Raw genomic sequence first — 57,671 nt, forward strand, 5'->3', positions numbered from 1 at the left:
TCCGAGTTTTATCTCCTAAAATACTGCCCCCGCTTATCATCGAACTCGGATCAATGGCTAATACAGCAAGGTTCAGACCCAATTTGTCACATAAATAAGTTCCAAATGTCTCAATAAACGTACTCTTTCCTGCTCCTGGAACACCAGTAATTCCGATCCGTAGTGATTTTCCAATATTGGGAAGCAGCTGCTGCAGTAGGGATTGGGCCTGATGAAAATGATGCTCGGAGTTGCTTTCAATAAGAGTAATTGCTCGGGATAAAATACTCCGATTTCCTTTTACTATTCCTTGTAATAAAATTTCATTTGTTATTCCTGATTGAGGATTCTTTTTTTGAAACGTTCGATAAGGAAAGTGGTGAGCTCTATTATTTAGTGGATCTACTTTAGAGTGACTCGAATCGTTCTTTTCTCCCATTCATTCCACTTCCTCATAGCCAAGTTTATCATAAATCGTGTGGATAACCTTTTTAGCTGCCTCTGGAATTACTGTTCCCGGCCCAAAGATAGCAGCAACACCCTTTTGATAGAGGATTTGATAGTCCTGTTGAGGGATAACGCCTCCTATAACGATAATAATATCCTCTCTGTCTAATTTCTTTAATTCCCCTACTAACTGTGGCAACAAGGTATTATGTCCTCCAGCAAGTGAACTCATTCCGATGACATGTACATCATTTTCTACCGCCTGCTTAGCGGTTTCTTCTGCCGTTTGAAAAAGTGGACCAATATCGACATCAAACCCTAAATCAGCAAATGCTGTGGCAACGACCTTTGCCCCGCGATCATGTCCATCCTGACCAATTTTTGCCATTAATATGCGAGGACGCCTTCCCTCGTTCTCGAGAAACTCCTCTGTCAGTTCCCTTACCTCCTCTATTAATTTTTCATCAGCAAATGCAGACCGATAAACTCCGCTAATTGATTGTACAACTGCCCGATGTCGTCCTGTTACTTTTTCAATCGCCATGGAAATCTCACCAAGAGTCGCTCGTACCCTTGCTGCTTTTACGGCTAGTTCTAATAAATTACCATTGTTAGCTTCGCATGCTTTCGTAATTGCTGAAAGAGCGGATTGTACATCTTCGTCATTCCTAAGTGACTTTAGCTGTCCTAACCTCTCGATTTGCTTCATACGAACAGCATGGTTATCAATGGTTAATATGTCGATCGGGTCTTTAGTTTCGCAAACATGGTAATTCACACCGATGATTTTCTCTTGACCCGAATCGATAAGTGCCTGTCTTTTCGCCGCCGCCTCTTCAATTCTCATTTTCGGAATCCCTGTTTCAATCGCCTTTGCCATTCCTCCTAAGTTTTCGATTTCATCTAAATGCTGGGATGCCCTTTTAATTAACTGATCGGTTAAATATTCTATATAATAAGAACCACCCCATGGGTCAATGACCGTTGTTATTCCTGTTTCTTCTTGGAGGTACAGTTGTGTGTTGCGTGCTATACGAGCTGAGAATTCTGTTGGCAATGCAATTGCTTCATCTAAAGCATTTGTATGAAGGGACTGGGTATGACCCATAACTGCTGCTTGGGCTTCAAGTAAAGTTCTCATGACATTATTAAATGGATCTGCCTCCGTTAAACTCCACCCAGATGTTTGACTGTGAGCTCTAAGGGCAAGTGATTTAGGATTTTTTGGATTAAACGTTTTCATCATATTGGCCCACATATACCTAGCTCCACGTAGTTTTGCTACTTCCATAAAGTAGTTCATGCCAATCCCCCAGAAAAAAGACAGCCTTGGGGCAAAGGCATCAATATCGATTTTTGCTTCTAATCCGGTTCGTACATATTGAATTCCATTTGCTAATGTATAGGCGAGTTCAAGGTCTGCAGATGCACCTGCTTCTTGTAGATGGTACCCTGAAATACTGATGCTATTAAACTTTGGCATATGCTTTGAAGTAAATTTAAAAATATCAGCAATAATTTTCATCGACATTTTCGGTGGATAAATATATGTGTTCCGAACCATATATTCTTTTAAAATATCATTTTGTATAGTGCCAGCTAGTTTTTCTTGTGAAACCCCTTGTTCTTCTGCGGTCACAATATAAAAGGCCAAGATTGGCAAAACCGCTCCATTCATGGTCATCGAGACCGACATTTTGTCTAAAGGGATTCCATCAAAAAGAATTTTCATATCGAGAATGGAGTCAATCGCTACTCCTGCTTTTCCCACATCTCCAATTACACGGGCGTGGTCTGAGTCATAGCCGCGATGGGTAGGAAGATCAAAAGCAACCGATAAACCCTTTTGTCCCATCGCTAAATTACGCCGATAGAATGCATTACTTTCCTCTGCTGTTGAAAAACCAGCATATTGGCGGATTGTCCATGGCTTGTTGTTATACATGGTAGGATATGGACCCCGAGTGTATGGAGGGAGCCCTGGAAATTGACCAAGATGTTGGATTTGTTTGATGTCCTCTTCGGTATATAAAGGCTTAGTGTAAATTCCCTCATTTGTCATGAAAAATAATGTGTCAATCCTTTGCGAGATTTCCGCTTCTGCCTTTTGTTTCCATTGAATCTTTTGAGGCTTTTGAGACTTATGATTGAGCGAAACCTTTCTAAAATCCGGTTTATTTTTCATTCTGTGTCACCCTGATCCGGTAGATTTTCACCTGATTTTTTTTCTGTTTCAAAGCGCTCTGTTAAGCGGCCTTCAACAATCGGGATAATCGTTCGAGTTTGGATTTTGCTAGATGGATCTTTAGTTACGTTAAGTGAAGGCACTTTAGGATCTAGATATTTATTGGTACCAACAATGATTTTTTTTCCATCGATTACATCCTGTTCCTTTTTCAGTCTGACCTCATCGATTAGATTTTGTAACCAATTGCTTTGGATGGTTTTAATTATTCCTCCTTGATCATCTATTTGGAGAAATAATGACCATGATTTATCTATTAGATTATTGGTAATGCTCTCGATATACCACGATCCACCCCCAGGATCGATGATTGAATTTAATCTCACTTCCTCTTTTAGTATATGGTGCATATTGCGGGCAATTCGTGCCGAAAAGTCTGTACCTTCACCTTCAAGCTCGTTATAGGGAGAAATATGCAAATATTGGATCCCACCTAAAACCGCAGCAAACGCCTCGTTTCCGGAACGGATGAGATTGATATATGGATCGTGTACCGTTTTTGTGTAGGAGGATGTTTCGGCAGAAATCGTAATAAAATCCTCATCGGGTTGAATTCCGTATGCAAATAATACTTTTCCCCATAAAACGCGAAAAGCTCTTAACTTTGCAATCTCCATAAAAAATGACTGACCGATTGAAAAGTGAAAAATGATTTTTTGATAATAATCATCAATATGAAATTGATACATTTTCAACTTTTCGATATGCTCAACCCCTGATGCCAATGCAATGGCCAGCTCTTGAACAGCATTTGCCCCTCCATTATGGTAAGGAGTTGTGTTTATTAAAATTGTTTTTAATAGTGGGATTGAAGACATAGTCTTTTCAAGTGTTCTAGATAACCTTTCATAACATTTGTCCAATTTTAGACTAGGATCCTTGATATATAGAGAAATAGGATCCATTCCAATAAAGCCAGTTATTTTATCAGGGTTCTCCATTTTGAGTAAAATTTCAAATAGTTCATATTGATTGATTCCTCCGTTGACGGCAAACGGGTGTTGTTGATAATAATGGACGAGAAGTTGTGGCAGGTCTTTTAATAGTAAAGAAGAAGGTATAAAAGAAATGGCATTTTGCCCGTTTTGAAAGGCGGAGTGAAGTTGAACTTTGAAACGATCAATGTCGTCCGTTCTGATTCTTTGTGCTATTTTCCAAGGTTGACTCCAATAACCTAAGGCATTGACTCCACGACGATAATCATCTGTACCTGGCAAGGATGCAACAGTATGCTTTACGTCTGCTCTTGTATAGAGAGGTTTTAATGGGATGTTTTCATAGGTACTACTCATCAGTGTATTTAATGATTGTTCGGCGTTTTGTACCCATTGAGCCATCGTAGGTTCCGGAAACGGTTCATGATTCTTTTGATTTTGACTCATAATATGCCACCTCTTCTGAAAAGAGTGATTTCTTATCTATATTTACGATGGGAAAAGGGAATATATGAACAAAAAAAGCGCTAGGCACCTTCCAAACGGAAGGCGACCAGACACTTAATAAATGGGCGTATTTTCTTTAGATGTGTTTTCAAGGATTTGTTTGACCTTATGCATAAATTTCCCACAGATAAATCCATCTAGGACGCGATGGTCAAGGGAAAGGCAGAGATTAACCATATCTCTAATTGCGATCATATTATTATTCATAACAACCGGTCGTTTAATAATTGATTCAACTTGTAAGATTGCCGCTTGTGGCTGGTTGATAATACCCATTGATTGGACAGACCCAATCGTACCGGTATTATTCACTGTAAAAGTTCCACCCTTCAAATCATCAACTTTTAATTTTCCAGATCGAACTTTCAGGGCATAATCATTGATTTCACGTGCAATCCCTTTAATGCTTTTTTCATCGGCATTTCTTATGACCGGTGTGAAAAGTTCATTTTCGGTTGAAACAGCAATACTCAAGTTAATATCCTTCTTTTGCACAATTTTATCTTCAGCCCACATGGAATTCATTTCTGGATATTCTTTCAGGCTTTGAGCAACGGCTTTAACAAAGAAGGCAAAGTATGTGATATTAAAGCCTTCTTTTTGCTTGAAGTCTTCCTTTATTTCATTACGATATTGAACAAGATCTGTCACATCTACTTCAACCATCATCCAAGCATGTGGAACTTCATTTTTACTTTTAATCATTTGATTGGCGATGGCCCTGCGAACTCCGCTAACTGGGATTTCTATATCACCTTGATTCGTTGTGATCACATTCTCCGGCTTCATCACTCGTTTTGAAGTGACAGCATCTTGCTTAGTGACAAGTTCTTGCTTAGCGCTAAGGGCTTCAGTGCTAACATTCGTTCTCGGAATTGCTCCAGACTCAATGATTGTTAATACATCTTTTCGCGTAATCCGCCCGCCCAATCCAGTTCCTGATACTTCATTTAAGTCAATTCCATGCTCTTGTGAAAGCTTTAAGACAGCAGGAGAATAGCGCGCCTTCTGAGGCTTTTTATTATGAACGGGTTGTGGTCTGCTGACCTTCTCAGCACTAATCTCTGCAGACTGTGCTTCTTGTTCAAGTTTCGCTTCTGTTTCAATTAAACAAATAACCTCACCAACCTGTAAGGTGTCTCCATTTCCAGCAAGGATTTCCTTTATCACCCCTGTATAAGATGATGGAATTTCTGCGGTTACCTTATCTGTAATGATTTCAGCCAACGGATCATATTTATTGACTTGACTTCCGACTTTCACCAACCATTTTGAAATCGTTCCTTCTGTCACACTTTCGCCTAATTGAGGCATCGTTATCTTTTCAATTGCCATTCGTTTCCCTCCTCTCCCATTAAAATTGGGCTAACTCTCTCATAGCCTTTTCAACTTTTTCTGGATTCAACATAAACTCTTTTTCCAATGTAGGCGCAAACGGCATAGCCGGTACATCTGGTCCTGCCAAACGTTGAATCGGAGCATCTAATTCAAATAAACAGTGTTCCGCAATAATTGCTGATACCTCACTAATGATACTGCCTTCCTTATTATCTTCCGTAATTAATAGAACTTTCCCTGTTTTAGTTGCCGCCTCAATGATGGCCGCTTGATCAAGCGGGTAAACGGTTCGTAAATCGAGAATGTGAGCCGAAATTCCTTCAGTTGCTAATTTTTCAGCTGCTTGGAGGGCATAATGAACACATAAACCGTAAGTGATGACAGTAATATCATCACCTTCTCGCTTCACATCTGCTTTCCCAATTGGCAGAACATAATCATCCTCAGGGACTTCCCCTTTGATTAAACGATAAGCCCGTTTATGTTCGAAAAATAAGACGGGATCATCGTCCCGAATGGCTGCTTTTAGCAATCCCTTAACATCATACGGGGTTGAAGGCATTACGATTTTCAATCCAGGTGTATTAGCAAAAACAGCCTCTACCGATTGAGAATGATATAAAGCGCCGTGTACGCCACCACCATATGGAGCACGAATGACAATCGGACAGCTCCAGTCATTGTTAGAGCGATAGCGAATTTTTGCCGCCTCTGAAATAATTTGATTCACTGCAGGCATAATAAAATCAGCAAATTGCATTTCAGCAATCGGTCTCATCCCGTACATCGCTGCACCAATTCCGACACCAGCGATCGCAGATTCAGCAAGCGGAGTGTCCATAACTCTGTGCTCACCGAATTGTTCATACAACCCGACTGTTGCTTTAAAAACTCCCCCCTTTTTCCCAACATCTTCACCTAACACAAATACTTTATGATCTCTTTCCATTTCCTCCCGTATGGCCATTGTAACAGCTTCTATATAGGATATAATTGCCATTTTGTTTCCCCCTAGTTATCCGCATATACATATTTCATCAAATGATCTGGACTTGGATAAGGCGCCATTTCCGCGTAATCTGTTGCTTTATCCACCAATTTCTTTATACGTTCATTTATTTCTTTTTCCTTTTGGTCGTCTAATATACTTACCTTTTTTAAATAAGTTAAATAGGACATTAATGGATCATTTCCTTTTGCTTCTGTTATTTCTTCTTCTGTTCGATAACTGCGATCATCATCATCAGAAGAATGGGCTGTCATCCTATGGCACATGACCTCAATCAATGTCGGCCCATCACCACGTCTTCCTCGTTCAGCCGCTTCTTTAACCACTTGATAAACAGCTAACGGGTCATTTCCATCAACCGTAACTCCTGGGATTCCATAACCAATTCCGCGGTCTGAAATTTGTTCACAGCCTACTTGTTTACTAATTGGAACAGAAATGGCATATTTGTTATTTTCACACATAAAAATAACTGGTAGCTTATGAACACTCGCAAAGTTAACACCTTCATGGAAATCTCCTTGATTGGATGAGCCTTCACCAAATGTTACTAAGGAAACGATGTTTTCTCCTGCCATTCTCGCAGCGAGTGCAATTCCAACCGCGTGGGGAACTTGAGTTGTGACAGGTGATGAGCCGGTCACAATCCGATTTTTCTTTTGTCCGTAATGTCCAGGCATTTGTCTGCCGCCAGAGTTTGGATCCTCTGCCTTGGCAAAGTTGGAAAGCATAATCTCTTTTGCTGTCATTCCAAATGAAAGCACAACCCCTAAATCCCGATAATAAGGAAGTACATAATCTTCATTACGATTAAGAGCATATGAAGCTCCTACTTGTGCCGCCTCCTGTCCTTGACAAGAGATCACAAAAGGAATTTTTCCAGCTCGGTTTAATAGCCATAATCGTTCATCTATTTTTCTAGCTAAAAGCATTGTTTCATACATTTCTATTACTTGCTCATCACTTAAACCTAATACATGATGACGGTTTTCTACTTTTTCAACCATATGTTTAACCTCCAGAATATTGATATCAAATTCGCCTTGGCAATTTACGTCAAGATTTTATCCAAGGTCGGGTAAACTTCCTTGAAAAACTGTGACACCTACCCGGAGGCTTTTAGCCATGAAGAGCATTTCCATCAACAGCCAACGCTGCTTCTCCAATTGCCTCAGAAAGACTTGGGTGGGGATGAATATTTTGGGAAATTTCCCATGGTGTCGCATCAAGTACACGAGCAAGCCCGGCCTCTGAAATGAGCTCTGTTACATGTGGACCAATCATATGAACACCTAATAAATCATTGGTTTCTGCATCAACCACCATTTTGACAAACCCATCACTTTCGCCAAAGACGAGTGCTTTTCCAATTGAACGAAAAGGAAACTTGCCTGTTTTTACCTTATACCCTTGACTCTTTGCCTCTTCTTCCGTTAATCCAACTTTTGAGGCTTCTGGATTGCTATATATACAAGTAGAAATAAGCGAGTATTGGAGCGGCTGCGGATTATTTCCAGCAATATGTTCAACAGCGAGAATGCCTTCATGTGAAGCTACATGTGCCAACTGCATCCCTCCAATCACATCACCAATTGCATAAATATGGGATTCTTTCGTTTGATAATAGGAATTGGTCTTGATCACACCTCGATCGATTTCAACTGCTGTGTTCGCTAAACCAAAGCCTTCGATATTCGCTTGTCTTCCTACAGTAATAAGAAGTTTTTCACCACTGAATGATTGGATTTCACCATTAATTTCTGCATTAATCGTGACACCTTCGTCTATTTCGATTGAGTCCGGTAAGACCTTAGCTCCGGTATGGATATTAATTCCTTTCTTCTCTAAGAGCTGTCTCATTTCCTTTGATATGTCTGTATCCTCCGTACGAAGAATACGGTCTTCATATTCTAAGATAGTGACCTCAACATCAAAATCAGCCAACATGGAGGCCCATTCCACTCCAATCACACCTCCCCCAACGATAAGAATTGATTTTGGCAATTCTTCCATTGATAAAGCTTCATCGGAGGTGAGAACATATTGACCATCAATTTGGAAATTCAATGTGTTCGGTCTTGAACCTGTTGCTATGATGATGTTTTTCGGAATTAACATTTCATTTTCTGTACCATTCCTCATTTCAACTGAAATGGTACCTGGAAGAGGCGAAAAAATAGAGGGACCTAAAATCCGTCCAATCCCTTCGTAAACATCAATTTTCCCCTTTTTCATTAAAAATTGAACACCTTTATGAAGTTGTTCGACAATTTGTGTTTTTCTTTCCTGTACTCTTGGGAAATTTAATGATAACTGGCTTTTGTCAATTCCAAATTCCTCGCTCCGCTTCATCGTTGCATACACCTCTGCACTTCGAAGCAACGCTTTTGACGGTATACAACCTTTATGAAGACATGTTCCGCCAAGTTTTTCTTTTTCTACTATGGCCGTTTTTAAACCGAGTTGTGCTGCACGGATGGCTGCTACATATCCACCTGTTCCCCCGCCAAGAACCACTAAGTCATATTCTTGCGCCAAAATAATCCCCCCATAAATCGCATTTTGTCCATATCGTTTATTAGGCCTTTATTTTTGTAAAAGACCGTCCATTATTTCTAGAATTAGTAAAAAAGATTCTCGTATTTTGTTGAATTGCACAAGATCGGCTGTTGATTGCACCGGAATCGCGGATAATTGCACCAAAATCATGCTTGATTGCACCGGAATTGCCCTTAATTGCACCAAAATCACGCTTAATTGCACCTATTACCATTTTTTAGGTAAATTCACTCAATTAGATTTCGATTTCATCACTACCTCCGGATATTCCTTCGCAACTTCTTCTCCGGTTAACACTCGTAAAGCTCCTTCAGCCAAGGCCAATAGAACATTTTCACCAGGATGGATATAAACGTCTGCAATCCAATTGACACGATCCATAATTTCCTGGGTTAATCTTTTTCGATATGCAAGATCGCCTGTTAAGATCACCGCGTCGACTTCACCAGCTAAAACGGTACTCACAGCACCAATTTCTTTGGAGATTTGATAAGCCATCGCATTATACACCAATTTGGCTTTTTCATCCCCTTGATCAATCATCCTCTCAATTTCCTCGGGCTGATTTGTTCCTAGATAGCCCATAAAACCACCTGTACCTACGAGCAGTTTCATAATTTCTTCTTTTGAATATTGTTCGGAATAACAAAGATCAATTAGATCTCCTACAGGTACAGATCCTGCACGGTCTGGACAAAACGGACCTTCTCCAACCAAACCATTATTAACGTCGACTACTTTTCCTTTTTGGTGGGCACCGATTGTGATGCCCCAGCCTAAATGGGCTACAACTAAATTCAATTCCTCATAACGCTTTCCAAGCTCTTTTGCAACCCGATGGGCCACTGCTCTTTGATTTAAAGCGTGAAATATACTTTTTCTTTCAATCTTAGGTAATCCTGAAATTCTCGCCACTTCAGAAAGTTCATCTACGACAACAGGGTCAACGATAAAAGCTGGAATGTTGAGACCAGAGGCAATTTCATAAGCCAGGATTCCCCCTAAATTAGAGGCATGCTCCCCCGCATAACCGGCTCGTAAATCAACAAGCATTCCTTCATCTACTACATACGTTCCCCCTTCAATTGGTCTAAGCAATCCCCCTCTTGAGCAAACAGCATGGAATCTAGACAAGTTAATAGCTTCATTATGTAAGGATTGGAGTATCTCCCTTTTTCGAAAATCCAATTGGTCAATAATATGTGTGTAAGATTCCGTAACTTCAATATTATGGACAAGCATCTTTTCCCAAATTGAAATTTCATTCTCAAAGATGGCAATTTTTGTAAAGGTAGAACCAGGATTAATCGTTAAAATACGAAACTTGTTTTGGTGCATGTGGACACCTCCAAAAATGATACTACCGATTTATTTTGTTTTTTCATCTCTGTAATAAGTGGATAGGTGCCTAGGAATGGACGTTAGGCACCTTTTTCATTAGGTTAACGTCTGCTTAAAATATGAAAACCGTTTTGCAGAAATTGATTGCGTGAATTCCTAATTTTTTCAATCCGCTCCTCTGCCATTCTGTCAGCTGCCTCAGATGTTGGGATGTCATCACGTTTTGAGATTTCAAACACTTTTTCGATATTTTGATAAATCGCTTCTACCTTCTTTAACGCCCTCTCTTCATTATATCCGTGTAATTCATCCGCAACATTAATAACACCACCTGCATTAATTACATAGTCTGGTGCATATACAATTCCTAAATCATGAATGATTTGCCCATGTTTAGCTTCTTTTAATTGATTATTCGCCGAACCTGCAATCACCTTTGCTTTTAATAAAGGAATTGTTTGATCATTAATTGTTCCCCCAAGCGCACAAGGAGCATATATATCACACGGAACTGAATAAATATCATCAGGATCAACTGCGGTAGCGTTAAACTCTTGAACCACTTTATCAACCGCATCCTTTCGAATATCAGTAACTATTAGCTTTGCTCCTTCCTTGTGGAGATGTTCGCAAAGCTTATAGGCAACATTTCCAACCCCTTGCACGGCAACGACTTTGCCTTGAAGTGAGTCTGTTCCAAACGCTTCTTTGGCAGCCGCCTTCATCCCACGGTAAACACCAAATGCCGTTACAGGAGAAGGATTGCCTGAAGAACCATACGCTGGTGATATTCCCGTTACATAGTTTGTTTCTTGGTAGATTAAATCCATATCTTCAACCGTTGTACCAACATCCTCTGCAGTGATATACCTGCCATTCAAACTTTGGACATATCGGCCAAAGGCACGAAATAATTCTTCACTTTTATCGCTTCGAGGATCACCGATGATTACGGCTTTTCCTCCACCTAAATTCAAACCCGCTGCAGCATTTTTATAAGTCATTCCCCGAGCAAGCCTAAGTGCATCTTCAACCGCAGCCGCTTCTGTTTCATATGTCCACATCCGCGTCCCGCCTAACGCAGGCCCAAGAGTAGTATCATGTATCGCAATAATGGCTTTCAAACCAGATGATTCATCATGACAAAAAACAAGCTGCTCATAATCGTAATCTGCCATATATTTAAAAATTTCCATCTAAATCCTCCTAGGATGGTAAAATCATGCTGTGCTGAATGTAGTGCTTTTCATCTACACATAAAAATCTATGATTCATCCTTATTAATGCAAGTTCTATGCCAAAAGTATAAATCAATAAACATAAACCTTTTGCACGATCAACCATGAATAGTTTTGCATACACATTGAAATTTATTTCATGCTATTATTTGCATGTTCATATTTCTCTAACTTATAATACAGATTTCTTATTGATAATCCCAGTTCCTTAGCGGTTTTCGTTTTATTTCCTTTATTCTTTTCCAACGTTTTCAGGATGATTGATTTTTCATATTCTTCAAGACGTTGAGATAAAGTTCCTTCTGTTGCCATGTCCAAAGTACTTTCGGTGTCCACAGAGGTTGGTTTACTTAAATTAAAAATGTATTCCAAATCGATATATTTTTCGTTATAATTCATAAAAATGATCGCTCGACGGATCATATTATCTAATTCGCGAATGTTACCAGGCCATTCATACATTAATAAACGAGCTAAGGCACCTTCGGTAACCCCTTCTATGTTTCTTCCATACTCTCCATTGATTCTTTCAATTAAATTACTACAAAGGGATTCAATATCCTCCTTTCTTTTTCTTAACGGCGGAATGAATATCGGCATTTGATTCAGCCGATAATACAGATCTTCACGAAATTCTCCATTAGCCATGGCCTTCTCTAAGTTTACATTGGTTGCGGCAATGACCCGAACATTCAAAGAGATCGCTTCTGTTCCACCTACTCTTGTTATTTCATTTTCCTGGAGAACCCGAAGTAACTTCACTTGTGTATTTAAAGATAACTCACCAATTTCGTCCAAAAAAATACTGCCATTATTGGCCTCTTCAAAAAGACCTTTTTTTCCGCCTCGTTTGGCACCTGTAAAAGCTCCTTCCACATAGCCAAACAATTCACTCTCCAATAAGGATTCACTTAATGATGCACAATTTACACGTATGAACTTATTAAATTTTCGGTCACTTCCATTATGGATGGCATGGGCAAATAACTCTTTTCCCGTACCAGACTCGCCACGTAAAAGGATCGTTGCTGGGGTTTTGGCAGCTAATTTCGCTTGTTCTATCGCTATTTTCATGACTTCAGAGTTACCGATGATATCTTCGAAAGAATACTTTGCTTCAAGTGTCCTAATCATTTGTTTGGCACGGTTTAATTCCCTATTTAAACTTTTCAATTCGGATACGTCACGAATGATCCCGACACTTCCCTTTAATTTCCCGTTGACTATAACAGGAGCACCGTTTACGACAACTTCCCTTTTATTTGGGCCGACAAGCATGGGAACACCTCTTACGGCTCGACGCGTTTTTAATACCTTCATATGAACACTTTCACCAACTACAATGTCTGTTGTAGCAGGTTTTCCAATCACTTGCTCCTCTGTTAAGCCAGTAATCCGTGTATAGGCCGGATTTATCATCATGCCAATTCCATCTTCATCGACAACTGAAATCGCTTCGTCACTAGAATGAAAAATCGCTTGAAGCTTTGTTTGAATTTCTTTTAAGTCAGTAATTTGTTCCGCCATGCTTACAACCTCAGATATATCTTTAAAAATGGAAAAGCCCCCAATTAATAACCCACTTTTATCAATGATCGGGATTCTTGTAGCAATGATTTTTAAGCCGTTTGGCAGTTTTACTTCTCGATTACTTTCAACCATTCTTGTTCTAAGCACCCTCGGCAGTTCACTTGTAGGAACGACCATTGAAATATGTTTTCCAAGAGCCTCATTTCTACTGATGCCTATCAACTTTTCCGCACTATTATTAAGTAAAATAATGTTTTCGTCATTATTTATGACAATCATCCCATTATCAACTGAGTTGAAGATAAGATTATATTTATACGTTTCCTTTTGTATTTTTGAAATCAGCTTTTCCTTATCTTTAAAAAGCTTTATAAGCATGTAAGCGACACTTGCTGGGATTAAAACAGTTTCTCTTGAACAGGCTTGTCTTAATTCTCGGTATACTTCTTGATTGCCGGTAACCTCTATGATCATATCAATTTTTCCCTTTAAAAAAGGTTGCCAATCTGTTGATGTCTGAATTCCCCTTTCCCTCGCCCATAAGATCCCAGGAGCATCATCTTTTATATCAATGACTGCTTGTACATCCAACACAGGTGAATCCTGGATGATTTGTATAATAGCCATACCGCCTTTTCCTGCCCCAACGATCATTACCGTTTGCATAGCACACTTCCTATTCGTGCAATATTTTTCAAATACTATTTGAAAAGAAATTCATTCCTCTATTGTAATATTTATGTTCTTTCTTGACAAATATCTCTAATGATTTATTATTTTATTAACTCGAATATTTTTAATATTGCTTCTTTATAAAAATGAACTGAAGGGAAACTAAAACATGATCCGAATTATTGCACTTCTGATATTAGTCATTCCCGGCGTGATTGCTGCATATGGGGTAAAGTTTATGAGGGACACAGTATTTGGAATCTTACATGCACCGATTGCTTTTCTTTGGTTACAGTTTCTCATTGGTCTTTTGATGGTTGTATTGGGGATCGGATTTATTGGCGGATTTATCCTTCATCGTGATCGAAAAAGAAATAAAGTACAATCAAGATTCCAAAAAACCGAATCTACCAAGAGTGAAGTAAACTAAGCCTAGGACGATTTATTTTCCTAGGCTGGTTTTTTTTTGAACCTTTAGAGCTAGTACTGGATCATCTGTAATAATTGATGAACAATTAATTCTAAAAAACTTTTCCATATCCTTTTCTTTATTAACTGTATAAGGTCTTACTGCGACACCATTTTCTAATAACTTTTGGAGTATCTCTATTGGATAGGCTGTGTATTTTGGATGTATCCCTCTTGCCCGGATTGATTGGGCATATACCCAAGGCATGTAGACAGCATTCCCGAATAATGCCGCAGTCTCAACTTCAGGTGCAATTCGATAGGATTTTACCAAGCTGTAATGATTAAAGGAAGAAATGATCACGCGTTCGGATAAACCATATTCCCAAACTAAGCTAATCACCTTTTCCTCCATCCCCTCATACTGAAGGACATTGTTTTTTAGTTCAATATTACAGAGGACTTCGGTTGTTGTCATCCATTCTAGCACGTCTCTTAATGACGGAATTGGCTGCTTTTTAACGATTGTTTTCATATGGTAACCTGCATCTAGCCTTTGTAACTCCTTTAGCGTTAAACCTTGTACATAGCCTTTCCCATTTGTTGTACGATTTACTTTTTCATCATGAATTACAACAACTTCACCGTCTTTTGATAGCTGAACATCCAGTTCAATTCCATGTGCACCTGCTTTTTCAGCTTCTCGGAAGGCTAGCATTGTATTTTCAGGATATTTTGCGGAGTATCCGCGGTGGGCAAAGATTTGGGTCATTGATGACTACTCACCTCCATTTGTTATTAACCAATTTATCAGGCTTAACGGGCTGTAAGACCCTCACCTCAAAATTTTAAGTAAAATATAAAAATAGGTGGGGGATCAACTGCCCGTAAAGCTCCGATTGGTTCAACTAACCATCAGTGGGGGGATGAAAGAAAACCCCCACTGATGGAAGTGTCACTTTATCTGTTCATTTCTAAATTAGAACACAGATTGTCAATATATATGTGAAAACTTAAAAAAAGCGACCACAAACATGGTCACTTTTTTTCTTTATTTTTTTAAGATGCACGGTGCTCTAAACGTAGTTTATCAGCCACCATCGCAATAAACTCAGAATTTGTTGGTTTGGCTTTTGTCATGGATACAGTATAACCGAATAAGGATGAAATTGATTCAATGTTTCCTCTACTCCAGGCAACTTCGATCGCATGACGGATCGCACGCTCTACTCGACTTGCTGTTGTGTTAAATTTCTTCGCTATATCTGGATATAACACTTTTGTAATTGAACCAAGTAACTCGATGTCGTTATAAACCATGGAGATCGCTTCACGTAAATACATATAACCTTTAATATGCGCGGGAACACCGATTTCATGGATAATGCTAGTGATGCTGGCATCTAAATTTTTAGGTTTTGCCGGTTCTGCTGAAGTTTGAGGACGATAGCTTCCAGATGAAGAGTTCCGAATAATTGGAGCAGAATGACCGCTGACTTGACGAATATTACTTGCTAAATGTTCCATATCAAATGGCTTTAAAATAAAGTAGGATGCGCCTAATTCAACTGCTTTTGTTGTAACATCTTCTTGACCAAACTCTGTTAACATGATTACATTTGGAGTTGGATTTTTTCTCATTTCTCTTATTTTACCAAGAACTGCGAGTCCATCTAAATGCGGCATAATAATATCTAATACTAAAACGTCTGGATTCACAGTTTCAAGCATTGTTAAGCAATCCTGTCCATTGTGGGCAGTTCCGCATACTTCCATATCATCTTGGGAATTAATAAACTCCTCTAATAAGTTCACAAGTTCCCGATTATCATCAACTACACATACCTTTATTTTGTCCACCACTGTTTCCTCCTCGTTCCATGTTTCTCATCTGACGTAAATGCATGTATTTATTCAATGGAACAAAACTGCATTTATTGTAGTTCCCATTTGTTTTTCTTTAATTATCTTTTAAAAGAAATTCGACAATGCCTTCAAAAATCCTTTTCTTTTTTTAATTTTTCTATATAAAACCGGAAAATCTTTCGTTTTCTTATGATTTCTTTGTTTTTCGACACAATCCATTCCGTTGTCGAAAAATCTTTAAAATCATTTAATACTTTAATCATACCATCATTAAGCATTTTAAAAAAGGCAAAAAAGACGGATTTCTCCGTCTTTTTACCTGTTAAGATGCTTGTTCTTGTGGCCTTTCATAGATATCAATGCCAGCCTCATTTAACATCCATTCAATATGAACACCATAACCGCTTGTAGGATCATTGACGAAAACATGGGTAACTGCACCAATTACTTTGCCGTCTTGGATAATTGGACTTCCACTCATTCCTTGAACAATTCCACCGGTTTTCCCAAGAAGCTCAGGATCCGTTATTTTAATGACCATACCTTTTGTGGCTGGGAATTTTTGGGGAATGGTACTGACAATTTCAATATCAAATAATTTGACCTCATCATTTTCAACTACGGTTAAGATTTGTGCGGGTCCCTCTTTTACTTGATGAGACAGAGCGATTGGCAAGGGCTCGTCCATAATCCCATTTTGAATATCGCGATTGAGTTCTCCAAAAATTCCATAAGGGCTATTTCGTTTAATATTGCCAATAACCTCTTTATCTGAGGAGAATCGAGCTAACTTTTCACCCGGATTTCCATTACTGCCTTTCTCAATTGATGTAACCGTAGACTTAACTATTTGACCATCATCAACAACAATCGGTTTCTTTGTATCCATATCTGAAATTACATGTCCTAAAGCACCATACTTCTTCGATTCTGGATGGTAAAAAGTCATCGTACCGATCCCAGCCGCTGAGTCTCGGATATATAAACCCAGTTTAAAGTTCTCATCGCCTTTTTCTTTTTGCGGCATAAGTTCTGTTTCAATCTTTCCATTTTCTCTAGAAACCGTTAACTTTAACGGTTTATTTGTTTGGCCTGCTTCCTGGACAAAAGGAGCAACATCTTGCATTTTTTCAATCTTTTTCCCATTAATCTCTGTAATGATATCGCCCACTTGAATACCAGCTAGCTCTCCTGGGGATACTTTCCCTTCTTCAGTTGTTACTAGGTGATGTCCAACGACTAAAACGCCTAAAGTATTTAGTTTCACACCAATTGACTGACCGCCAGGAATAACCTTAAAATCCTTTAAAACATTTACATCCACTTTTTTAACGGGCAATCCAGCTAACTCTAAAAACATTTCATTCTTGCCTTGTTTTTTTGCAGATAGTGACACAAACTGTTCATCTTGACTAAGGGCAACAATGAATGGTTCGTTTATTGATGCTGAAACAGGAACAGCTTTATCTATATTTACTTGCTGTCCTTCAAATAATGTAATATGGGTAGGAATATTTATATACTCCTGTACAGGTTTAATAAAACATATAGCAATTAATGAAACAAGGAGAATTCCACCAATTATTTTTCTAAAGAAGTCTTTATTCAAAAACATTCACTCTCCTCGCTTCTAGTCCAAACCGTCTTAATGGCTACATCTTTAATTTTGCCTGCAAGGAGAACATTTATAACCCAACCTTTTATAAAAATACTGTACACATAGGAATATCACGTAAAAACCGAAAGTTATTTCCAAGTAAAAAGAAGTCGTATTCTTTTTGGTTTCATAACTTAACCTTAAATTTCAAAAAAATCTCTGAACCAATCGGCATGGCTACAGAGATTCGTGTACTTTCATTTCTTGAGCGGTTACTAACAATTCTTTTGCATGTTCTTTTGTAATATCGGTTATCTCTACACCTGAGATCATACGGCCGATTTCCTTTATTTTTCCGTCATCGTTTAGTTTTTTCACCCTTGTTCTCGTACGACCTTCAAGGATTTCCTTTTCAATATAAAGATGGGTATCTGACATGGCAGCAACTTGTGGCAAATGTGAAATGCAGAGGACCTGCGAACCAATTGAAACCTTATAGATTTTTTCGGCAATTGCCTGAGCAACTCGCCCACTGACTCCTGTATCCACTTCATCAAAAATAATTGAAGTAATTTCCTGATGTTTGGAAAAAATACTTTTTAATGCAAGCATAATCCGGGAAAGTTCTCCTCCTGAGGCAATCTTTGACAATGGTTTCAATGGTTCTCCAGGATTTGTGGAAATATAAAATTCAACCTGATCCATCCCTGTACTAGAAATATGTGATTCACCACTATTGATATGTACTTCAAAAACAGTTTTTTGCATATATAATTCTTTTAGTTCACGATGAATTGAGTTTGTTAATTTATCCGCTAACCGAGTTCGTAATGTTGTTAACTCTTGTCCTTCAATCATTAAGTCCTTTTTTAAGGATATCAAAACTTTCTTTAACTGATCAATATGACTTTCTTTATTCAGTAGTGTTTCCAATTCTTCCTCAATTTTCGCACCGTATTCTAAAATTCCAGCAATCGATTGCCCATACTTTCGCTTCAATCCATTAATTTCATTTAATCGATTTTCAATTTCATTCAAGCGTTCAGGATCAAACTCCAATAATTCCAATTCTCCTCTAAGGCTTGAAGCTGCTTCTTCTAACATATAATAACTATTGGATACAGATTCAGCCAGTTCTTTATATTCAGAGTTTAATCCTGCTGCATCCTCCAATTGCCCCATGACTAGCCCGATCCAATCCAAACCCTTTTGTTCATCTTTAAGAGCTGAATAACTAGCTTGTATCGCTTCATAAATACGCTCAAAGTTAGAGAGTCGCTTCTTCTCCTCTAATAAAGCTTCATCCTCATCTAATTGTAATTGCGCTTGTTCAATTTCATTTAATTGAAATTGGTATAAATCAACTCTTTGTGCAGTTTGTTGCTCATTTTCAGTTAAACTTTTTAACTTACGTAATGCCTGTTGATATTCATCATAAACTCGTCTATATTCCAATAATGCTGCTGAAATTTTCTTATGTCCAAACTGATCAAGAAGAGAAAGATGCTTAGACTCATCCATTAGTTCTTGATGTTCATGTTGTCCATGTATGTCGACAAGTCTTGCCCCAATTTCACGAAGGATTGAAATCGTCACAAGTTTTCCATTAATTCTACACACACTTTTTCCGCTTTTCGTTATTTCACGGCGCAAGACGATCATTTCGTCTTCGATATCTATTCCTAATTCCTGCGCTTTTGATATGACGGGATGTGTCGATTTCTCAAGTAAAAAAAGGCCTTCAATCTCTGCCCTATTTTCCCCATGGCGCACAAAATCTGAAGACCCTCTTCCACCGACAAGCAAATGAATAGCATCAATAATAATGGACTTGCCTGCTCCTGTTTCACCCGTCAATACGGTTAGTCCCTTTTCAAATGAAATTGAAAGGGTTTCAATGATCGCAAAATTTTTAATTGATAATTCACTAAGCATTTAAAATCCACTCCCCATTAGAGTAAATCAAGAAAACGATTTGAAACAATCTCTGTATCTTTTTCCGTTCTGCAAATCACCAAAATGGTATCATCCCCACTAACTGTCCCAACAACATCATCCCAGTCTAAATTATCAATTAAGGCTGCAATCGCCATTGCATTTCCCGGCAAAGTCTTTAACACGAGAAGATGCCCAGCAGAATCAATACGGACGAATGCATCCATTAAGTTTCGTTTCAATTTCTGCAACGGATTGAAGCGTTGATCAGCGGGTAAACTGTATTTATAGCGTCCATCTGCAAGAGGCACTTTAATTAAATGCAATTCTTTAATGTCGCGTGACACAGTCGCTTGTGTCACATTATAGCCCGCATTTTTTAGCGCTAATACTAAATCATCTTGTGTTTCAATTTCATTATTAGCGATTATATCCCTAATTTTTATATGCCGTTGTCCTTTTGACATCGTATCACCTCTTTAACTGCCCTAACAAAACTACTTCCTATTAACCAATTTCTTTACATTTCAATCGGATCATTTTCAACTTTTATTCTGCTTTTTTCTTTAACACATCATGGGCACTTTGCACAATTTCACTTGGGGTCACCGTTAATTCATTAGTCCCCTGTTGGTCTTCAGCTCGTCCAGACCAGCACATGTGAAGCAGAAATTCAATATTTCCATCGCCACCGGTGATTGGAGAAAATGAAAGATTTTTAATATCAAAACCTATTTGTAAAGCAAAGTCAATGATTTCTGCGATGACTTGCTCGTGAACTTTAGCATCTCTAACGATCCCTTTCTTTCCGACTTGCTCTCTTCCGGCCTCAAATTGCGGCTTTACTAAAGCAACTACATCGCTTCCTGGCACCAATAGAGTTTTCAAAACGGGGAGAATTAATTTTAAAGAGATAAACGATACATCAATAGAGGCAAAGTTAGGCATAGGTCCTTGTAAATCACTAGGCGTTACATAGCGAAAATTAGTCCGTTCCATCACAATGACCCTGTCATCATTGCGAAGTTTCCAAGCCAATTGATTGTATCCAACATCAACAGCATAGGACATGACAGCACCATTTTGCAAAGCACAATCAGTAAAGCCGCCTGTTGAGGAACCGATGTCCAATAAGACTTTTTGGTTAACATCTAAATTAAACTCTTTTAAAGCCTTTTCCAACTTTAAACCTCCCCTACTCACATAGGGGAGAGTTTTTCCTTTGACAGTAAGATTAGAATCAACTGTAATTTTCTCACCTGGCTTATCAAGCCGTTCTTCGTTACTATAGACAATTCCAGCCATGATCGCTCGTTTTGCTTTTTCTCTCGTTTCAAATAGCCCTTGTTCTACTAATAAAACATCTACACGTTCTTTCTTCATCATGTTCAAGCCCTTTTTTGTTTTTTAATCACCATTGAGTCGATTTGTTTAACAATTTCCTCCGGTGTTAATCCAATTTCCACATATAGTTCTTTCACACTTCCATGTTCGACAAAATAATCTGGTATCCCCATGCGAGAGATTTCAGCATGATGGTATCCTTCCTCATGGGCAAACTCTAAAACTGCGCTGCCAAATCCACCTTGTACCGCCGCTTCTTCAATGGTCAGAATCGGTATATTTAATTGGAGCAATGAATGTAACATTTTCGTATCTAACGGTTTGATGAAGCGAGCATTGATTACCTTGACAGAGCTGCCTTGTTTTTCAAGTACAGCAGCGGCCTTCATCGCCATTGGGATTGTCGTACCAAAGGTTAAGATAACGGCATCATGACCTTCTTTCAACACTTCCCATGTTCCGATTTGAATTTCCTTTAAAGTCTCATCTAAAGGTACCCCGATGCCATTGCCACGTGGGAAACGCATACTAATAGGTCCTTCATCATACTTCAGTGCCGTATAAACCATATGTTGACCTTCATTTTCGTCTTTTGGCATCATTAATACCATATTCGGTAAATGACGTAAGAACGAAATATCATAGATTCCATGATGGGTTTCCCCGTCCGCTCCGACAAGACCCGCCCGATCAATTCCGATAAACACATTTAACTTTTGCCGGCAAATATCATGAAGAACTTGATCATAGGCCCGCTGCAAGAAAGTTGAATAGATAGCTAAATAAGGTTTCATTTTTTGTGTTGCTAAGCCAGCGGCAACTGTTGCTGCATGTTGTTCCGCAATACCGACATCAAACATTCGATCTGGAAATTCACTAGCAAATCCTTCCAACTTCGAGCCAACAGGCATCGCTGGTGTAATAGCGACAATCCGTTTATCCTCTCTTGCAAGCTTACGGACGGTTTCACTAACTAGTTTGCTCCAAGCAGGTGGCGATTCAACTGGTTTAATAAAATCACCTGTATCTATTTTATATGGACCTGTTCCATGCCAATTTCCAATTCGATCCGTTTCAGCCGGTTTATACCCTTTTCCCTTTTTCGTTAATACATGAAGAAGAATTGGGCCTTCTGTTTTCTTTGCATAGCTAATTTGCTCAAATAAATCTTCATAATCATGACCATCTACAGGTCCCAAATAGGTAAAGCCCATTTCTTCAAAAAAGACACCCGAAACAAGCAAATATTTCAGACTATCCTTAATCCGCTCTGCTGTGTCCGCTAGTTTTCCTCCCACAGCAGGGACTTTACGCATTAAATATTCTAGTTCATCCTTTGCCCACTGATACTTTCCTGCTGTTCTTAACCGCCCAAGAATTCCATGGAGAGCTCCTACATTTGGTGCAATCGACATTTCATTATCATTTAAAACAACAATCATATTCTTCTTTTCATCACCAATATGATTTAAGGCTTCTAAAGCCATCCCGCCTGTCAGGGCCCCATCCCCAATAACTGGAATAACGTACGAGTCCTCTTGTTTTAAATCTCGCGCAATCGCCATACCCATAGCAGCTGATAAGGAGGTGGAACTATGGCCCGTTTCCCAAACATCGTGAACACTTTCAGCCATTTTTGGAAAGCCGCTTAACCCCTTATATTGTCGTAATGAATCAAACTCACTGGCTCGTCCTGTTAATATTTTATGAACATAGGATTGATGCCCTACATCCCAAAGAATTTTATCTTGAGGACTATCAAAGCACGTATGTAAAGCGATTGTCAGCTCGACAACTCCTAGATTAGGTCCTATATGACCACCCGTAACAGACAGCTTTTCTATTAAAAACTGACGAATGTCTTGACTTAATGCTTCTAATTCTTTAATGGAAAGGTCTTTAAGAAAGGAAGGTTCTTTGATGTTTAAAAGATCCATTCTTTGGATCACTCACTTTCATTACATATTACCAAAATGGTTATAACGAACGATCAATGATTTCGTTTGACTATTAACTCTGTTAACTCTTCCAATATTTGCGTATTTCTACCTATTTTTTTAAGCATTTCTTTAGCCTGTTGATAATGCTGGTCTAAGGCTTCTTCTGCACCACGAACACCTAAAAGAGAAGGATAGGTTGTTTTATGATTTTCACTGTCACTGCCAATAGGCTTTCCAATCACACTTTCATCACCACTAATATCAAGGAGGTCATCACGAATTTGAAAGGCCAATCCTAAATGATAAGCAAATTTCTCCAAGTGTTCCATTTGTTCTTTCGTTGCTTCTGCAATAATTGCCCCTGACAATATACTACAAGTTAATAACTTCCCTGTTTTATGCAAATGAATATATTCTAATTCTTCAAGCGTTAATGCTTTTTCTTCCCCAATCATATCTGCAACTTGTCCACCGACCATGCCCTCAGCTCCTGCAGATTGGGCAAGTAACTGAACTAGTTCTAATTTGCTTTTAAGCGGGATCGAAGTTTCCGGTGCTTGAGCTAGTAATTGAAAACTATAGGTTAAAAGCGCGTCTCCTGCTAAAACCGCATTGGCCTCCCCAAAAACGATGTGGTTTGTCGGCTTGCCTCTTCTTAAATCATCGTCATCCATGCTAGGTAAGTCATCATGGATTAAGGAATAGGTGTGAATCATCTCGATCGCAGCGGCAGCATGAAGGCCGGTCACAGGGTCTTTTTGAAGTGCATCGATGGTAGCAAAAAGTAAAAGTGGCCGAATCCGTTTTCCCCCTGCTTCAAGAGAGTACAACATGGACTCTTTTAAAATATTCGGTGCCTTGAGACCCTCAATACTTTCTCGAAACTGCTTTTCAATTAATTCCTTATACTCCGTTGAAAAGGTATCTAATTGTGTGTTTGGCAAAGCCTATTCCTCCTCTTGCATGGAAAACGTTTGTTTTTGTCCATCAACTGTTAAAATTTGTGTTAATTGCTCCTCAACATTTTTCAACTTATCGTGACAAAGCTTTGATAGCTCCATTCCTTTTTTATAAATAGAAATTGCTTCCTCTAATGGGACATCCCCTTCTTCAAGTTTCTCAACAATGGTTTCTAACTCTTCCATTGCCTCCTCAAATGTGACAGTTTCAGTCTCTTCAGTCACCTTCATCACTCCTCTTTCCCTACTACCTGACAGGTAAGATTACCATCTGTTAGTGCAATTTTGACCGTATCATTTATGTTTGCATCGTTAACGCTTTTTACTAGGTTCCCGTTCTCGTTATAAGTTAAACTGTACCCACGTTCCATTATTTTTAATGGGCTTAATGCCTCAAGAGCCGTTAGTGTGTTTTTAAATTCCGCCTGTTTTTTAGCCAGAATGATCGACATCGCTCGATACAAAGCCCTTGTATTTTTCCTTTGATCTTCAATTGCTTTTTGGATTTTGCTATCTGGATGATTTCTTGACAAACGCTTATCCAATTGCAGTAATTCAGTTTGCTTTGAGGTTATCAGCTTCTTGGAGTTAGTAACAAGTGATTCGGTTGTCCGATCGAGTTGTTCTAGTTTTTGTTCATATAAGCGCTGTGGATAACGGAATGCATACGATTTCTTTATTCGTTCCAGTTGATTTCTTTGGAAACTAACCTTTTCTTTCATTGCCCTCATTAAACGAGTTTGTCTCGTTAATACACGCTCCAGTATCTCTTCAATATGTGGTACTGCGAGTTCTGCTGCGGCTGTTGGGGTAGGTGCCCGTAAATCAGCGACAAAATCGGCAATTGTAAAATCGGTTTCATGTCCAACCGCTGAAATAATCGGTACCTTCGAATGGTGAATCGCTCGGGCCACCACTTCCTCGTTAAAAGCGCATAATTCTTCGATCGAGCCACCGCCACGTCCGATAATTAATACATCGATTCCATATTGTTCGTTATTCGCCTTTTCAATAGCTGTCGCCACAGATGGACCTGCTTGGTCACCTTGAACAAGCGCTGGAAAAATTAAGATTTTTGCAATCGGATAACGACGTTTAATCGTGGTAATGATATCTCGAATAGCAGCACCTGTTGGTGAAGTAACTACACCTACGGTTACAGGAAACTTTGGGATTGGTTTTTTATTTTCAAAATCAAAAAGGCCTTCTATGCTTAGCTTTTCTTTTAATTGTTCGAATGCTAAGTAAAGATCACCAACTCCATCCGGCTGCATTTCCTGAACATAAATTTGGTACTGTCCACTCCCTTCATATACAGAGACATCCCCACGAACTAATATCTTCATTCCATTTTCCGGTGTGAATTTGATTTTACGGTTTGCGCTCGAGAACATCACAGCTAGAATTCGAGCTTTCTCATCTTTTAAGGTAAAATACATATGACCACTGGAATGTTGTTTAAAATTAGAAATTTCCCCTTTTACCATGCAATCGTGCAAATGTGGGTCTACGTCAAATTTTCGTTTTATATATTTCGTTAAGGCCGCAACCGTTAAAAAACGCTTCTCCATTCTATATAAACTCCCTTATCGAATGATTCAACCCTTTTATATTAAGTTAGAGGGGCAGACAAGAATCATTTAATAAAATAATTATATCATTATAGCAATAATTTCATTATTTTTTGTCTTTAAGTGAAGATTTTTCGATTGACTGTTTTACTTTAGAAAGGACACTATTGACAAATTTACTTGATTCATCATCACCAAATATCTTGGCTACTTCGATAGCTTCATTAATAGCCACATTTACAGGAACATCTTCCTCACAATAAATCATTTCATATATAGCCAACCTCATTATATTCCGATCAACATTCGCTAAACGTTCGATGGACCATTTTTCCAAATGATCTTTAAGAATAGAATCAATTTCATCTCGTTGTTCAGCAACTCCTACTACAAGCTTTTCTAAATAGTCATCATTGGACTTGCCATCTAATACATATTGAATGGCTTCTCCAGGTGTCGTTTCATTCATATCGATTTGAAAAATTGCTTGCAACGCCTTTTCTCTAGCGGTTCTTCGTTTCATTTATTTTAACTCCTTTAATAAAGATGCATGAACAATCATAAAAAAAGTGTTTGCTTTAAAATGGCATAACACGTTATGTATTCCTAGCTTATCCAATTTTACCTAACAAGATAATAGCATAAATACAGGAGATTATCACATTCCTTTATCATTTTCTCATAAACTTCCTATTAAGTTACAAAAAAAATACCAAAGACGGGTGTCCTTGGTATTATAAGTTGTTACATTTCATCTTCTATTTCAGGTTCGGGATTTAGCTGTTCAAATTGGATTCCAACTACATGGATATTAATTTCAACGGCATCTAATGCAGTCATATCTAATAATGCCTGACGGATATTGTTTTGGATCCCTTGGGCTACGTTCGGAATGGATACACCAAACTTCATAACGCAATAGACATCCACTTTAATTCCTTCTTCTAATAATTCGACTTTGACACCTTTTCCATGGTTTTTTTTCCCTAACCGTTCTACAACACCTGTAGCAAAGTTGCCTCTCATTTGAGCAACTCCATCAACTTCAGATGCAGCAATTCCGGCAATTACCTCAATTACTTCAGGAGCAATTTCCACTTTTCCCAGACTATTATTACTCGAACTCATTTCAAGAATATTATTTACTGTCATCATGGTACCTCCCTTTTTATTTTTCTGATTTCATTACATCATGCTTTTCTAAAAATTTGGTATTAAATTCGCCACTGACGAATTGTTCATGACTTAATAATCTCATATGAAACGGAATCGTTGTATGAACTCCTTCAATGACAAATTCACTCAACGCTCTCTTCATTTTCGCAATCGCTTCATCACGTGTTTTTCCATGCGTAATAACCTTTGCAATCATAGAATCATAATAAGGAGGAATTATGTACCCAGGATAGACGGCGGAATCAACGCGAACACCTAAACCGCCTGGGGCTAGATACATGTTTATTTTCCCTGCTGAAGGCATAAAATTCTTTTCAGGATTTTCGGCATTAATTCGACATTCGATCGACCATCCGTTAAATGTGACATCGTCTTGTGACAAGCTTAATTTCTCACCAGATGCAACTAAGATTTGTTCTTTTACTAAGTCCGTACCTGTTACCATTTCAGTGACCGGATGTTCTACTTGAATGCGCGTATTCATCTCCATAAAGTAAAATTTACGGTTCTGATAATCATAAATAAATTCTACCGTACCTGCTCCAGTATATTCAACAGCCTTGGCCGCCTTGACTGCAGCTTCGCCCATTTCAGCCCGCATTTCACTATCTAAAGCTGGTGATGGAGACTCCTCTAATAATTTTTGTAAACGTCTCTGAATGGAACAATCACGTTCACCAAGATGAATAACATTGCCATAGTTATCTGCCATTACCTGAATTTCAACATGACGGAAATCCTCTATATATTTTTCAATATAGACTCCGGGATTCCCAAACGCTGTCATCGCTTCTTGTTGAGTGATATTAATTCCTTTGACTAACTCAGCCTCATCACGTGCAACACGAATTCCCTTGCCGCCCCCACCGGCAGTTGCTTTGATAATAACTGGATATTGAATTTCATTTGCTAATTCTATCGCATCTTCAATTGTATCAATGATCCCCTTTGACCCAGGAACAATCGGTACACCAGCCTCTCGCATCGTTTCTCGGGCAATATCCTTTGTTCCCATTTTGGAAATAGCCTCAGGACTTGGACCAACAAAGATAATGTTGCAATCACGGCATAGTTCCGCAAAACCAGCATTTTCAGCGAGAAATCCATAGCCAGGATGAATCGCATTACACCCCGTTAAAGTGGCTACACTAATGATATTTGTGAAGTTTAAATAGCTATCTTTTGAAGCAGTTGGCCCTATACAGTAGGCTTCGTCTGCCAACTGGACATGAAGAGCTTCTTTATCTGCTTCTGAATAAACTGCCACGGTTTCAATGCCTAGCTCCCGACAGGCACGAATAATTCGGACAGCGATTTCCCCTCTATTTGCAATTAATAATTTTTTGATCATTTAAAAAGCCCCTCTTTACTCCGGTTTTACTAAAAATAATGGTTGACCATATTCAACAAGTTGTCCGTTTTTAACTAGAACTTCTACAATTTCACCGTTTACCTCAGCTTCAATTTCATTAAAGAGTTTCATTGCTTCTACAATACATACAATCGAATCTGTAGATACTTTAGAACCAACCTTCACATATGGCTCTGCATCAGGTGATGATGAATGATAGAATGTCCCAACCATTGGAGAAGTGATTTTATGTAAGTTCGTTTCATTTGTTTGGGTTGCTTGTTGGGCAACTGGTTGGCTTTCTGTAGCTACTTGGTTAACAGGCTGTTGTTCTACAACTGGTTGTGGAACTGTAACAGCTACTGGTTGTGGAACGGAATGAACAACTCCAGCTTCCATACCAGATTTCTTCTTAATTTTTATCTTAGAACCTTCTTGTTCAAATGTAAATTCCTCTATAGAAGATTGATCGATCACTTTAATCAATTCTCGAATTTCTTGTACTTTTAACATGGATTAAGATCCTCCTGAACTAAAAAAATTAATACTAGATATTAATATCATACGATAAGATCGAATATAATTACAACATCTGTATTTTGTATATTCTCGTAGAAATTTGTAAAAGGTTAATTTTACCTACTGAATTTGCGTTTAGGCTTTTATTGAACTGTTCATAAAATGCCCATAAAAACTCTGAGACTCCGCTGAACGCGAAAAAGGAGGGTGAAAATATTCTCTCTCACCTCTCCTAGTTACCCCCTACTTATTGAACATTTTGAAATTCAACAACTGCATGAAGTGGTCCTAATTCGCTTCTAACTGTCTGAATAATTTTATTTGCTTCTGTCTTTGATTGCTTTTCAGCCTTAACTGTAATGTTTACTTGGTCGTCATCGGCACGAACGAGAACATCTTCGTAATTCATTGCTTTAATTAATGTTTCAAGTAGTACTTCCTTGTTTGCAATTTCATTTAATTCATTCATTTGTTCTTTTGCTTCGCTACGTTCCTCAGCAGGTAGATCTGTAGATGCTATCTTTTTCTCCAGTTCCTCTTTTAATTGACTACGCTCATCCATTAATTGCATACGCATCGTTTCGAATGCTTCGTCGCCAGCTGCATTTGTAATAATTTCTGCATCTTTTGATTCAGCTTCTTCTGTTTTTGCATCTGGAGCTATTTCTTCATTATCCTTTGTAGTTTCACCCGCTTGTTGCTCTTTTTCCTCTTGCTGATCAACTGCTGCTAACTCATTTTGTTGCTGCTCCGGTGAAGTGATATAGTAGACTGACAATACAACAACCAAACTCAACATTGTTAATAACCAAACGGTTTGCTTCTTCAATAACATTCTTTTACTCCTCCTTCGTTTTCTTCGGCATTACAGCGACACGGTGACTCGGTACATCTAAAACCCGAGTGACAGCTTCAACAATCCACTTTTTCACTTGAATGTTATCAGCACCTTTTGCAACGACAAGGACGCCGCGAATTTCTGGCTTCTTCGTTTCAGCTACAATCGGTACTTCCTTTTCACCATTTTGTATAATCACAAGCTGTTCCTCTATCGATTGGTCTTCAACTTTTCGTTTGCCGCCTTCACGGTCGGTTTCATCAGTTAACTGTGTTTGTGTATTTCTATTTTTCTCAAAAACTTTTGTTTCTGTGGAATCTACATTAACGACAACGGTCACATCGTCTACACCGACAATTGCATCAAGTGCTTCTTTTAACTGTGATTCATATGTTCTCTCATATTCATCTATTAGACTATCCTTTTCTGAATTCTTTTGCCCAAATGTTTCTACATCAGCTTGCTTTTCTTCTCCCCCTCTGCCTAATGTTGGTACCGCTTCTTTTGAAGTTCCATCATTTGAAAGTAGATTACTAATCAACATAAATCCTGTTCCAAATAGGAGAACGAGTATTAAATAAGGATATTTTCCCTTTTTCTTATCAGCAGCATTTTCATCTTTTGAAAATTGCCTCTTTAACCATGACAAAGGTCCCTTTTCCTGTTTCATTATTGTTCCTTGTCCCCCCCTTCTATTTGAAGTTCAATAATCTCTTCATTGATCCTCCATTTATCTGAAAGAAGTTGAATCATTTTGTCCTTTTCAATCTTACTATTTGTTGTTTCCTCTTTAAGTGGCCCATTTGTATTAATATCTATTGGCTTCACCGCTTCAACCGCATTTTCAGCTTCTGCTCCCTCATCTAAATGAATCACTACCTTTTGTAAATTCTCCGGGAAGGGACGTTCATCTGCTTCGTCTACTACTACTTCAAGATCTGTAATGACTACTTCAAATTGATCCATCAACTCCTCCTCTGCGTCCTCTTTAAGTTGGACAGCCATCTGTTCTAAAATATATGCATGATGAGAGGCTTGTATTTCACTTTTTTGCAAATCAATTGAATTTTTTATTTGACCTTCTTTATTTTGTTCCCACATTGGAATGGCTGCCGCAAATGTCTCTTCAAAATCAGTTGAAAATAATTTAAAAATAGGTGTAAGAATGATTGAAATTAATAGCAGTCCAATCACCATTTTTGTATATTTTTGAAATTTAGAGGTCGGCAGGAGCATATCGATTAAAGTAGCAAATAGAACAAATAGAATAATATTTGTAACCCATTCTTTAATAAATTCCATTATTCGCTCACCTACCTAACCATCACTGTTAAGTTTCCAGCTGCAACGATCACGGTAATGCTTAAAAAGAACATTAAAGAGACAATGGCAAGAGCTGCAAATACATAAATAATACTTTTACCAATAATATCAAGACATGATATAATTGGCCCTCCTCCTAATGGCTGTAAAACCGCTGCTGAAAATTTATAGATGAGGGCGATCATAAGAATTTTTACTGCTGGAAAAGCGACAATCATAAGTAATATAGCAACTCCAACGATCCCAACTGTATTTTTTAATAGTACAGAAGCACTTACAACCGTATCGGTTGCATCGGAAAACATCCTTCCGATTACAGGGATGAAATTTCCGGTTATAAACTTAGCTGTTCGAAGGGTTATCCCATCTGTAACAGCGGCTGAGGCACCCTGTACAGAAATCACCCCGAGAAAGATGGTAAAAAATAAGCCTAACAAGGAGATACTTCCATTTCTAAGCAGTTTTGCAAGTTGAGACACTTTATATTGCTCACTTAAGGTGCTGACCACACTTAGTAAGGTGGCTAAAAATAATAATGGCAACACAATCGATTTTATAAATAAACCACTAATATTCATTAGAAATAAAATGACTGGATGAAAAAAGGCTGCTGATACAAGCCCACCTGATGCTGCAATTAATGCTAATAATAATGGGATTAACGCCATAATAAAGCTTGTCATGTTAGTGATAGCTTGAACAGCATAAGTAGTTGCAACATAGAAACTGTTCAATGCTATAATTGCCAACACCATAAACACAACCGCATAGGCTGCTTTACTGATCGCTCCATTTTCAAAAGCGTTTTGTAACGATTGTAAAAACATACTGAAAATGGTTAATATCACTAGAGCTCCTAAAAGCTTGCCATTTGCCACGAATTCATGAAATGCATACTTTAACATTCCTGTAAACCATTCTTTTAAGGAAAATTCCTTCTCACCTTTAATAAAATCATATAAACTTCCCTTTTGACTTTCTGGCAAAAAACCGCCATACTCGTTCATAACATCCTCCCAAAACCCTTTCAATTCATCCAAATTTAATGATTCGATTTGGGAATTGACCGCATCCTGAAGTCCATTTTCCACATGATCATTCTCGAATGGTGTTTGTGGTGAAGCTTGTACAGTAGGAATGAGGAGAAAAAATAGTACCAAAAATAATAGCAGAACAAGAGAAAACCGCTGCTTCATTTCTTTCACCTCTAATTTGAAATTGACCTGTTGCTAAAATCAATCAAATTCTCCCCGTCGAATTGGTGTCCGGATTTTTCTCGAGCTCGCTCAAGAAAATTCCTTAGAAACCCGACATCCATCGAAGGATACTAACTCGGGATTAACTCAATAATGGTCTCAATTAAAACCGTTATAATGGGAATCGCCATTGCTAAAATTAGGATTTTTCCACCTAATTCAATTTTGGCAGCCATCGATCCTTGTCCGGCATCCTTTGTGATTTGTGAGGCAAATTCAGCAATATAAGCAATTCCAATAATTTTCAAGATCGTTTCTAAGTAAATTAAATTTACATTAGCATTAATTGCCAATCTCTCGATCATCGAGATAATGGCTGTGATTTGATCAATTAAAAATAGGAAAATCGCACAGCCTGAAAAAACAATGATAAGAAAGGCAAAGTTCGGTTTCTGTTCTTTTACAATTAAGGCAAGAAAGGTAGCAATGAAGGCGATCCCAATTATTTGAAGAATTTCAATCGGAATTCCCTCCCTTATCCTTGGAATAAAAAGACGGATTTAATTTTCTGGAATAAATCATCAACAATCGAAGCTACCATAAACAAAATATAGATAAAGCCAAATAGTGTCACCCATTGGGCATATTCCTTTTTACCAACTTGATCAAGAATCGTATGTAAAAAGGCGACTACAATTCCGACCCCAGCAATTTTAAAAATAATGTCAACCTCTAACCCCATCTCCTGCTCCTCCTTACCACTACAAAAGTAAAATAATTAATAACAGCCCTGATAAAAAACCAATATTTTTCACCATTTTTTCATATCTAACTTGCTTTTCCCTTGCTTCAGTTTCCTCTCTATCCAGATGGGTCAAGGTAAGCAATATTTGCTTTTGCTGGGAGATTCGATCATGGCGACCTAATGTTTCGCCAAATTGTTTCATGATTTCAAACTCACCTTTTTTTAAAGCGGTTCTCCCCCAGATTTCTTTTAAACTTTCTTCCCAAGCATCTCTAACAGTAGTTTCATTTTCAGACAATTTTCTACTAAACTTTGCAAAGAATTCATTTATAGGTGCTGTTAACTGCTGTGATAATCGTCGAGAGGCTTCATGTAAGGGTGTTTGACCATACATAATTTCGGCTTCTAATGACTGTAAAGCGGTCTTTAATGTCCTCAGTTGTCGTGGTCGTTCGGTCAGTTGTTTTGCTATTTCAAAACCTGTCCATGTTGTGGCGATTAAAATTAAAAGAGCACCTGCTAGTTTTATCATTTATAACACACTCACTTCATTGGTCCTTTTGCCGTTATCATCCAAAACATTTGTAATTGTGCCTGGACCAGAGTCCCTACTTAACAGGATAAATCGCTGGAACACTTTTTCATTTAATAATTTTTCAAGTGTCGGGCGCCTTTTAATTTCATCAAATGATCGACCATGGGTTGTCATTATTAGCTTAATTCCGGCATTTACGGCCTCCATGATGGCTTCTGAATCTTCAGCTCGGCCAATTTCATCGACAATTAATACCTCTGGACTCATGGAGCGAATCATCATCATCATTCCTTCTGCTTTTGGACAAGCATCCAATACATCGACTCTCGGCCCAAAAGTCATTTGTGGAATTCCGGCCACACAGCCTGCGATTTCCGATCGTTCATCCACAATTCCAACCTTCCTTGCTTTCCTTTCAATTGGTGATTTACCACCTGAGATAATTCGGGCAATATCACGTAATAGCGTAGTTTTACCTGTTTGAGGTGGCCCCACAATCATCGTATGAAGCCAATCTCCTTTATATATATCTTTAATAATTCGTTCGGCTATTCCGATTTTTTCCTTGGCGATTCGAATATTAAAGGATGAAACATCCCTAATTGCCTTCACCCTTCCTTCTTCAAGAATGACTTTTCCCGCCAATCCAACGCGATGACCACCTTCAATCGTGATATACCCACGCTTTAATTCCTCCTCTAAGGCGTAAATCGAATGGTGGCTAATTTTATTAAGCAAATGATGGGCATCTTCTAGTTGTACTGTATAAGGAAAATATTGTACCAATCCTTTAGATGAGATCTCTAGTGGTCGATTTACGCGCACACGTATTTCCTCAATTTCATTTAATAAAGTTGGAGGGATTTTGTTAATTTGCTCAGATATAGATCTAGGTAAAAAAGATAGAACGGCTTTCACTAATTAGTTCCTCCTCCACTCAAAATGATTGTTCGCTCACTTAAAATGTATGCCTGCTTGGCCACAATATGACCTTGAAATATGTTTTTTTATTGGGGATTATTTTGTGTAAACACAAAAAAAGCATTAGCTATTTGCTATTGCCTTTGATTGTAAATGTGGAATGCCGCTGTTGCCGCTTTTTTCGTATAGAGTTTCAATACCTGCTCTACCAGGTGGGTGTCCTCATTAAGTTGTTCAACGTCCTGAACTTTGCAGGCATGTTGTTCAACTTAGAATATTGAACTCCCTAAATTGCACTAAAGGTTGAAACTTTATACTTTTGCGTACAACGCAGCTTTATTTGATTAGCTTTATTTTACCGTATTTCCTAATGGGAAACAAGTTGTAAATAGATCTATAAATAACATATTACGGTAATAGATTTAGGCGCGTGAAACATAACTTCCATCACTCGTATTGACGATCAGACGATCGCCTTGATTCACAAAGAATGGCACTTGTACAATTAGGCCGGTTTCAAGTGTCGCTGGCTTTGAACCACCTGAAGCCGTATCCCCTTTGATTCCAGGCTCTGTATCTGTTACTTCTAATTCAACTGTGTTTGGAAGTTCAATCCCAATCGTCTCACCTTGATACATGATAATATGTACTTCCATATTTTCTTTCAGAAACTTTAGTTCATATTCAATCGTCGTTGCAGGTAATTCAATTTGATCATATGACTCATTGTCCATGAATACATGTTGATCGCCATTTGCATATAAGTAGTTCATTCTGCGATTATCAATTTGTGCTTTTCCTACTTTTTCGCCTGCACGGAAAGTTTTCTCTTGGATTGCTCCTGTACGAAGGTTACGAAGTTTCGAGCGAACAAAAGCTGCTCCTTTTCCAGGTTTAACATGTTGGAAATCCATGACGCGCCAGATTCCACCATCTACTTCAATGGTTAAACCAGTGCGAAACTCATTAACTGAAATCATAAATAAATCCTCCTATAATATAATCAGTTCTTTCGTCGAATGCGTTAATCGTTCATTTCCATTTTCGGTTATTAAAGTATCGTCTTCAATTCTAACCCCACCAAGACCTGCTACATATATACCAGGTTCAACGGTTACCACCATTCCAGGTTCAAGTATGTATTCTGATTTCATCGACAGGTTTGGACCTTCATGTACTTCTAGTCCAATGCCATGACCGGTTGAATGTCCAAAATATTCGCCATACCCTTTTTCAGTAATATAATCTCTTGTTAAGGCATCTGCTTCTTTTCCGTTTATTCCCGGTTTAAGACCAGTTAAACCACGCTTTTGTGCTTCATGAACAATGTTATAAATCTCTATCAATTGATGGTCTGGTTTACCCACAGCAATCGTCCGTGTTATATCAGATACATACCCCTTATAATAAGCACCATAATCTAAAGTTACAAAATCTCCTTTTTCAATAAGCTTATCTGTTGCAACTCCATGCGGAAGGGCAGAACGAACACCTGAAGCGACAATGGTATCAAATGAAGAGGAGGTAGCTCCCGCTTTTCTCATAAAGAACTCTAATTCATTCGAAATTTCTAACTCTGATTTTCCAGGTTGAATGAATTTAATAATATGATCAAAGGCAGCATCGGCAATGCTTGCTGCTTCCTTTAATATCTTAATCTCTGACTCACTCTTAATCAAGCGTAATTTTTCAATAATACCTGAAACGGGAACCAATTCTGTTTTAAAGGCTGACTTATACTCCTGATAAGTAGAAAACGTAACATAGTCCTGTTCAAAACCTAGTTTGGTAATCCCAAGCTCATTAATTTTATTTGCAATTTCTTGAGTCATACCCTCTTTTTGCTTAACAATTTCAAACCCGATACATTGCTTTGTTGCTTGTTCAACATAACGAAAATCGGTAATAAATACAGATTTACTGCGACTAATAAGAACTGTTCCGGCAGTGCCAGTAAAGTTGGAAGCGTAGCGACGGTTATTAGGACTTGTAATTAAAATGCCGTCTAATCCACGATCTTCCAAAGCAGCAACAACTTTTTCTATCTTTTCCACGAGAATCCTCCCCTTATCAAAACGGTAAGCTTTAAAAGAGATGACTTACCTTTAACCATGTAAAGGGCCCTTTTTACCTTTTACATGGTTTCTTTCTTTTTGTCATTTTATCATATGGGAATCTTTAGCAAAACCTTATTGCCGTGTTTTTACCTTTGTTTTACTATACCAAACTCAATCGGTAGTCCGGACTACACCTTAATATTCTAAGTACATACATGAAGATAGTGGGGGATCACTGCCGTAAAGCTCCGAAAATGAACACAGACTATATACGCCTAAGCAACTTTTGCGTGATGAGCAAACTGCAGCCTAAAGCTTTCCATCCGTGGGGCTTGAAGAAATCCCCTCAGATGGATGTTCACTTTAAGCTTCAGCTTCCTCTTCTTTTGTCTTTCTATTGCTGATTTCTGATTCCTCATAAGATATGGTATAACCAACAAATAGTCCGTAAAGGACATATAGGCAAAGGGTTGTAACTAATGTATTTACATTTAACTCATTAAATGGCTGAATTCCAGGAAAAATTGGATTTAAAATAAAAAACACAAGCAAAAATAGGGCTAAGCCATATGCAATTCCAACCCACATACTCTTAAATTTTCTTAATAATCCGTAATAAATAAGTGCTGCGACAATTGAAATAGCCCCCATAAAAACGATTGCTATCAACGTTCCCAGCCAACCTCTTTTCCAATCACCAAATGTCCAAGGTTCTAAAATAACACGGGGAGAAATCGATGTGAAATCAAAAATATATGCTAAAAAGGCTAGACTACTAAACACTATTCCCCCAATAAAACCAGTGATCATGACAAGTGTGATAAATGACATCGGTTTTTCTTTTAACTTTTCCCTTTTCTGGATATCTTTACTCATTACTAACACCTCCAAAACTAGTATGTCCTACATCTCCTATTCTTTGCATATCTTGAAGGATTTCTTTTACAAGAATGAAGGTGGGCTATACTGATTTATTTTAGGCTTTTAAATTATTTTTAAATTTTTGTATATTAACTTATTGATTTATTCAGAATATTAATACATAATTATTAAAATAGTAATTTTTAAAATTTGATCAAACCGATATGATAGCAGTATTCTCATTTTTAGAGTAAAATAAGGTTGGATGAAGGTTTTTATTTGAACTTTCCCTCAAATCGTATTAGTTTTAGTTGTGTGACCTATATCCCCCTATTCCCAAAAAGAGAATTTTAAATTTAGATCTCTTTCCGAACTCTGTATAGATTCGAACTTCAACCACTGTACAATAAAAAGAATAAACATTTTTTTATAACTCCTTGGTAGATAAGTTTAAAAATTATAAAAATGGCTCATCATGCTCATTAGGGAGGTGGCTTTCTTGAAAAATCGGATTTTCAATTACATTGTATTTGGTGTTATCGGTCTCGCAGTTTTTGGCATACTGTCACAGATTATTTATAATCCAGCCGTTTTTTTCAAAGGAATTGCTATTACGCTTGGAATTGCAGCAGTTATTTTCTTTGTTGTTAAGCTAATTTATAAGCCTAGCCCGGCAAAGCGTGAACAACGGGCATTTATAAAAGCAGCGAAAAAATCAGCAAAAAGAAAACAACAAAATGTTGCGATCCCACAAAATCGAATGAAAATGAAGACTACACCTAAAAAGACAAGTACTTTAACACCTATTAAAAGTGCTCGTGCATTAAGGAAGAAAAAGGATCAGCCTCAATTAACTGTAATTGAAGGAAAAAAAGGGAAAAAGAAAAATCGTGCCTCATTTTTATGAGACACGTTTTTTTTTGCTTTCGATACAACAGCATTTGCTGAACGAGGTTAAATCACCTTTTTATTAAACCTCCAGGATTCAAAGAACTTATTCGCACTATCCCGTCCTTGTTTAAGTAATGTTTGTTTTTTAGTTTCTGTTAAGGCAAATTCAGTTGTGGCAACTCCTGCTGTTGGAATAAAGATGATATCTTTTTCGTGTTTTCGAGAAATGTAACGAGCATCATGGGCATCTTTCATCGTTTCAAATAACGCGGTAAATAACTGAATCGCATTTTTTATTTTATTCTTTGGCAGATCCTCCATATTATGACTAAGTTTAATTCCTATAACTGGTCTTACTCGATCAACATTATCATCATCAAATAACCACATCGGAAAGTTACTTAATACTCCCCCATCAACAATAATGCTACTTTCCTTTTTGGACTTTAATGTGACTGGTTCAAAAAAATAGGGCAGGCTGCAACTCATTCTCACGGCTTTGGCGATTGAAAAGGAATGGGGATCAATTCCATATTTGACAAGGTCATCAGGTAAGATCATCAAACGGCCATTTGTAATATCGGAGGCAACAAATCTTAAATGTTGACGAGGAAGATCTGCAAATGTACGCAGACCTTTTCTTGCTAATATTTCTTCAAGCCACTTTTCTAATGCATTGCCTTTATATAAACCGAGACGAAAATACAATAGAATCCATTTTGCCACTGAGTAAGGTAGGATGGTTTTCCGCTCATCCAGCAAAATTTTCAAATCGAGTTCATCAAGCAATCCGTCAATTTCCTTACTACTATATCTAGCGGCAATAAGGGAGGCGATAATTGCACCTGCGCTAGCTCCGGCTACCCGCTTAAATTTGTATCCCCGTTTTTCGATTTCCTCTATGGCCCCAATTAAAGCAATCCCTTTAATGCCCCCTCCAGAAAAAACACCATCTATATACACGGCAGCCACTCCTAAAGATGTATTTACTGTTATCATCTTTAATCCGTTAGCCACCCAAATAGTACATTGGACAATTAAAAGTACGGAAAATATTTTTCTTTGAAACAAAAAAGGACGGAAACTTTTAGCTTCCATCCTTTTCATATGAAAAATTATAGACCACATTTCAATTGAGCATTACAGTTCGTACATGTATTACATCCGCCAATTTCTTCAACTGTTCCTTTGCGACACACCGGACATGTGTCACCGACTTCCGAGCCAATTGTAACAGAAGTTGAACGCAGATCATTGATCGTATCAATTAAGACTACATGTGGTTTTTCGGTTGTTTTTGTATGTGTGTCTTTTTTATTATAGGTTTCATCTAATTGATTGTCTTCAGCTTTAAGTGTCAGAACTTGCGTATCACGTGATCCGTCTACATAAACCGTACCACCTTTGGCCCCGCCTTTATAAAGACGCTCGTAAACCTTTTCTACTTGTTCCACACTATAGCCTTTTGGTGCATTTACTGTCTTACTGATGGAACTATCAATCCACCGTTGGATAACACATTGAGTATCAGCGTGTGCTTCAGGTTTTAATTCCATAGCCGCTACGAACCAATGTGGAAGGTTTTCTGGGTCTGCTTCTGGATTTCTATCTAAATATTCTTGAACGATGTCTGCTTTCACTTCAATAAACTTACCTAAACGTCCACTTCTAAAGTAAGAGAAGGAGAAGTAAGGTTCAAGTCCTGTTGATACACCTACCATTGTACCCGTGGATCCAGTAGGAGCAACAGTTAATAGGTGTGAATTACGAATTCCGTTTTCTAAAATTGATTGTCTAATGTCTTCAGGCATTTTCTTCATATAACCAGTGTTAATAAATGCCTCACGTAGACGGTTTGTTTCTTCCTCTGTTTTACCTGTTAAGAATGGGAAGCTTCCCTTTTCCTTACCAAGTTCAACAGATGTACGGTAAGCCGTTGTTGCGATCACTTCAAAAACCTGATCAACCAGTTTATTTCCTTCTTCAGAACCGTATTCTGTTTCACAATAAATGAGCAAGTCATGTAATCCCATCACACCTAAACCAACACGACGCTCACCAAGTGCTTGTTTTTTATTTTCTTCTAAGAAGTACGGTGTCGCATTGATCACATTATCCTGCATGCGCACGCCAACTTCGACTGTTTTCTTCAACTTTTCAAAGTTCACTGTTTTTGTTTCTTTATCAGCCATTTCAGCTAAGTTAACCGCTGCAAGGTTACATACAGAATATGGTGCGAGAGGTTGTTCCAATTTTGTTATCCTAAAGGTTTTTTATCCTCTAGTTCTTACAGTTGAATTCCTGTAAGTTCAGCATAACTTTTCATTACACAGTGTGTAATGTTGCGGCCTCGTGCGCTACATTCCTGTAGTCGGGTGATTACTCGATCCCGAAGCATTATATTCCTACAATATTTAATTCTTTTAAAATACTGTAGGTTTCAGCTCGTATGCGTTGCCCCTGACTAACCCTTTACTGTTAGCCTTCGGTTCGGATTAGCATCTCAGCCTTCCCGCTTAATTCCGCAATTTTTTTAACGTGAGGCAAACTAAGCTACTCTACCACACGGATTTGTTGCAACGACTTTTTGTCCATATGCAGTTGCATTTGTCATGTCGTTGGCATTATCAATAAAGAAAATTCCAGGCTCTGCTGAGTAAGTTGCACAAATATTGATCAAGTTCCAAAGTTCTTTCGCTCTGATTGTCTTGTATGTGCGAACTTTATAACCAAGTTTTTCCCACTCGCGAACATCGCCGACTTTATGCCATTCTTCATTGTAAATCTTCATTTCCTCAGGAGTATAGCCTTCAACATCCGGGAAGCGTAACTCGTACTCAGCGTCATTTTCAACTGCTTCCATGAATTCTTTTGTTAAGCAAACAGAAATGTTCGCTCCTGTCAAAAATTCTGAGTTATGAACCGCATATGTTCCACCAGTGGCTAGCGTATCTTCAGCGTGTGCAATGATACTTTCACTGAATCCACCTAATCCTGGAATATGTTTATAATTAATTATCCCTTGATACATCGCTTTTTCTTGCTCTGTTAAAGGAGTAAATTTCAATTTATCTTTTGCCAGCTTCTTAATTTTCTCATCTTCTGTATTTTCAATTAGAAAACGTAAAATGCGTGGATTTTGCATTTTAGAAATAATGAATTCAATAATATCTGGATGCCAGTCACTAAGCATGATCATTTGTGCTAGGTTGTTACATTGGTTCGCTACACCAATTCTCTATGTTTCCATAGAGCTCAGACCATATCATACATCAATTGGATGTCCTCGCGCTTCGGAATCGCTTGATTCCTACTCTACTCCCTTCCGTAAAAACGTGGTTTCGATGGTCGTTGAACCTTTTCCATTGACAGGAACTTGGCTGCTGATTACCCATATATCTTTATCATTTTTGGACCTTCACGATTGCTGTTTCCAGCTGCGTTGTGGTTGATAAAGCTTTAGGGTGTTCCAGCAATTCACGAGGTTTATTTATAGACGAGGCACACTTATGCTGCTTTACCACGTCTGGATCCGCCTTGCTCAACCAAATGAGTCAATTTCGCAATATCATCTAACCATGATACTGAACCAGATGATTTGCCGTTGACGCCTTTTGCCAAGGTGTTACGAGGTCTTAGAGTAGATCCATTTGTTCCTACACCACCGCCTCGGCTCATGATTTCCATGACTTGCTTACGGTGCTCTGAAATTCCTTCGCGCGAATCTTGAATATATGGCATTACGTAACAATTAAAGTAAGTAACGTCTGTATCAGCGCCCGCACCATATAATACACGGCCAGCCGGAATAAAGTTTAAGCTCACCAATTCATGGTAAAACTTTTCAAACCATTCCTTACGCTTTTCCTCGGTTTCTTCAACAGAGGCCAATCCTGTCGCATTCCGTTTTGCAATCTGCTCATAGTAAATTTCAAGCGGCTTCTCGATGACATCAAGCGGACGGGTAATCACTCCTGTTTTTGCTTCAGAAGGATCATCTAACACGGCTCTAAACTCTTCTTCAACCAATACTTTAGCTGATTTCTTTTCCCAATCAATATCAAGAATAAATCCAAGACCACGTGCTGGAAATTTAGGATCTTCCTTAATCGTTAAAACAACAAAATCTCCGTTGGCCAACGTCAATTTTTCAGTATCTTTGAACGTATAACGATCAAGCATAACAAGACGTGAAACCCCTTTATGGGTAATTTTCATATCTGGAGTAATGGGATGTACTTGAGGAAATAGTCCAATATCCTTGTTTAATCGTTCCACATCCAAATTCATTTTTTGTCCAAGCACCACAGACATATATACAACTCCTTCAAATAGTTTCCATGTAAAGATCTAGTTGTGAACTAACATAAAGATCCATGGTTGACTATGTTTCTTTCATGTAATCCTAAATTATCATATTAACTCTATGAATTCAACATATTGTGTTCTATTTATTTTTAATACCACTATATATTGATTTAGATTCAATAAAATACTAATTTGTCAAACTCAAAAATACATAGAATTAAGAGAATACTAGAGAAATCCTATCAATCCCTGCAGAATATGATAAATATCGCCATTTTTCACGACTTGCACAGAAAAAATAAAGCAGAAATTATATACTCTGCTTTATCGATTCTTTAAATGAAAATTCTACCACAATAGTTGTTTTTCACTATCTCATAAAGTTCCATTCATCATTTTCATAGCGACTTTTGGCAATGTCCATGACAGCATTCATTTCATCTGCTGTTAATTGATACGGTTCAAGGTTAATATTCAGGCCTTCTTCAAAGCCAACCTTAAAAGCTCGTTTCGCCTCTTCAAGAGTTACTCTTTTCGGACTGATTTCATTAATCGCAACTGCTTTATTCTTAAACGATCGTTGCATACGCTCTTTCACACGGTCATTCGGAAATTTAAATAAGCTGAACAGCTTATCTTCATCCACGTCAATTAATATAGAACCATGTTGAAGGATAACACCTTTCTGTCTTGTTTGTGCACTGCCAGCCACTTTTCTACCCTCAACAACAAGTTCATACCAACTTGGAGCATCAAAACAAACTGCAGAATGTGGACTTTTCAAAGCATCTCGGTCTGCATCTGTTGTAGGAACAGCAAAATAGGCTTCTAAACCAAGTTGGTGAAATCCTTTTAGAATTCCTTCTGAAATGACACGATAGGCCTCGGTTACCGTTTTTGGCATTTCCGGGTGTGATTCAGAAACAATAACACTATAAGTAAGCTCATGTTCATGAAGAACAGCCCTGCCGCCTGTAGGTCGTCGCACAAAACCAATATTTTTCTCTCTAACGGCGTCCATATTAATTTCTTTTTCTACCCTTTGGAAATAGCCAATTGAAAGAGTTGCCGGATTCCATCCATAAAAACGAATGACTGGAGGAAATTTACCTTGGCTGTTCCATTCTAGCAATGCCTCATCTAATGCCATATTAAACGCTGGTGAGCCATTACCAGAATCGATAAACCTCCATGTTTCTTTCTCCATTTAACCACCCTATTCTTTCTTAATTCAACCATATAAGTCTAACAAAATAATAGTAAAAAACAAAGTATGTTTTCTTACTAAAGTTTTTTAATCATCTCTCTTTACTCATCGTACAAATGAAAGATATAATAATGAATAGCGTACTTTAGCTTAGAAAGGAGCAATTATTGTTGGAATACATTCTATTAATCCTGATTGGGGTAACGGTGATTTATCTTTTATTTAACATCCTCCAACAACGACGGATTTTAAAAACCTTAACGGAAGAAGAGTTTCGTGGTGGATATCGAAAAGCACAGTTAATTGATGTTCGAGAACCAAACGAATTTGAAAATGGACATATCCTCGGTGCTAGAAATATCCCACTTTCCCAATTGAAAATGCGACTTCAAGAAATTCGTCCAGACAAGCCTGTATACTTATATTGCCAAAACGGTCAAAGAACAGGACGCGCCGCTCAAATCCTTTACAAAAAAGGCTATAAAGATCTTTCACAATTAAAAGGCGGCTTTAAAAAGTGGTCGGGAAAAATTAAAACAAAGCAAAAGAATTATTGAAAAAAGCTGACTCATTGAAGTCAGCTTTTTTATTTATGTTAGTTTAAGCGTTTGTCCCTAATAAAAACATTCCTTTTCGGTCATACTAAGCCATAATTAAAATTTCGGCATTATTCCTAGCTAATATTAACCCAGTTTAACAGTATAATTAACTTTTGAGAGGTGGAAGTAATGACGGTACAAATACAATTTGATCACTCGTGGCAAGAGGAATTACTGACCCGGATTGATCAGGATGGACCATGGGGCAATTGGGAATTATTTAATTTAGCTGTTGAAGTGGAGAAACATACCGTCATTCCTGAGTTCGAAGGCTTGCTGGCACCTAAACATTTATCCCACTTAACTCCACTGCCTCACCAACTCGAAGTCGCTAAGCAAGTTGTTGAAAATATGAACGGAAAAGCGATCTTGGCGGATGAAGTGGGACTTGGGAAAACAATTGAAGCTGGTTTAATTCTAAAAGAGTACATGATTCGCGGCCTCGTCAAAAAAGTCCTAATTCTTGTTCCCGCTTCACTCGTTACCCAATGGGCATCTGAACTTAATTCGAAGTTTTTTATTCCTGCGGTTACACAACGAAAAAGCTATGTATGGGATCAATGTGACATTGTAATATCTTCCATTGACACAGCGAAACGATCTCCACATAAAGAAATAATTTACGAACAGAACTATGACCTCATTATTATCGATGAGGCTCACAAGCTCAAAAATAATAAAACGAAAAACTATGAGTTTGTCCAAAACTTAAAAAAGAAATTTTGTCTTTTATTAACCGCTACTCCCATTCAAAATCGAATCAGTGAGATTTTTAACTTAGTTTCTCTATTAAAGCCAGGGCATCTTGGAAGTGAATCGGACTTTTATAATAAATATAAAAAGGATTCTCGCTCCCTTGATGATCATGAGCATCTAAAAGAACTGGTAAATAAAGTTATGATCCGTAACCGTCGTGCGGATACTGGGATCGAATGGACAAAACGGATTGTTGAGACGGTTAGCATTGAATTTTCTGAGACTGAAAGAAACTTATATGAAGCGGTCTCAACTTTCGGGCAAAATGAGTTAATGAGTAAAAGTCAATTTTCGGTTATGACCCTACAAAGAGAGGCTTGTAGCAGCCGAGAATCTGTATATTATACGCTCAAAAACATGCTTCAAAAGGCTGAAAATCCGACAAATGGCTTTCAAGAGCAAATCGAGCATTTAATGTCTCTTGTGGAAGCAGTGGATAAGAATTCTAAAGCTGAGAAAGCTTTAGAGTTAATTAAGGAAATTGATGACAAGGTAATTATTTTCACCGAATACCGGGCTACCCAATTTTATTTACAATGGTTCTTAAAACAAAATGGCATTACATCTGTACCGTTCCGCGGTGGCTTTAAGCGTGGCAAAAAAGATTGGATGAGAGAGCTCTTCAAAAACAACGCACAAGTCTTGATCGCCACAGAGGCTGGCGGGGAAGGAATAAACTTGCAGTTTTGTAACCATATCATTAATTACGATTTACCATGGAACCCAATGAGGCTCGAGCAAAGAATCGGACGGATTCACAGGCTTGGCCAAGAAAAGGACGTAAAGATTTATAATTTTGCCGTTAAAGGAACGGTTGAAGATCATGTAATGAAATTATTATATGAAAAAATTCACTTATTTGAAAAAGTAGTTGGCGAGCTTGATGACATTTTAACAAAATTAGAGTTTGGAAATTTCGAAGACCACTTAATCGATATATTTAACCATTCTTCCTCAGAAGGTGAAATGAAAATAAAAATGGATAACCTTACATCGATGATCCAATTCGCTCAAGAGGTGAAAGGGGAAAGTCAACATGCAGCAGCAGGAAATTCATAACTTATTAGAGCGTTATTTTTTAGCAAATGATTGTGAGATTCTTACAAACAAACCTGGCTATATGGACATTCAATTAACCATTGATCTAGATAAAGAATTAATGAATCGTCCCTTTTATTGGCATTATCTAGAAAAAACAGGGGGAGTCCCAAATCCCATGAAACTCTCCCTTATTACTGATCCAAATGAAGCTCCTGAGGGGATTAAAGGGGAGAATATCCATTTTGGATCACCAAGGCTTCACCAAATTTTTGAGTCAACCAAAAAGCTGGCAGGCTATATCCGCTTGTATGAAAAATCAGCTTCTGTTCAAAAGCAGACTCCATTAAAACCTTGGATTGGTTTGAACTTAAAAGTTTCCTATCAATGCGACCGAAAGAAAGATGTTTTCCATTCCATTGGGCTGAATTTAATTAACGGACAATTTGTTGAGAATTTTCATGATAACTTATTACAACTCGAACTAACCCCAAAAATTCCAGATTATTCCTTTACCTTATCACCTTTAATCATGCCAAAAAGTGGTTTAAGGCGAATTGAGAATTATTTAACAACAAAAATACATCAAGAGGACCATTCTTGGGCAGAAGAAGCGAAAAAGCGCTGGCAAAAAGATTTAAATTTGCTGGAACATTTTTATAAAGATTCTGAAGAAATAGGGGAAAGTTACGAAATTGAGAAGCAAGCATTAAGAGATCAATATGAACCGAAAATTATCATTTCAATTATTAATGGAGGTTTATTTTATTTGATAAAGTGAAACTTACATCAGGGGGGTTTTCCTTTATCCCCTACTGTTGCTTAATTGAGGTCAACAGCATGCTGGTCACACAGATGTTGCCTTAGGTGTACTTAGTCTGTGTTCAACTTCCCGAGCTTTACGGCAGTTAATCCCCTAACTAGCCCTCTATTATTGTACTCAGAATATGAGTCGAGGGGCTTACTACCCGTTAAGCCTGATAAATTAAACGAAAAGGGCTGCTCATGTTTTGGCAGCCCTCTCCTGTTTCTCTTCTCTCTTCTCCTTAAATTTCAACATTAAAGCATAAGGAACAATCCCAAACCATCTGTACAGAAAATCAGCTTTGCGATCCCTTTTTTCCTGACGCAGCTTTTTACGCTCATCTTTTGGTTGATCGATATACTGAACAACCGTTTGAGTAAGATATTTAACATAATCATTTGTTTTCATTTGGACATACCCCCGACCAATCTTTATAAATAACCATTAAAAGTATGTCCTAATTATTCCCTCTCTAATACATAACTTATGACCATTAATTGACTTCAAACCAGTTAATAATCTTATTTAGATTTCGATTATAAATAGCAACCCCTTTAAAAACGGCATCATTCCCTTCCAACTTTATAGTAATATTTATGTCTAATAATTCTTCTGTCTGTTCAATCATTTGATATTCGACTACACCATTTTTAAACTCAAAAGTACCATTGTTCTCAACTTTATCATCGACAGATAAATAAGAATTTAATTGCTCCATTGCACTTAACAAATAATAATCTTGTTTTAAAATCATTTCTGTTTCCTGAAACATCCTTTTTTCTGCAAGAAAATGTTCGACTCTCATCACCAAAACGGTAGACAAAAGAATAATTAGACAAAGTGTTATGGGGTATGTAAAGCCATTCTGATTGCGGAGCATTTATACACCCTCACTAATTAAGGTACGGATGATGGTCGAGTTATTTTGTTGATAGTTATCACGAACTGAAATTTGCACTCCCCTAACCGTCTCCTCAAACTTAACACTGTTGATATTTTGGAGCATAATCTCATGGCCCATGGAACCTACTCTTCTTCGAATATTCGTGCCATACCTCTCATAGCTAATCTCTTGTCCACCTTTCAGTAAAATCAATTGATTGTTATTGACATAAACGTGTTCACTCATTCTAATTTCCTTTTTAGTTTGTGAAATAAACACCTGCCATTCCATCTTTTGTAAACTTTTGTCAATTATTTCATTTTTATAAATCATATTTATACCTAAAGGAATAAAACTAGCAATGATTAAAAAAATCGAGAAGGCCATTAACATTTCAACGAATGTAAACCCTTGATTATTGAATAGTTTCTGTAAATTGTACAGTTTCGCCAAATACGTTTTCATAGCGTATGGATACCTCGCTTTTTAACTCATCCTTTTCATCGTCCCAAGTGATATCGTATTCTTTACTATTTTTTGTTACACTAAAGTTCGTTCTTTCAGGTTTTTCAATAACTACTTTTTGCACATACTCGTATAAAAAGTGATTAGCCTCAGATTTCTCTTGAATTTCAACAGTTTGTTTAGTTAGACTGATCATCATCGGAACTAAAATACTCGCTACTAATATCCATCCCGAAAGGCTAATTAACAGTTCAGACAAATAATAACCTTCATTCCTTGACAACATAAAACCTACCCGCTCCAATTTGAAAAACCACCTTGTATTTTACTTTTCCAACGACAAAGAAAAAAGTTCCAAATCCTGATACCCCTCCATCGGGCAAAATCTCAAATGTGACGCTGTTTCTTTTTCCTAAAGATCCCTTTTCTATTTTGATGCTATCCGGAATTGGCCGGTCGATAATAAATTTATTTGTATTTTTTTCTTTTACAAAATAATTTTCATTCGATTGTATATGAAAAAATAATAGTGATTGATTAGAAATGGCATATTGTTGGGCATAAAGAATGTCAGATGTAAATGTCGATATAAACCGTTCTTTTTCGACAAATTGATAATGAGGTTTGATTAAGAAGAAAGAGAGCGAAACCAGCAACACAAAAATACATAATACAATCAAGCTTTCGATCAAGGTAAAACCAGCCTGATTATTTCTCATTTTAACTCAACAGTTCCATCTGCTAAGATTACAATTGCTTTACCAGTAGGACATTCAGTGCTAGTAATATAACCATCACTAAGCTGGGCTACTGTAGGGATTTTGTTATGATCCATTATATAGGCTTGGACCTGTCCTTGAACCATTTTTTGGTATGCTTCACACCCCTTTTCGTTAATACTTGAATTATTTTTAGTCACATTTGGAACTGTAATTAAGAGCAATATTGAAATAACTAAAAGAACTACCATCATTTCTATCAATGTGAAACCTTTTTGATCTTTTAACATTTTCATTTTCATAGTCTCCTTTATTTAACTGAAGGCCTAACCTCATTCAGCCAGGTAGTGGTGAAGGGTTTCTGTCCTATCAAAAACTTTCAGTACAAAGAGCATTCGCTGAATTGAAGTTAAATTCCATCTAATAATTGAAACATTGGGATCAATACAGATAAGTACATAGATACAATTAAGAGGCCGATTAAACTATATAAAATAGGCTGTAGTTGCTTCATAAGTTTTTCCGTCTTTTCTTCTAATCGTGAAAAGCACTGGGTAGCAAAAAACATAAGCTCTTGTGATAGTTTTCCATTTTCTTGACCATGTTTCACAATTGTAGCTAACTCTTTTTCAAAAAAAGAGTAATGCAATAAAATCCGTTCGAGTTTCTCGCCTTTTCGTAAATTCTCCTTCATATCTTTTCCTAGTTGTTGATAGAAAGGCTGGTCTTCGTGTTGTTCAAACAAGGTTAGGGCTTCATTAACACTTAACCCACCAGATAATAGATGGCTTAATTGGGTCGAGAAATAATGGGTATAAAATAATCTTAAATAATTTGAAAGAAATGGAACTTTCATCAAAAGGATTTTTTGTTGCAGAGGAGAGATTTTCCGAAAATGAGAAAAATAATAGTAAATAGATAAACCTACAATGAAACTGAGTAGAAAAAATAATAGGGGAACTGCATGGTCGAGATTATTGATCATCCTTGTAAAGACATTAACCTCTAAATTCATCGTAGAAAATAACAATGAAAAACGTGGCAATAAATACTTCTGAACAAAAGTAAACAAAATGATTGTAGTCCCTATTAGAAAGAGTGGATATGAAAATAGCTTTTTCAACTTTGTTAAATCTTTCACTTTACTTTCAATCATTTTACTGCCTTCGATAAACGCTGTAGCCAAACCACCATGCTTCTCGGCAAAAAACACATAACCTGTTAGATGTTTATCAAAGTGTAACTTTTGCAAAATGGAGTAAAATGGATAACCTTCTTTTAATAAAATAAGACCTTCCTTGATTTGACCTCTTCTTTGCTTTGGTAAATGAATAATTAATGATTCAAGAGCATCTGATAAGGGATATCCTCTGACTAAAAGCTCACCTGTCATCTTTAGAAAACTCGCCTGTTCTAGTAAAGACCACTTATTTTTCATCTGTAAACACCCATCTGTCATACTCATCTTCTTTAATATAACCTAAAGCAATTCCCTTTCTAATGACATCCCTTAATGTTTGATGAGGACTGATTAACTTTTCTCCCTTTACTTCACCAAGTGCCGATGAAAGTGACTTGCCAGAAAGCAATTCAAAGACACTGGACCTTTTGGCTTTACCGTAACTTAAACAATAGGGTGAACATTCTCCAGAACAGTAGGGACAGGTTAGCTCAACAAGTCTTTGAGCCGTAATGGCTACTAATGTCTGCTGTATCTCCTGCCAATTTACCCCAAATTCCACAAGTCGATAAATGGCCCCCTTAGCATCTCTTGTGTGCATTGTCGTCAACACCAAATGCCCTGTTAGTGCAGCACGTATCGCAATTTTAGCTGTTTCCGCATCACGTATCTCTCCAACCATAATAATATCAGGATCATGTCTTAAAATAGCTTTTAAGCCAGTCGTGTACGTTATTCCGGCCTTTTCATTTACTTGCACTTGAAGTACCAGTTCATTCTCTTTTTCAATCGGGTCTTCTAAAGTAATAACATTTCGATTGTATAAATGGGATGTTTCATTAAGAAGTGAATACAAAGTGGATGTTTTTCCACTACCTGTTGGACCAGTTAGTACAATTAAACCATGTGAATGCTTTAATAAAGCTAATAATTTTCTAGTCATAGACGGGAAAAGTGAGATTTGGTAAATGGGAATGTGTTCATGAAGGGGGAGAAGTCGGATCACTAGGCTTTCACTTTGTGCGGCTGGAAGCGTGGATAAGCGAAGACCTACCATTTTTCCATCAATTACGTAAGAGCAGGAGCCACTTTGGGGTCGCCGGCGTTCACCAATATCCATGGAAGCGGTAAATTTAAAATGAGAAACGAGACGATCACATTCTTCTTTTGGCAAATGCAGCTTTGGAACTAATTTGTTAGAGATTCTAAGTTGTACGAGAGTATCATTTCGACGTGGGATAATGTGGACATCAGTGGCGCAACTTCTGACTGCATCTGTGATGATTTTATCAGCGAGGCTTTCAATTGAACTCAAAATTACATACACCGCCTTTTAAATAGTATACTAAGAAAGATTCTCCCCTTTTTTTAAAATACCTTCTCTATAAAAAAATAAGCACATGTATTCTAATCATTGTTCACAAATTATTCATAATAGCCGGCTAATTATTGACACAATAATTAAATTTTTCTAAAAATAAGACGTTAATTGTGAACGTTTTCTAAACTTATGGTGAATATAGTGTAAACCTTTTAAACTCAATATTATAATAGAATAAAGTATAGAGTCTCGAGGTGAGCTTCATGGAACAAACACTCAAAATAACCAATGTACTATCCGATCCAACCCGTTATTATATTTATAACTATATTTCGACACGACACCAAGAAGTAACAGTACAAGAAATTGCTGAAAAGTTCGATATTCACCCAAATGTTGCACGTCTTCATTTAACAAAGCTAGAAGATGTAAATATGCTCGTATCTGAAACGAGAAAAACAGGAAAAGGCGGGAGACCAAGCAGACTTTATCGTCTTTCAAAAGATGTCATTCAACTCCACTTTCCATACCGCGATTACCAATTACTCTCTAAAATTGCGATTGAGACAATGGCTTCTTTAGGGGAAGTTGGGCAAAAGGCACTTTATGAAACAGGTCGAAAGTTTGGTCTAGAGTTGATTGAACAGGAACTTTCTAAAAACATGCAGTCAGTGGACAAGTTAACCTTTGACGAAAAGATCAATATTATTAAAACAGCTTCTACAATCGCAGGACTTTCTCCTGATTTTCAAGTCAGCGAAGACAAAACAAAGGTACATTTCCAAGTTTTCAATTGTCCATTCAAAGAAGTAGCTCAACAACATATTGAAAATGTTTGTGAAATGCATGTTGAATTCCTTAAAGGAATGTTCCAAGCATTATTTAGTGATATTGACCTAATAGAGGGAGATAACATGCTTAAAGATAAAGGTTGTGAAGCATGTACGTACAAAGCTGTTTTTGCTAATTAACTTCTACACCATTAATAATTTATAAAAAATTATATACATGCCATCAAAAAACAGAAGTCATTTGGCTTCTGTTTTTTGATATATTTTAAAAATAAAGATTTGTTTACTTTTTCAGAATACTTCATTATAATAGTGGTGAACTTATTAAAGTCAAATCTCTGAATCAAAGGGGGTATACGCTTGGATCGAATGTTTCGAGTACTGGGTTTTTGGACAGGAATTTTTGCTGTTATGTTCTATGTAGGGGATATGTATACAACATCTTTAATCTTCTTAGGTCAAACAGGTTTCTTTATCCTTCTTAGCTATTTAAAACTTACTGAGCGTATGTACATCTATATTTTTGGTGCTTATTTAACCATTTTCTTTATCGGCTTTACATACTGGACCACCTTCATGATGGTCCCTGGAGCCGGTGGACATTAAAGAGTGACTAGTATAAAAAAGTGATGTCAACTAAACATCACTTTTTTATATTCTTCAAGTTTTTTTCTGTACCAAAACATGGAAGCTATCACTGATTCCCTGTGGCATAACTAAACTACGAATTGCTCGATTGCGCTTGTTCGTTTCTGAAAATGGGTTGTGGTCACTATGATTTTCTAACTCTTCTAGGATGCCAATGTCTATTAAAAATTCGTATTGCTTCCACCTATTTATTTTCTTAAGGTTATACCTTTCACCAATTCCTTCTAGTACATCCCAATGAATATGACTTGTAATGTCCATTTCTCCAGGATGTTTGAGTACATTCTTCACAAGTTTATGCTGGTAATAGCCTCTTAAGCTTCCTTCTCTTCTTATAGACTCTTGCCATTCTTCATTGCTATATCCATAGTCAATGGTTACGAGAAACCCATCGTTCAGAACAGAACTAATGTTAGAAATCATTGTTTCCATGTCAAGCGATATCTCAATTCGCTGCCCTTCAACTAAATTAATTTTGTATTCCTTGATAAAATTAGCAATGGCATTATTTGATAGTGGAACAACCTTTTCTACTAAATGCTTATCTTCAATGGCAACCATAATTTCGTTTAACACACCTTGATTTTTTTCAATCACATGGACCGGAAAAGCGTCAAATAACTCATTACTAAACAACATTCCTTTAAACATCTCTAGATCCTTAACATGATCAACATACTTTACATTCCAATCTTTATCGAATTGCTCCTTTTGCAATCGAATATGATAGGGACTTTTTTCAATGATAATATAAGTCAACTCTCTTTGTTGACAACACCTATACCATTCTTCCATAAACGCCTTTGCAAAACGGCCATTGCCTGCCCCTAACTCACAAAATACGGGAGGCAACGAATATTCTTTTGTTTGATTTATAAACCATTTTGCGATCATCTTTCCTAGTATATCTGAGTAATTACTTGAGGTAATGAAGTCTCCCTTAGTTCCAATTTTTTCTTTATCCCTCATATAGTATCCATATTGTGGATCGTACAAGACAAAATCGATGTATTCGTAATAAGTAATCATTTTAGAAGGTTTACTATTAATTATATCCGTTAGAATTTTCTGCAAATTTATCACCATATTAGTTTAACACCATTGACATAGTGTTATTTTTATTATATCGTTTATGTAGTAGTTAAAAAATAACCCTCCCATTACTAGAATTCGAATATCCCCAGAAAAACCCTTTCTTCATTGAAAGGGTTTTTCTAATTTTAAGGAGTCATTGCAAATATATATTCCTTAAAAGCCATTTAAAAATGGATTAGTATTCATCTCGTTCCCAATGGTCGTTACTGGTCCATGTCCGCAAAGTACAGCTGTGTTCTCTGGTAATGTTAGTAGTTTATCATGAATGCTTTTTAGCAGTAGTTCTTGGTTTCCTCCAGGCAAATCTGAACGACCAATACTTCCACTAAATAAAGCATCTCCTGAGCATACGATTCCAGCATCCTCAAAATATAATGAAATGCTGCCTGGAGAATGACCAGGTGTTTCATAAATTTTAAATGAAAAAGATTCAATCGTTAATTCTTGTTCACCCATAATGATTTCATCCGCTTCATTTACCTGTACTTTCCCTGCAGGCATCTTTTCTGATAGGTTAAGTGCTGGTGATGAAAGCCAATCTTTCTCCAAATGGTGGACATACACAGGAATATCATAAGCACTTCGAATCGTATCAACGGCTCCAATATGATCATAATGAGCATGAGTTAATACAATTGCAATTGGTTTTAAATCTTCTTCACGAAGGTATTGAATTAGCTTCTCACCTTCACTACCTGGGTCAATGATTAAGCATGAAAAATCCTCTTTCTTTAGGACATAACAATTGGTTTGCATTTGTCCTAGTGGAACTTGTTTCCATTCCATTGTACTGGTTCCTCCTCTTTCAACACTATTCAAAATTATTTTACACTAATTTTAGATAAAAACGAAGCAAACGAGTTTATATGTACTATTTAGAAAAGTCCAACTATTTAGCCTCGACAAACTTTCAGAAAAATTATAAAATAGAGGAGGTTAGTCTTTACAGTAAAATTCAACTTTGAAGTAAGTTGGATCGAACGAACAAAAAGGGGGCACTTTAATGGGTACTGTCATTATCTTCCTACTAGTAGCAATTCTAGCGGCTATTGGTCTCTTACGTTCTTTAAAAAGTAAAAATATTTTAGGTATCCTTTTTGCTTTTGGTACTTTAGCCGTCTTTGGTTGGTTCTCTATCATGACCTTCTTAAATAATGGTTTTCCAGCTACACATTAAAAAGCACCTCTAGGGGTGCTTTTTAATTGTAATTCATTTATATCAATCTACATATATAAACTAGCTAAGAAAATTCCCAGTACCTCTTCATATATTTTATCAAATTGAGAGATCGGAAGAGGGTTAACACCAGAACCTAACTCGAGTGTGAAGCCTGGCTTTCTAAATTCTTGAATAAACCAATCTTTGTAGCCTGCATGACTATCTACATATTGAATCGCTCGATAACCGCTGACTCTTTGAAACTCAGCTGCTATTTCTCTTGATTCTGGTGGTTCTAAGCCTTCATATCCCCAATAAAACTCTTCGCCTTGAGTATGGTATGCCAGCAAACGATCAAAATCATGCTTCTGTGCAAGATCTGCCATTGCCACTGTCTCGGGTTCGGTTAATGGGGCATCTCCTGGATAATCCCTTGGTGCAGGTGATTTAGGTTCTTTTCTCTCCTTCTCGATTTCCCAATTTGCAGGAAATTGATTATTCAAGTCAACTCCACGTATATTTGCCTTCCATCCGCTAAAATCAGTACTTCCATTATTGATTTCAAGTACTTCTTCACGGATAGATTCTGGGGGACCGTTTAGAACTAAATCAGCCCCATCTGGATTCACCATTGGCACAATCGATAAGTCAACCGATTGGTATAAAGGCATTGTAACCAGTCCTCTAATTGGTTGGTTGTTCGTTAATGATAATAAAAACGTATTTAAGTGAGCCATTAAAATGGGAGTTGTAATCCATTCATTCGCATGGAAGGAAGCATTGATATGAACTTTCTTCGTTCCCTTACCAAGTCTTATTTCAAATAAATCCTTGTCTAACACACTTTTTCCAATGCTCCGAATTCTAATAAACGGAAATTGCCTTTTTAAGGTTTGAATATCTCTGACAAGTTGAGCATAATCATAATTTATATTTCGATTAATGATTGATTGGATCACTCGTATCGGGATCCCGATGGTTTGACCTACCATTAATCGATTTGGATTTACGGACTGATTTAATAGCAATAAAGCGTCAACAGAAAGGTTTCTAGACCGAGCCAGTTTCCAAAAGATATCACCTTTTTTTATATTATAGGATTGAACGTAAAATCCTGGAATTTGGATTTCCTGCCCCACTTGTAACCTCTCAACATTGATTCCGGGATTGGAATCAATCAATAAGTTGATAGGAATCATAAACAATCGACTATAATACCAAAGTGTATCCCCTTGACGAATTTTTACCTGCATATTTCCTCCTCCTTCCCATCACAACATACTTATGATGAAATAGAAGGAATCATGACTTCTCCAAATTCTAGCCTGATAGCTTATTTCCTTTTTTCCTTTACTTGTTGGATCTCATGCCTCAACAACAAAATTGCCGACTGATACTCCCGTATATCCATTAATTGTGCTCGATATAATTCATGTACTTCTGATTCCATTAACTCAAGATCGGATATACGATCTCCAATATAAATAATAATGCCAAACTTTTTTAAGTATTGCTGGATGTCATAAATTGTTTTCATTTTCGTTTCCTCGTTTTCACTTATCACTAATTTTAATTTAAGTATAATCCAAACAAAGATTGCTCTCAAGAATCTTTCAAAGAGAGGGACACTCCCTGACCTATGTATATTTTTGTTATTGCTGAATATATTTATCTGGGACAACCCATCGTTATTTTAAAGGAGAATGACCATTGAAAAAATATGCTGGGATGATAACTATGTTTGTACTTTCGTTCATGATCTTTACAATGTTTAACACATCATGGCAAGTCAAAGAAAGTTTTACGTATTTTCCAAGTAATCAAGAAGTTTTATATCAGTCTGCAGAAACAACCTTAACTTTTATGAATGATACTCAAAAAGGATATGAATTGCTATGGAGGACAAGCTCAACCCTTGATCGAAAAGCCTACTTACGTCAAGACATCAGTCTTTTATTTGGAAATGGAAAATTAATTAGCATTATGGGGAAAGATTGGTATCAAGACGAGGATAAAATCAACCTTCAAAGCTCTTTAATCCTAAACGATAGCACCAACTTTAAAGCCATTAGTTTTCATCATGCAGAAATCCATGAAAAGGACAGAATAACAAGTTCTCAAAAACATTCTCATGACGAACTCTATGTCTTAGATTCTAAATTTCATCCCCTTCATTCTTTCCGCTTGCCTGTTCATCAACAAGATGAGGAATGGAAAAAACTAATTGATGACTATATTCAAAAGAAATTAAGTCATAGTCTTGAAATCGCGGAGAAATATCATGAATTCAACCAAAACCAATATACAATTATTCCATTAACAAGTATTTATCAATACGAAGAACTTCCACTTCCTGGCTTTAATGAAAAGGAAACAAGGGAAATGCTTGGCCGCCTTTGGGAAGGGTTATACAAAAACTATTTCCTAGGAGTCAAAAAACAAGATGGCAATGTAACTGATCCAGTTGGCAGTACCATCCCATTAATTTTATTGGCTCGTGATCAAACCCACCTACTAGTAATTAGCGAACTAGAAGATGGGGAAATTATGCTCCTAAAGCAGACGATTCCCTATCAGAAGACGTAATTTCATTTAACCAACTCTTATAGTCCTGATTAGATGGCTGTAAAGATAAAGCTTGGCTTGCATATTCTATTGCTTTAGAGATATTTTCTTCATTGTAATAAACAATGGATAAATTATAGAAAGCTTCATGAAAATCAGGTTTTAATTGGATTACTTTATATAAATGAGTTTTTGCTTCCTGTATTTTTCCCATTTTTATTTCAGAAAAAGAAAGCAAGAATAAAGTATTTACAGTTTCCTTATTTTCGATATTAAATTCATTCAAGATTGTATAGGCT

At 37.3% G+C, this 57,671-nt stretch carries 61 protein-coding genes, 1 other RNA gene and 3 pseudogenes (2 of these 65 running past the window's edge); 9 read left to right on the plus strand and 56 right to left on the minus strand.

Going from position 1 to position 57,671, the window contains the following annotated elements:
• The 11 genes from meaB to R4Z10_RS15525 all read right to left on the minus strand — a co-directional run.
• On the minus strand, positions 1–418 hold the 5' portion of the coding sequence (meaB, locus tag R4Z10_RS15475) for a methylmalonyl Co-A mutase-associated GTPase MeaB (protein WP_338470192.1). 662 nt of this gene lie to the left of the window's left edge; 418 of the gene's 1,080 nt are visible here — the first part of the coding sequence; the start codon lies at positions 416–418; its stop codon lies off the left edge, out of view.
• The gene (gene scpA, locus R4Z10_RS15480) at positions 419–2,611 is read right to left on the minus strand and encodes a methylmalonyl-CoA mutase (protein ID WP_338470193.1); all 2,193 of its coding nucleotides are present in this window, start codon (positions 2,609–2,611) and stop codon (positions 419–421) included. It lies immediately after the preceding gene.
• Positions 2,608–4,053 (minus strand): methylmalonyl-CoA mutase family protein, encoded by a 1,446-nt coding sequence (locus R4Z10_RS15485; protein ID WP_338470194.1) that lies wholly within the window; start codon positions 4,051–4,053, stop codon positions 2,608–2,610. The genes scpA and R4Z10_RS15485 overlap by 4 nt, the downstream gene beginning before the upstream one ends.
• A 114-nt stretch (positions 4,054–4,167) precedes the next feature.
• Entirely contained in the window at positions 4,168–5,448 is a 1,281-nt protein-coding gene (locus tag R4Z10_RS15490; protein ID WP_338470195.1) for a dihydrolipoamide acetyltransferase family protein, read from the minus strand.
• 19 nt (positions 5,449–5,467) lie between these two features.
• A complete protein-coding gene (locus tag R4Z10_RS15495) occupies positions 5,468–6,451 on the minus strand; it encodes an alpha-ketoacid dehydrogenase subunit beta (RefSeq protein WP_338470196.1) in 984 nt (327 codons plus the stop codon).
• A gap of 11 nt (positions 6,452–6,462) precedes the next feature.
• Positions 6,463–7,467, minus strand: a complete 1,005-nt coding sequence (locus R4Z10_RS15500) for a thiamine pyrophosphate-dependent dehydrogenase E1 component subunit alpha (RefSeq protein WP_338470197.1) — start codon at positions 7,465–7,467, stop codon at positions 6,463–6,465.
• A 112-nt stretch (positions 7,468–7,579) separates the two neighbouring features.
• Entirely contained in the window at positions 7,580–8,998 is a 1,419-nt protein-coding gene (gene lpdA / locus R4Z10_RS15505; protein ID WP_338470198.1) for a dihydrolipoyl dehydrogenase, read from the minus strand.
• A gap of 40 nt (positions 8,999–9,038) precedes the next feature.
• A complete protein-coding gene (locus tag R4Z10_RS15510) occupies positions 9,039–9,233 on the minus strand; it encodes a hypothetical protein (RefSeq protein WP_338470199.1) in 195 nt (64 codons plus the stop codon).
• A gap of 17 nt (positions 9,234–9,250) precedes the next feature.
• Entirely contained in the window at positions 9,251–10,357 is a 1,107-nt protein-coding gene (buk, locus tag R4Z10_RS15515) for a butyrate kinase (protein WP_338470200.1), read from the minus strand.
• Between the two features lie 104 nt (positions 10,358–10,461).
• Complete coding sequence (bcd, locus tag R4Z10_RS15520) at positions 10,462–11,556, minus strand: branched-chain amino acid dehydrogenase (protein ID WP_338470201.1); 1,095 nt, start codon at positions 11,554–11,556, stop codon at positions 10,462–10,464.
• 174 nt (positions 11,557–11,730) lie between these two features.
• Positions 11,731–13,794, minus strand: coding sequence for a sigma-54-dependent Fis family transcriptional regulator (locus R4Z10_RS15525; RefSeq protein ID WP_338470202.1), 2,064 nt, complete (start codon positions 13,792–13,794; stop codon positions 11,731–11,733).
• Positions 13,795–13,969: 175 nt separating this feature from the next.
• Between R4Z10_RS15525 and R4Z10_RS15530 the strand changes: the two genes are divergently transcribed.
• Entirely contained in the window at positions 13,970–14,230 is a 261-nt protein-coding gene (locus tag R4Z10_RS15530; RefSeq protein ID WP_338470203.1) for a DUF2627 domain-containing protein, read from the plus strand.
• 12 nt (positions 14,231–14,242) lie between these two features.
• Here the strand turns inward: R4Z10_RS15530 and R4Z10_RS15535 are convergent, their stop codons facing one another.
• The 27 genes from R4Z10_RS15535 to R4Z10_RS15665 form a co-directional block, all read right to left on the minus strand.
• The gene (locus R4Z10_RS15535; RefSeq protein ID WP_338470204.1) at positions 14,243–14,980 is read right to left on the minus strand and encodes a glycerophosphodiester phosphodiesterase; all 738 of its coding nucleotides are present in this window, start codon (positions 14,978–14,980) and stop codon (positions 14,243–14,245) included.
• Positions 14,981–15,267: 287 nt separating this feature from the next.
• A complete protein-coding gene (gene spo0A, locus R4Z10_RS15540; protein WP_338470205.1) occupies positions 15,268–16,068 on the minus strand; it encodes a sporulation transcription factor Spo0A in 801 nt (266 codons plus the stop codon).
• A 134-nt stretch (positions 16,069–16,202) separates the two neighbouring features.
• A complete protein-coding gene (locus R4Z10_RS15545; RefSeq protein WP_338470206.1) occupies positions 16,203–16,337 on the minus strand; it encodes a hypothetical protein in 135 nt (44 codons plus the stop codon).
• 59 nt (positions 16,338–16,396) lie between these two features.
• Complete coding sequence (spoIVB, locus tag R4Z10_RS15550) at positions 16,397–17,689, minus strand: SpoIVB peptidase (protein ID WP_338470207.1); 1,293 nt, start codon at positions 17,687–17,689, stop codon at positions 16,397–16,399.
• Between the two features lie 219 nt (positions 17,690–17,908).
• Positions 17,909–19,606, minus strand: a complete 1,698-nt coding sequence (gene recN / locus R4Z10_RS15555; protein WP_338470208.1) for a DNA repair protein RecN — start codon at positions 19,604–19,606, stop codon at positions 17,909–17,911.
• A 17-nt stretch (positions 19,607–19,623) separates the two neighbouring features.
• Complete coding sequence (gene argR, locus R4Z10_RS15560; protein WP_338470209.1) at positions 19,624–20,073, minus strand: transcriptional regulator ArgR; 450 nt, start codon at positions 20,071–20,073, stop codon at positions 19,624–19,626.
• Between the two features lie 82 nt (positions 20,074–20,155).
• Positions 20,156–20,989 (minus strand): TlyA family RNA methyltransferase, encoded by an 834-nt coding sequence (locus R4Z10_RS15565; protein WP_338470210.1) that lies wholly within the window; start codon positions 20,987–20,989, stop codon positions 20,156–20,158.
• Positions 20,990–20,994: 5 nt separating this feature from the next.
• Positions 20,995–22,887, minus strand: a complete 1,893-nt coding sequence (gene dxs, locus R4Z10_RS15570) for a 1-deoxy-D-xylulose-5-phosphate synthase (protein ID WP_338470211.1) — start codon at positions 22,885–22,887, stop codon at positions 20,995–20,997.
• 53 nt (positions 22,888–22,940) lie between these two features.
• Entirely contained in the window at positions 22,941–23,834 is an 894-nt protein-coding gene (locus tag R4Z10_RS15575; RefSeq protein WP_338470212.1) for a polyprenyl synthetase family protein, read from the minus strand.
• A 3-nt stretch (positions 23,835–23,837) separates the two neighbouring features.
• Positions 23,838–24,074, minus strand: coding sequence for an exodeoxyribonuclease VII small subunit (gene xseB / locus R4Z10_RS15580; RefSeq protein ID WP_338470213.1), 237 nt, complete (start codon positions 24,072–24,074; stop codon positions 23,838–23,840).
• A gap of 5 nt (positions 24,075–24,079) precedes the next feature.
• Positions 24,080–25,420: an exodeoxyribonuclease VII large subunit gene (gene xseA / locus R4Z10_RS15585; protein ID WP_338470214.1), complete on the minus strand. Its 1,341-nt coding sequence runs from the start codon at positions 25,418–25,420 to the stop codon at positions 24,080–24,082.
• A gap of 106 nt (positions 25,421–25,526) precedes the next feature.
• The gene (gene nusB / locus R4Z10_RS15590) at positions 25,527–25,943 is read right to left on the minus strand and encodes a transcription antitermination factor NusB (RefSeq protein WP_338470215.1); all 417 of its coding nucleotides are present in this window, start codon (positions 25,941–25,943) and stop codon (positions 25,527–25,529) included.
• A gap of 221 nt (positions 25,944–26,164) precedes the next feature.
• The gene (locus R4Z10_RS15595; RefSeq protein WP_338470216.1) at positions 26,165–26,572 is read right to left on the minus strand and encodes an Asp23/Gls24 family envelope stress response protein; all 408 of its coding nucleotides are present in this window, start codon (positions 26,570–26,572) and stop codon (positions 26,165–26,167) included.
• A 16-nt stretch (positions 26,573–26,588) separates the two neighbouring features.
• Positions 26,589–27,947 carry an acetyl-CoA carboxylase biotin carboxylase subunit gene (accC, locus tag R4Z10_RS15600; protein WP_338470217.1) on the minus strand — a complete coding sequence of 453 codons (1,359 nt, stop codon included), beginning with the start codon at positions 27,945–27,947 and terminating at the stop codon, positions 26,589–26,591.
• Between the two features lie 15 nt (positions 27,948–27,962).
• On the minus strand, positions 27,963–28,460 hold the full coding sequence (accB, locus tag R4Z10_RS15605; protein WP_338470218.1) for an acetyl-CoA carboxylase biotin carboxyl carrier protein: 498 nt from the start codon (positions 28,458–28,460) through the stop codon (positions 27,963–27,965).
• 253 nt (positions 28,461–28,713) lie between these two features.
• A complete protein-coding gene (locus tag R4Z10_RS15610; RefSeq protein ID WP_338470219.1) occupies positions 28,714–29,301 on the minus strand; it encodes a SpoIIIAH-like family protein in 588 nt (195 codons plus the stop codon).
• Positions 29,302–29,305: 4 nt separating this feature from the next.
• Positions 29,306–29,974: a stage III sporulation protein AG gene (gene spoIIIAG / locus R4Z10_RS15615; protein WP_338470220.1), complete on the minus strand. Its 669-nt coding sequence runs from the start codon at positions 29,972–29,974 to the stop codon at positions 29,306–29,308.
• Entirely contained in the window at positions 29,974–30,606 is a 633-nt protein-coding gene (gene spoIIIAF / locus R4Z10_RS15620; protein WP_338470221.1) for a stage III sporulation protein AF, read from the minus strand. The genes spoIIIAG and spoIIIAF overlap by 1 nt, the downstream gene beginning before the upstream one ends.
• An 11-nt stretch (positions 30,607–30,617) precedes the next feature.
• Positions 30,618–31,823, minus strand: a complete 1,206-nt coding sequence (spoIIIAE, locus tag R4Z10_RS15625; RefSeq protein ID WP_338470222.1) for a stage III sporulation protein AE — start codon at positions 31,821–31,823, stop codon at positions 30,618–30,620.
• A gap of 131 nt (positions 31,824–31,954) precedes the next feature.
• Complete coding sequence (gene spoIIIAD / locus R4Z10_RS15630; RefSeq protein ID WP_338473258.1) at positions 31,955–32,350, minus strand: stage III sporulation protein AD; 396 nt, start codon at positions 32,348–32,350, stop codon at positions 31,955–31,957.
• An 8-nt stretch (positions 32,351–32,358) separates the two neighbouring features.
• Positions 32,359–32,565: a stage III sporulation protein AC gene (gene spoIIIAC, locus R4Z10_RS15635; protein ID WP_009794945.1), complete on the minus strand. Its 207-nt coding sequence runs from the start codon at positions 32,563–32,565 to the stop codon at positions 32,359–32,361.
• A 19-nt stretch (positions 32,566–32,584) separates the two neighbouring features.
• Positions 32,585–33,100, minus strand: coding sequence for a stage III sporulation protein SpoIIIAB (spoIIIAB, locus tag R4Z10_RS15640; RefSeq protein ID WP_338470223.1), 516 nt, complete (start codon positions 33,098–33,100; stop codon positions 32,585–32,587).
• Positions 33,101–34,021, minus strand: coding sequence for a stage III sporulation protein AA (spoIIIAA, locus tag R4Z10_RS15645; protein WP_338470224.1), 921 nt, complete (start codon positions 34,019–34,021; stop codon positions 33,101–33,103).
• 159 nt (positions 34,022–34,180) lie between these two features.
• A non-coding RNA gene (gene ssrS / locus R4Z10_RS15650) (6S RNA) lies at positions 34,181–34,364 on the minus strand.
• Positions 34,365–34,446: 82 nt separating this feature from the next.
• On the minus strand, positions 34,447–35,004 hold the full coding sequence (efp, locus tag R4Z10_RS15655) for an elongation factor P (protein WP_338470225.1): 558 nt from the start codon (positions 35,002–35,004) through the stop codon (positions 34,447–34,449).
• 12 nt (positions 35,005–35,016) lie between these two features.
• Positions 35,017–36,078 carry a Xaa-Pro peptidase family protein gene (locus R4Z10_RS15660; protein WP_338470226.1) on the minus strand — a complete coding sequence of 354 codons (1,062 nt, stop codon included), beginning with the start codon at positions 36,076–36,078 and terminating at the stop codon, positions 35,017–35,019.
• Between the two features lie 366 nt (positions 36,079–36,444).
• The gene (locus R4Z10_RS15665; RefSeq protein WP_338470227.1) at positions 36,445–36,957 is read right to left on the minus strand and encodes a YqhR family membrane protein; all 513 of its coding nucleotides are present in this window, start codon (positions 36,955–36,957) and stop codon (positions 36,445–36,447) included.
• A gap of 484 nt (positions 36,958–37,441) precedes the next feature.
• On the opposite strand from R4Z10_RS15665, the gene R4Z10_RS15670 reads away from it, so the two are divergent.
• Positions 37,442–37,849, plus strand: coding sequence for an SA1362 family protein (locus tag R4Z10_RS15670; RefSeq protein ID WP_338470228.1), 408 nt, complete (start codon positions 37,442–37,444; stop codon positions 37,847–37,849).
• Between the two features lie 47 nt (positions 37,850–37,896).
• Here R4Z10_RS15670 and R4Z10_RS15675 read toward each other — a convergent pair whose 3' ends face one another.
• From R4Z10_RS15675 to R4Z10_RS15695, 5 genes and pseudogenes are all read right to left on the minus strand, one after another.
• Complete coding sequence (locus R4Z10_RS15675; protein ID WP_338473259.1) at positions 37,897–38,796, minus strand: patatin-like phospholipase family protein; 900 nt, start codon at positions 38,794–38,796, stop codon at positions 37,897–37,899.
• 152 nt (positions 38,797–38,948) lie between these two features.
• Positions 38,949–40,082, minus strand: a pseudogene (locus tag R4Z10_RS15680) (ribonucleotide-diphosphate reductase subunit alpha); the annotation flags it as partial.
• Between the two features lie 311 nt (positions 40,083–40,393).
• Positions 40,394–41,038 (minus strand): annotated as a pseudogene (locus R4Z10_RS15685) (ribonucleotide-diphosphate reductase subunit alpha); the annotation flags it as partial.
• 314 nt (positions 41,039–41,352) lie between these two features.
• A pseudogene (locus tag R4Z10_RS15690) lies at positions 41,353–42,147 on the minus strand (ribonucleotide reductase N-terminal alpha domain-containing protein); the annotation flags it as partial.
• 364 nt (positions 42,148–42,511) lie between these two features.
• Positions 42,512–43,348 carry a biotin/lipoate A/B protein ligase family protein gene (locus tag R4Z10_RS15695; RefSeq protein ID WP_338470229.1) on the minus strand — a complete coding sequence of 279 codons (837 nt, stop codon included), beginning with the start codon at positions 43,346–43,348 and terminating at the stop codon, positions 42,512–42,514.
• 167 nt (positions 43,349–43,515) lie between these two features.
• Here R4Z10_RS15695 and R4Z10_RS15700 point away from each other — a divergent pair, with 167 nt between their 5' ends.
• The 3 genes from R4Z10_RS15700 (at position 43,516) to R4Z10_RS15710 (ending at position 46,522) form a co-directional block, all read left to right on the plus strand.
• Positions 43,516–43,905, plus strand: coding sequence for a rhodanese-like domain-containing protein (locus R4Z10_RS15700; RefSeq protein ID WP_338470230.1), 390 nt, complete (start codon positions 43,516–43,518; stop codon positions 43,903–43,905).
• A 171-nt stretch (positions 43,906–44,076) separates the two neighbouring features.
• Positions 44,077–45,762, plus strand: coding sequence for an SNF2-related protein (locus tag R4Z10_RS15705; RefSeq protein ID WP_338470231.1), 1,686 nt, complete (start codon positions 44,077–44,079; stop codon positions 45,760–45,762).
• Positions 45,740–46,522: a YqhG family protein gene (locus tag R4Z10_RS15710; RefSeq protein ID WP_338470232.1), complete on the plus strand. Its 783-nt coding sequence runs from the start codon at positions 45,740–45,742 to the stop codon at positions 46,520–46,522. Before R4Z10_RS15705 ends, R4Z10_RS15710 begins: the two co-directional genes overlap by 23 nt.
• A gap of 222 nt (positions 46,523–46,744) precedes the next feature.
• On the opposite strand, the gene R4Z10_RS15715 is transcribed toward R4Z10_RS15710, so the two are convergent.
• The 8 genes from R4Z10_RS15715 to comGA all read right to left on the minus strand — a co-directional run bounded on the left by R4Z10_RS15715 (position 46,745) and on the right by comGA (position 51,108).
• Positions 46,745–46,954 (minus strand): YqzE family protein, encoded by a 210-nt coding sequence (locus R4Z10_RS15715; RefSeq protein WP_338470233.1) that lies wholly within the window; start codon positions 46,952–46,954, stop codon positions 46,745–46,747.
• 85 nt (positions 46,955–47,039) lie between these two features.
• Positions 47,040–47,351, minus strand: coding sequence for a competence type IV pilus minor pilin ComGG (gene comGG, locus R4Z10_RS15720; protein ID WP_338470234.1), 312 nt, complete (start codon positions 47,349–47,351; stop codon positions 47,040–47,042).
• 75 nt (positions 47,352–47,426) lie between these two features.
• Entirely contained in the window at positions 47,427–47,894 is a 468-nt protein-coding gene (gene comGF / locus R4Z10_RS15725) for a competence type IV pilus minor pilin ComGF (RefSeq protein WP_338470235.1), read from the minus strand.
• Positions 47,845–48,177, minus strand: coding sequence for a hypothetical protein (locus R4Z10_RS15730; RefSeq protein WP_338470236.1), 333 nt, complete (start codon positions 48,175–48,177; stop codon positions 47,845–47,847). The genes comGF and R4Z10_RS15730 overlap by 50 nt, the downstream gene beginning before the upstream one ends.
• Positions 48,164–48,613 carry a competence type IV pilus minor pilin ComGD gene (gene comGD / locus R4Z10_RS15735; RefSeq protein ID WP_338470237.1) on the minus strand — a complete coding sequence of 150 codons (450 nt, stop codon included), beginning with the start codon at positions 48,611–48,613 and terminating at the stop codon, positions 48,164–48,166. The genes R4Z10_RS15730 and comGD overlap by 14 nt, the downstream gene beginning before the upstream one ends.
• Positions 48,610–48,909: a competence type IV pilus major pilin ComGC gene (comGC, locus tag R4Z10_RS15740; protein ID WP_338470238.1), complete on the minus strand. Its 300-nt coding sequence runs from the start codon at positions 48,907–48,909 to the stop codon at positions 48,610–48,612. The genes comGD and comGC overlap by 4 nt, the downstream gene beginning before the upstream one ends.
• Before the next feature lie 113 nt (positions 48,910–49,022).
• Complete coding sequence (gene comGB, locus R4Z10_RS15745; protein ID WP_338470239.1) at positions 49,023–50,051, minus strand: competence type IV pilus assembly protein ComGB; 1,029 nt, start codon at positions 50,049–50,051, stop codon at positions 49,023–49,025.
• On the minus strand, positions 50,041–51,108 hold the full coding sequence (gene comGA, locus R4Z10_RS15750) for a competence type IV pilus ATPase ComGA (RefSeq protein WP_338470240.1): 1,068 nt from the start codon (positions 51,106–51,108) through the stop codon (positions 50,041–50,043). The genes comGB and comGA overlap by 11 nt, the downstream gene beginning before the upstream one ends.
• Before the next feature lie 269 nt (positions 51,109–51,377).
• On the opposite strand from comGA, the gene R4Z10_RS15755 reads away from it, so the two are divergent.
• Positions 51,378–52,085 (plus strand): helix-turn-helix domain-containing protein, encoded by a 708-nt coding sequence (locus R4Z10_RS15755; protein WP_338470241.1) that lies wholly within the window; start codon positions 51,378–51,380, stop codon positions 52,083–52,085.
• Positions 52,086–52,265: 180 nt separating this feature from the next.
• Positions 52,266–52,511, plus strand: a complete 246-nt coding sequence (locus R4Z10_RS15760) for a DUF2626 domain-containing protein (protein ID WP_338470242.1) — start codon at positions 52,266–52,268, stop codon at positions 52,509–52,511.
• A 54-nt stretch (positions 52,512–52,565) separates the two neighbouring features.
• On the opposite strand, the gene R4Z10_RS15765 is transcribed toward R4Z10_RS15760, so the two are convergent.
• Positions 52,566–53,582 carry an SAM-dependent methyltransferase gene (locus R4Z10_RS15765; RefSeq protein WP_338470243.1) on the minus strand — a complete coding sequence of 339 codons (1,017 nt, stop codon included), beginning with the start codon at positions 53,580–53,582 and terminating at the stop codon, positions 52,566–52,568.
• A 219-nt stretch (positions 53,583–53,801) separates the two neighbouring features.
• Positions 53,802–54,434, minus strand: coding sequence for an MBL fold metallo-hydrolase (locus R4Z10_RS15770; RefSeq protein ID WP_338470244.1), 633 nt, complete (start codon positions 54,432–54,434; stop codon positions 53,802–53,804).
• Positions 54,435–54,651: 217 nt separating this feature from the next.
• Here R4Z10_RS15770 and R4Z10_RS15775 point away from each other — a divergent pair, with 217 nt between their 5' ends.
• Entirely contained in the window at positions 54,652–54,825 is a 174-nt protein-coding gene (locus R4Z10_RS15775) for a DUF2759 domain-containing protein (protein WP_338470245.1), read from the plus strand.
• A 47-nt stretch (positions 54,826–54,872) separates the two neighbouring features.
• On the opposite strand, the gene R4Z10_RS15780 is transcribed toward R4Z10_RS15775, so the two are convergent.
• A complete protein-coding gene (locus R4Z10_RS15780) occupies positions 54,873–56,060 on the minus strand; it encodes a M14 family metallopeptidase (RefSeq protein WP_338470246.1) in 1,188 nt (395 codons plus the stop codon).
• Positions 56,061–56,140: 80 nt separating this feature from the next.
• Positions 56,141–56,344 carry a YqgQ family protein gene (locus tag R4Z10_RS15785; protein WP_338470247.1) on the minus strand — a complete coding sequence of 68 codons (204 nt, stop codon included), beginning with the start codon at positions 56,342–56,344 and terminating at the stop codon, positions 56,141–56,143.
• Between the two features lie 173 nt (positions 56,345–56,517).
• Here R4Z10_RS15785 and R4Z10_RS15790 point away from each other — a divergent pair, with 173 nt between their 5' ends.
• Positions 56,518–57,393, plus strand: a complete 876-nt coding sequence (locus tag R4Z10_RS15790) for a hypothetical protein (protein WP_338470248.1) — start codon at positions 56,518–56,520, stop codon at positions 57,391–57,393.
• Here R4Z10_RS15790 and R4Z10_RS15795 read toward each other — a convergent pair.
• Positions 57,353–57,671: the 3' end of a rhomboid family intramembrane serine protease gene (locus R4Z10_RS15795; protein WP_338470249.1), read on the minus strand. 1,241 nt of this gene lie beyond the right edge of the window; the window shows 319 of its 1,560 coding nt (coding positions 1,242–1,560); its start codon lies off the right edge, out of view; it ends in the stop codon at positions 57,353–57,355. The genes R4Z10_RS15790 and R4Z10_RS15795 overlap by 41 nt on opposite strands.

This window comes from Niallia sp. XMNu-256, assembly GCF_036670015.1.
Classification (GTDB): domain Bacteria; phylum Bacillota; class Bacilli; order Bacillales; family Cytobacillaceae; genus Bacillus_BD.

Bases quoted from the DNA above. Each gene is read 5' to 3' on its own strand.
- scpA (WP_338470193.1), bottom strand. From the start codon at position 2,611: ATGAAAAATAAACCGGATTTTAGAAAGGTTTCGCTCAATCATAAGTCT.
- R4Z10_RS15485 (WP_338470194.1), bottom strand. From the start codon at position 4,053: ATGAGTCAAAATCAAAAGAATCATGAACCGTTTCCGGAACCTACGATG.
- R4Z10_RS15490 (WP_338470195.1), bottom strand. From the start codon at position 5,448: ATGGCAATTGAAAAGATAACGATGCCTCAATTAGGCGAAAGTGTGACA.
- R4Z10_RS15495 (WP_338470196.1), bottom strand. From the start codon at position 6,451: ATGGCAATTATATCCTATATAGAAGCTGTTACAATGGCCATACGGGAG.
- R4Z10_RS15500 (WP_338470197.1), bottom strand. From the start codon at position 7,467: ATGGTTGAAAAAGTAGAAAACCGTCATCATGTATTAGGTTTAAGTGAT.
- R4Z10_RS15510 (WP_338470199.1), bottom strand. From the start codon at position 9,233: ATGGTAATAGGTGCAATTAAGCGTGATTTTGGTGCAATTAAGGGCAAT.
- buk (WP_338470200.1), bottom strand. From the start codon at position 10,357: ATGCACCAAAACAAGTTTCGTATTTTAACGATTAATCCTGGTTCTACC.
- bcd (WP_338470201.1), bottom strand. From the start codon at position 11,556: ATGGAAATTTTTAAATATATGGCAGATTACGATTATGAGCAGCTTGTT.
- R4Z10_RS15525 (WP_338470202.1), bottom strand. From the start codon at position 13,794: ATGCAAACGGTAATGATCGTTGGGGCAGGAAAAGGCGGTATGGCTATT.
- R4Z10_RS15530 (WP_338470203.1), top strand. From the start codon at position 13,970: ATGATCCGAATTATTGCACTTCTGATATTAGTCATTCCCGGCGTGATT.
- R4Z10_RS15535 (WP_338470204.1), bottom strand. From the start codon at position 14,980: ATGACCCAAATCTTTGCCCACCGCGGATACTCCGCAAAATATCCTGAA.
- R4Z10_RS15545 (WP_338470206.1), bottom strand. From the start codon at position 16,337: ATGATTAAAGTATTAAATGATTTTAAAGATTTTTCGACAACGGAATGG.
- spoIVB (WP_338470207.1), bottom strand. From the start codon at position 17,689: ATGTTTTTGAATAAAGACTTCTTTAGAAAAATAATTGGTGGAATTCTC.
- recN (WP_338470208.1), bottom strand. From the start codon at position 19,606: ATGCTTAGTGAATTATCAATTAAAAATTTTGCGATCATTGAAACCCTT.
- argR (WP_338470209.1), bottom strand. From the start codon at position 20,073: ATGTCAAAAGGACAACGGCATATAAAAATTAGGGATATAATCGCTAAT.
- R4Z10_RS15565 (WP_338470210.1), bottom strand. From the start codon at position 20,989: ATGAAGAAAGAACGTGTAGATGTTTTATTAGTAGAACAAGGGCTATTT.
- dxs (WP_338470211.1), bottom strand. From the start codon at position 22,887: ATGGATCTTTTAAACATCAAAGAACCTTCCTTTCTTAAAGACCTTTCC.
- xseA (WP_338470214.1), bottom strand. From the start codon at position 25,420: ATGGAGAAGCGTTTTTTAACGGTTGCGGCCTTAACGAAATATATAAAA.
- nusB (WP_338470215.1), bottom strand. From the start codon at position 25,943: ATGAAACGAAGAACCGCTAGAGAAAAGGCGTTGCAAGCAATTTTTCAA.
- R4Z10_RS15595 (WP_338470216.1), bottom strand. From the start codon at position 26,572: ATGACAGTAAATAATATTCTTGAAATGAGTTCGAGTAATAATAGTCTG.
- accC (WP_338470217.1), bottom strand. From the start codon at position 27,947: ATGATCAAAAAATTATTAATTGCAAATAGAGGGGAAATCGCTGTCCGA.
- accB (WP_338470218.1), bottom strand. From the start codon at position 28,460: ATGTTAAAAGTACAAGAAATTCGAGAATTGATTAAAGTGATCGATCAA.
- R4Z10_RS15610 (WP_338470219.1), bottom strand. From the start codon at position 29,301: ATGTTATTGAAGAAGCAAACCGTTTGGTTATTAACAATGTTGAGTTTG.
- spoIIIAG (WP_338470220.1), bottom strand. From the start codon at position 29,974: ATGAAACAGGAAAAGGGACCTTTGTCATGGTTAAAGAGGCAATTTTCA.
- spoIIIAF (WP_338470221.1), bottom strand. From the start codon at position 30,606: ATGGAATTTATTAAAGAATGGGTTACAAATATTATTCTATTTGTTCTA.
- spoIIIAE (WP_338470222.1), bottom strand. From the start codon at position 31,823: ATGAAGCAGCGGTTTTCTCTTGTTCTGCTATTATTTTTGGTACTATTT.
- spoIIIAC (WP_009794945.1), bottom strand. From the start codon at position 32,565: ATGGGGTTAGAGGTTGACATTATTTTTAAAATTGCTGGGGTCGGAATT.
- spoIIIAB (WP_338470223.1), bottom strand. From the start codon at position 33,100: ATGATAAAACTAGCAGGTGCTCTTTTAATTTTAATCGCCACAACATGG.
- efp (WP_338470225.1), bottom strand. From the start codon at position 35,004: ATGATTTCAGTTAATGAGTTTCGCACTGGTTTAACCATTGAAGTAGAT.
- R4Z10_RS15665 (WP_338470227.1), bottom strand. From the start codon at position 36,957: ATGAGTAAAGATATCCAGAAAAGGGAAAAGTTAAAAGAAAAACCGATG.
- R4Z10_RS15695 (WP_338470229.1), bottom strand. From the start codon at position 43,348: ATGGAGAAAGAAACATGGAGGTTTATCGATTCTGGTAATGGCTCACCA.
- R4Z10_RS15705 (WP_338470231.1), top strand. From the start codon at position 44,077: ATGACGGTACAAATACAATTTGATCACTCGTGGCAAGAGGAATTACTG.
- R4Z10_RS15710 (WP_338470232.1), top strand. From the start codon at position 45,740: ATGCAGCAGCAGGAAATTCATAACTTATTAGAGCGTTATTTTTTAGCA.
- R4Z10_RS15715 (WP_338470233.1), bottom strand. From the start codon at position 46,954: ATGAAAACAAATGATTATGTTAAATATCTTACTCAAACGGTTGTTCAG.
- comGG (WP_338470234.1), bottom strand. From the start codon at position 47,351: ATGAGAGTCGAACATTTTCTTGCAGAAAAAAGGATGTTTCAGGAAACA.
- comGF (WP_338470235.1), bottom strand. From the start codon at position 47,894: ATGAAAACGTATTTGGCGAAACTGTACAATTTACAGAAACTATTCAAT.
- comGD (WP_338470237.1), bottom strand. From the start codon at position 48,613: ATGAGAAATAATCAGGCTGGTTTTACCTTGATCGAAAGCTTGATTGTA.
- comGC (WP_338470238.1), bottom strand. From the start codon at position 48,909: ATGAAAATGTTAAAAGATCAAAAAGGTTTCACATTGATAGAAATGATG.
- comGB (WP_338470239.1), bottom strand. From the start codon at position 50,051: ATGAAAAATAAGTGGTCTTTACTAGAACAGGCGAGTTTTCTAAAGATG.
- R4Z10_RS15755 (WP_338470241.1), top strand. From the start codon at position 51,378: ATGGAACAAACACTCAAAATAACCAATGTACTATCCGATCCAACCCGT.
- R4Z10_RS15765 (WP_338470243.1), bottom strand. From the start codon at position 53,582: ATGATTACTTATTACGAATACATCGATTTTGTCTTGTACGATCCACAA.
- R4Z10_RS15770 (WP_338470244.1), bottom strand. From the start codon at position 54,434: ATGGAATGGAAACAAGTTCCACTAGGACAAATGCAAACCAATTGTTAT.
- R4Z10_RS15775 (WP_338470245.1), top strand. From the start codon at position 54,652: ATGGGTACTGTCATTATCTTCCTACTAGTAGCAATTCTAGCGGCTATT.
- R4Z10_RS15780 (WP_338470246.1), bottom strand. From the start codon at position 56,060: ATGCAGGTAAAAATTCGTCAAGGGGATACACTTTGGTATTATAGTCGA.
- R4Z10_RS15785 (WP_338470247.1), bottom strand. From the start codon at position 56,344: ATGAAAACAATTTATGACATCCAGCAATACTTAAAAAAGTTTGGCATT.